Source organism: Lelliottia sp. RWM.1, assembly GCF_016859735.1.
Classification (GTDB): Bacteria; Pseudomonadota; Gammaproteobacteria; order Enterobacterales; family Enterobacteriaceae; genus Enterobacter.
Window position 1 is genome coordinate 1 of sequence record NZ_WLVC01000041.1, and the last position, 40,500, is coordinate 40,500.

41 protein-coding genes are annotated in these 40,500 nt (G+C 51.3%); 21 read left to right on the plus strand and 20 right to left on the minus strand.

What is annotated here, in order from left to right; genetic code table 11:
* Positions 1-252 precede the first annotated feature (252 nt).
* Entirely contained in the window at positions 253-978 is a 726-nt protein-coding gene (locus GF617_RS21425; protein ID WP_203452405.1) for a hypothetical protein, read from the minus strand.
* Between the two features lie 305 nt (positions 979-1,283).
* Here GF617_RS21425 and GF617_RS21430 point away from each other — a divergent pair, with 305 nt between their 5' ends.
* The gene (locus GF617_RS21430) at positions 1,284-2,117 is read left to right on the plus strand and encodes a hypothetical protein (protein WP_203452406.1); all 834 of its coding nucleotides are present in this window, start codon (positions 1,284-1,286) and stop codon (positions 2,115-2,117) included.
* A gap of 496 nt (positions 2,118-2,613) precedes the next feature.
* Here the strand turns inward: GF617_RS21430 and GF617_RS21435 are convergent, their stop codons facing one another.
* From GF617_RS21435 to GF617_RS21455, 5 genes are read right to left on the minus strand one after another with little or no spacing between them, the layout of a single operon-like run.
* Complete coding sequence (locus GF617_RS21435) at positions 2,614-4,722, minus strand: dynamin family protein (protein WP_203452407.1); 2,109 nt, start codon at positions 4,720-4,722, stop codon at positions 2,614-2,616.
* Entirely contained in the window at positions 4,719-5,699 is a 981-nt protein-coding gene (locus GF617_RS21440) for a hypothetical protein (protein WP_203452408.1), read from the minus strand. Before GF617_RS21440 ends, GF617_RS21435 begins: the two co-directional genes overlap by 4 nt.
* Positions 5,692-6,516 carry a hypothetical protein gene (locus tag GF617_RS21445; RefSeq protein WP_203452409.1) on the minus strand — a complete coding sequence of 275 codons (825 nt, stop codon included), beginning with the start codon at positions 6,514-6,516 and terminating at the stop codon, positions 5,692-5,694. The genes GF617_RS21440 and GF617_RS21445 overlap by 8 nt, the downstream gene beginning before the upstream one ends.
* A gap of 23 nt (positions 6,517-6,539) precedes the next feature.
* Positions 6,540-8,153, minus strand: coding sequence for a dynamin family protein (locus tag GF617_RS21450; protein WP_203452410.1), 1,614 nt, complete (start codon positions 8,151-8,153; stop codon positions 6,540-6,542).
* A complete protein-coding gene (locus GF617_RS21455; protein ID WP_203452411.1) occupies positions 8,146-9,807 on the minus strand; it encodes a dynamin family protein in 1,662 nt (553 codons plus the stop codon). Before GF617_RS21455 ends, GF617_RS21450 begins: the two co-directional genes overlap by 8 nt.
* A 295-nt stretch (positions 9,808-10,102) precedes the next feature.
* Here GF617_RS21455 and bssR point away from each other — a divergent pair, with 295 nt between their 5' ends.
* A complete protein-coding gene (gene bssR, locus GF617_RS21460) occupies positions 10,103-10,486 on the plus strand; it encodes a biofilm formation regulator BssR (RefSeq protein WP_181622812.1) in 384 nt (127 codons plus the stop codon).
* A 106-nt stretch (positions 10,487-10,592) separates the two neighbouring features.
* Positions 10,593-11,711 (plus strand): PQQ-dependent sugar dehydrogenase, encoded by a 1,119-nt coding sequence (locus GF617_RS21465; protein WP_203452412.1) that lies wholly within the window; start codon positions 10,593-10,595, stop codon positions 11,709-11,711.
* On the opposite strand, the gene GF617_RS21470 is transcribed toward GF617_RS21465, so the two are convergent.
* Positions 11,712-12,338 (minus strand): glutathione S-transferase family protein, encoded by a 627-nt coding sequence (locus GF617_RS21470; RefSeq protein ID WP_203452413.1) that lies wholly within the window; start codon positions 12,336-12,338, stop codon positions 11,712-11,714. It lies immediately after the preceding gene.
* Between the two features lie 257 nt (positions 12,339-12,595).
* Here GF617_RS21470 and dacC point away from each other — a divergent pair, with 257 nt between their 5' ends.
* Positions 12,596-13,801, plus strand: coding sequence for a serine-type D-Ala-D-Ala carboxypeptidase (gene dacC, locus GF617_RS21475; protein ID WP_181622815.1), 1,206 nt, complete (start codon positions 12,596-12,598; stop codon positions 13,799-13,801).
* A gap of 84 nt (positions 13,802-13,885) precedes the next feature.
* Here dacC and deoR read toward each other — a convergent pair whose 3' ends face one another.
* From deoR to GF617_RS21490, 3 genes are all read right to left on the minus strand, one after another.
* Complete coding sequence (deoR, locus tag GF617_RS21480; RefSeq protein WP_181622816.1) at positions 13,886-14,644, minus strand: DNA-binding transcriptional repressor DeoR; 759 nt, start codon at positions 14,642-14,644, stop codon at positions 13,886-13,888.
* Between the two features lie 67 nt (positions 14,645-14,711).
* Positions 14,712-15,320: an undecaprenyl-diphosphate phosphatase gene (ybjG, locus tag GF617_RS21485; RefSeq protein ID WP_203452424.1), complete on the minus strand. Its 609-nt coding sequence runs from the start codon at positions 15,318-15,320 to the stop codon at positions 14,712-14,714.
* A gap of 7 nt (positions 15,321-15,327) precedes the next feature.
* Entirely contained in the window at positions 15,328-16,056 is a 729-nt protein-coding gene (locus tag GF617_RS21490; protein WP_203452414.1) for a phosphatase PAP2 family protein, read from the minus strand.
* 168 nt (positions 16,057-16,224) lie between these two features.
* On the opposite strand from GF617_RS21490, the gene GF617_RS21495 reads away from it, so the two are divergent.
* A complete protein-coding gene (locus GF617_RS21495) occupies positions 16,225-17,457 on the plus strand; it encodes an MFS transporter (protein WP_203452415.1) in 1,233 nt (410 codons plus the stop codon).
* A gap of 55 nt (positions 17,458-17,512) precedes the next feature.
* On the opposite strand, the gene GF617_RS21500 is transcribed toward GF617_RS21495, so the two are convergent.
* Both GF617_RS21500 and GF617_RS21505 read right to left on the minus strand, forming a co-directional pair.
* Positions 17,513-18,325 carry a Cof-type HAD-IIB family hydrolase gene (locus GF617_RS21500; protein ID WP_181622819.1) on the minus strand — a complete coding sequence of 271 codons (813 nt, stop codon included), beginning with the start codon at positions 18,323-18,325 and terminating at the stop codon, positions 17,513-17,515.
* Positions 18,315-19,529 (minus strand): MFS transporter, encoded by a 1,215-nt coding sequence (locus tag GF617_RS21505; protein ID WP_203452416.1) that lies wholly within the window; start codon positions 19,527-19,529, stop codon positions 18,315-18,317. Before GF617_RS21505 ends, GF617_RS21500 begins: the two co-directional genes overlap by 11 nt.
* 81 nt (positions 19,530-19,610) lie before the next feature.
* Here GF617_RS21505 and GF617_RS21510 point away from each other — a divergent pair, with 81 nt between their 5' ends.
* On the plus strand, positions 19,611-20,204 hold the full coding sequence (locus tag GF617_RS21510) for a TetR/AcrR family transcriptional regulator (protein WP_203452417.1): 594 nt from the start codon (positions 19,611-19,613) through the stop codon (positions 20,202-20,204).
* A gap of 116 nt (positions 20,205-20,320) precedes the next feature.
* Here the strand turns inward: GF617_RS21510 and GF617_RS21515 are convergent, their stop codons facing one another.
* Positions 20,321-22,006 (minus strand): aspartate:alanine antiporter, encoded by a 1,686-nt coding sequence (locus tag GF617_RS21515; RefSeq protein ID WP_181622822.1) that lies wholly within the window; start codon positions 22,004-22,006, stop codon positions 20,321-20,323.
* Between the two features lie 278 nt (positions 22,007-22,284).
* Here GF617_RS21515 and GF617_RS21520 point away from each other — a divergent pair, with 278 nt between their 5' ends.
* A complete protein-coding gene (locus tag GF617_RS21520) occupies positions 22,285-22,659 on the plus strand; it encodes an inner membrane protein YbjM (RefSeq protein WP_203452418.1) in 375 nt (124 codons plus the stop codon).
* A 43-nt stretch (positions 22,660-22,702) separates the two neighbouring features.
* Here GF617_RS21520 and GF617_RS21525 read toward each other — a convergent pair whose 3' ends face one another.
* Complete coding sequence (locus GF617_RS21525; protein WP_010429050.1) at positions 22,703-22,972, minus strand: GrxA family glutaredoxin; 270 nt, start codon at positions 22,970-22,972, stop codon at positions 22,703-22,705.
* Positions 22,973-23,159: 187 nt separating this feature from the next.
* Between GF617_RS21525 and nfsA the strand changes: the two genes are divergently transcribed.
* From nfsA to GF617_RS21585, 12 genes are all read left to right on the plus strand, one after another.
* Positions 23,160-23,882 (plus strand): nitroreductase NfsA, encoded by a 723-nt coding sequence (gene nfsA / locus GF617_RS21530; protein WP_181622824.1) that lies wholly within the window; start codon positions 23,160-23,162, stop codon positions 23,880-23,882.
* Positions 23,883-23,951: 69 nt separating this feature from the next.
* On the plus strand, positions 23,952-24,854 hold the full coding sequence (gene rimK, locus GF617_RS21535; protein ID WP_203452419.1) for a 30S ribosomal protein S6--L-glutamate ligase: 903 nt from the start codon (positions 23,952-23,954) through the stop codon (positions 24,852-24,854).
* 63 nt (positions 24,855-24,917) lie between these two features.
* Positions 24,918-25,394, plus strand: a complete 477-nt coding sequence (locus tag GF617_RS21540; protein WP_181622826.1) for a YbjN domain-containing protein — start codon at positions 24,918-24,920, stop codon at positions 25,392-25,394.
* A 351-nt stretch (positions 25,395-25,745) separates the two neighbouring features.
* Entirely contained in the window at positions 25,746-26,858 is a 1,113-nt protein-coding gene (gene potF, locus GF617_RS21545) for a spermidine/putrescine ABC transporter substrate-binding protein PotF (protein WP_181622827.1), read from the plus strand.
* A 100-nt stretch (positions 26,859-26,958) separates the two neighbouring features.
* Positions 26,959-28,092 (plus strand): putrescine ABC transporter ATP-binding subunit PotG, encoded by a 1,134-nt coding sequence (gene potG / locus GF617_RS21550; RefSeq protein ID WP_181622828.1) that lies wholly within the window; start codon positions 26,959-26,961, stop codon positions 28,090-28,092.
* Between the two features lie 9 nt (positions 28,093-28,101).
* On the plus strand, positions 28,102-29,058 hold the full coding sequence (gene potH / locus GF617_RS21555) for a putrescine ABC transporter permease PotH (protein WP_181622829.1): 957 nt from the start codon (positions 28,102-28,104) through the stop codon (positions 29,056-29,058).
* Positions 29,055-29,900, plus strand: a complete 846-nt coding sequence (gene potI / locus GF617_RS21560) for a putrescine ABC transporter permease PotI (RefSeq protein ID WP_181622830.1) — start codon at positions 29,055-29,057, stop codon at positions 29,898-29,900. Before potH ends, potI begins: the two co-directional genes overlap by 4 nt.
* Positions 29,901-29,917: 17 nt before the next feature.
* The gene (locus GF617_RS21565; protein ID WP_203452420.1) at positions 29,918-30,439 is read left to right on the plus strand and encodes a YbjO family protein; all 522 of its coding nucleotides are present in this window, start codon (positions 29,918-29,920) and stop codon (positions 30,437-30,439) included.
* A 117-nt stretch (positions 30,440-30,556) separates the two neighbouring features.
* Positions 30,557-31,693, plus strand: coding sequence for a 23S rRNA (uracil(747)-C(5))-methyltransferase RlmC (gene rlmC / locus GF617_RS21570; protein ID WP_203452421.1), 1,137 nt, complete (start codon positions 30,557-30,559; stop codon positions 31,691-31,693).
* Positions 31,694-31,756: 63 nt separating this feature from the next.
* Entirely contained in the window at positions 31,757-32,182 is a 426-nt protein-coding gene (locus GF617_RS21575) for an Sbal_3080 family lipoprotein (protein WP_181622833.1), read from the plus strand.
* 89 nt (positions 32,183-32,271) lie between these two features.
* Positions 32,272-32,979 carry a response regulator transcription factor gene (locus tag GF617_RS21580; RefSeq protein ID WP_181622834.1) on the plus strand — a complete coding sequence of 236 codons (708 nt, stop codon included), beginning with the start codon at positions 32,272-32,274 and terminating at the stop codon, positions 32,977-32,979.
* Positions 32,963-34,435: a sensor histidine kinase KdpD gene (locus GF617_RS21585; protein ID WP_203452422.1), complete on the plus strand. Its 1,473-nt coding sequence runs from the start codon at positions 32,963-32,965 to the stop codon at positions 34,433-34,435. Before GF617_RS21580 ends, GF617_RS21585 begins: the two co-directional genes overlap by 17 nt.
* Positions 34,436-34,500: 65 nt before the next feature.
* Here the strand turns inward: GF617_RS21585 and artJ are convergent, their stop codons facing one another.
* The 6 genes from artJ to GF617_RS21615 form a co-directional block, all read right to left on the minus strand.
* Positions 34,501-35,232: an arginine ABC transporter substrate-binding protein ArtJ gene (gene artJ, locus GF617_RS21590; protein ID WP_181622836.1), complete on the minus strand. Its 732-nt coding sequence runs from the start codon at positions 35,230-35,232 to the stop codon at positions 34,501-34,503.
* Between the two features lie 179 nt (positions 35,233-35,411).
* Complete coding sequence (artM, locus tag GF617_RS21595) at positions 35,412-36,080, minus strand: arginine ABC transporter permease ArtM (protein WP_181622837.1); 669 nt, start codon at positions 36,078-36,080, stop codon at positions 35,412-35,414.
* The gene (gene artQ / locus GF617_RS21600; RefSeq protein WP_181622838.1) at positions 36,080-36,796 is read right to left on the minus strand and encodes an arginine ABC transporter permease ArtQ; all 717 of its coding nucleotides are present in this window, start codon (positions 36,794-36,796) and stop codon (positions 36,080-36,082) included. The genes artM and artQ overlap by 1 nt, the downstream gene beginning before the upstream one ends.
* 6 nt (positions 36,797-36,802) lie before the next feature.
* Positions 36,803-37,534, minus strand: a complete 732-nt coding sequence (artI, locus tag GF617_RS21605; RefSeq protein WP_203452423.1) for an arginine ABC transporter substrate-binding protein ArtI — start codon at positions 37,532-37,534, stop codon at positions 36,803-36,805.
* A gap of 19 nt (positions 37,535-37,553) precedes the next feature.
* Complete coding sequence (gene artP / locus GF617_RS21610) at positions 37,554-38,282, minus strand: arginine ABC transporter ATP-binding protein ArtP (RefSeq protein ID WP_181622840.1); 729 nt, start codon at positions 38,280-38,282, stop codon at positions 37,554-37,556.
* 225 nt (positions 38,283-38,507) lie between these two features.
* Positions 38,508-39,023 carry a lipoprotein gene (locus GF617_RS21615; RefSeq protein ID WP_181622841.1) on the minus strand — a complete coding sequence of 172 codons (516 nt, stop codon included), beginning with the start codon at positions 39,021-39,023 and terminating at the stop codon, positions 38,508-38,510.
* A 91-nt stretch (positions 39,024-39,114) separates the two neighbouring features.
* On the opposite strand from GF617_RS21615, the gene GF617_RS21620 reads away from it, so the two are divergent.
* A complete protein-coding gene (locus GF617_RS21620; RefSeq protein ID WP_181622842.1) occupies positions 39,115-39,438 on the plus strand; it encodes a heavy metal-binding domain-containing protein in 324 nt (107 codons plus the stop codon).
* Complete coding sequence (locus GF617_RS21625; RefSeq protein WP_181622843.1) at positions 39,435-40,265, plus strand: N-acetylmuramoyl-L-alanine amidase; 831 nt, start codon at positions 39,435-39,437, stop codon at positions 40,263-40,265. The genes GF617_RS21620 and GF617_RS21625 overlap by 4 nt, the downstream gene beginning before the upstream one ends.
* Positions 40,266-40,500 lie beyond the last annotated feature (235 nt).

A 40,500-nucleotide genomic window follows, 5' to 3' on the forward strand; every position in this document is an offset into this window, starting at 1 on the left:
GCTTACCGCTCATGGGCACCTCTCTTTAAGTCATCTTAAATGACTCTGAGGTGTCTGTTAAACCCGTGGCGATTCAGTGCTTCTTGTTCACCGAACAAGAGAGTAACGTAAGAAAGAATTTCACTGATTCATTCAGTATCTATCAGCACAAGTTAGCTTTTGAGGTTCGTATGGATTATGGCTTTACAGAGACTGCTAGCCCCGATTATTGGGATCAGATGCTAGCAGTGTATAAAGAAATGATAGCTACTACTAATCAACCTTTTTTGAGGGTGATGTAACTGGTGAGAATATGTCGTGGTAGTTTTTTGTTAGTATTTTTGTTAAATGGGAAAATAGTATTTCATGTAGTTCATCGCTAATTGTGCGAGCATGAGTTATAACGTTATGCACATTTTTTTTATTGGTTTGGTCTTCTATTTCATCACATTTTTCGAGAAATAATTTAGTGGCTGCTACTATGTCTAAAATATCTTTTTTTACTCGTTTATTTTTTATTGATATATTCCACATTGGTAATTCGTAAATTAAAACTTGTAGCTGTATACTAGTTTCTTTAAATATTTTATTATGCTGTGTTATTTTTTCGTTTAATTCATTAATTGCTCTTGCTTCATTATTTTTAATATCTAGTAAATAATATGAGAGAGCATCAACTACATCAGGTTGAGTGAGTGCCTTACAGTCTTCTAATATTAGTCTCGAATACATGTGTATCTTTGATATGGCTTCTAATATCAATTGAGTTTGTTTAAAGGCAGCTTCGTTTACTTTACCATCTAACCATTTTTTAACTTGTAATGCAGCCACCATAGCTACTAAAAAAGTTCCAACGTTGGCTAAGGCTGAAATACTATCAGAGTCAACTTTGAACGGCTCTTTATTCACTATAAGATTAAATAAGATAGTGAAAATCACGCCAACAGAAAAAGCAACAAGCGTATTATTGTTTATCTTTTTAAGAGGATCAAATCTCATTTTTATAACTACCTAATCCCAAGAGTATAGTTAGGAGGATTTTACTATGCGGAGTTTCAGAGAACAACTGAATAACGGGACGTTCAACCAATCCAGTAGCAGTGTCAAAAAAAAATTCACAAATTCAGAGGGAGTTTTACGATATTAGAAGAAGGATACTGTGAGTTTGACTTAAGTGAATATGAAAGCTTTTTCCTTCTCAAATGCTCCAGGAACCATTCTAAGAGATATAAAGGAATGATGCGATAAGTGCCAGGGTTAGTGTAAAATAACGTTGTTTAGAGGGTGAAGGGAAGGATTCAGCAGTGAATGTGATCAAGAAAGTATGGAACGTTGTTAAGCCGTATATTTTCAGGTATTACGTTGCTTTCTTTTGTGGCGGCGTTGTTTGGATGTTCCTGGATGTGTACGTTACTAAAGGTATTGATGCTTCTTTTGTGTCTGCTTGTGCTGATATGGCTTTGGTAGCATTAGCACTGATAGCTGGCGTTCAGGCTAAAAAGATATGGCAAGACAAATTTAAAGATGAATCTTATACTTTTGCTAAAAAAATATATTTAAAAATTAGAGCTTCTGATTCTTGTTTTGATTCTTTACATTTTAATTTGAAAAAAACCAGTGAATATATTTATTGTTATACGGGTAATGTTAATATAGCGCCTGATTATAAGATTAATGGATGTTTAATAAGCCCAGGACACAATCATGTAACTGCAATGAAAGGTCACGCTTTATTCATATCGGACTATGCAAAAAAGCTAAGAACATCCATACAACCACGTTTCAAAAAGTATTATGATGATTTGAAAATTGATTTGTTACACTTACAATTGGCTGAAGGGATTTTAATAAGTGGTCAGTTAATTGATGTTTATTTCCAAAAGCTTGGTGATGTTAATGCTAATTTAAATGTTTATTTAGAAGCGTTGACAGATTTTTATTCTTCCTATGGTTTTTCTTTAAATGGTGATAAATATGATGAGGGGGAATATTTGGAGATGTCTTATGAAGGTGACTTCACGACGGTTAAAAATAAATTTGATATATTAATGAAGAGCTTCAAAGAACTTCAGAGTGTTAGAAATGATATCTCTATTGGAGAAGTAAGTATAATAAAATATTTTAAGGTGAAATCTTAGAGGTATAATTCTGCAGGGGAATTTGAAAAGCTTTATAATAAAAACAGAAGATGAGACTTCAACCTGTAGTCTTTAAAAAAATAAACTATAGCTATCTTTCTCGTGAAGATATGATTCAATACTTTCAATATTCCTCAGTATGTTATTATTCGTTAATTTATTTTATCGCATTATCAATTAATATAATAATTTAAAATTCATTTGCAGTTTTAAACGTATATAAGTGTTAAATTGTAGTGCGAGGTCGTTTTATAGGCTGGGTAGCAGTATTTTTATGGTGTTTAACATAATCATCATTATGGACGCAGCGTTAACAAATATATATCTAGTAGAGTGGAGGGCATTATTCAGTAGTTATGATTTACTGGTATAGTCATGTAGGTAGATAAGGTTAAAGATCAAAGTCAATGGCATCTGTCTGTCAAACGCTCACCTCATCTGTGCGAGGCCGTATTCTTCGTTCCAATCACCGGGAGGAAGAATACGGCTGGTGTGATTAGGCCAGTTGGTTGAGCAGGTTACGATACCCGATGATCTCGGTCTCTTTACGCTGCAATCCGGCTTCGATTTCACTCACTTCAGCATTGAGGCTGTTACTGAGCTTATCCTGTAGCCCATTTTTTAACGTCTCAAGCTGGGTAAAGATGGCCTGCGACCCGGAAGACAGTTGTTGCGCCAGATCGTCAAACATGGAACCCAACGCACTATCCAGTATTTGCTGGAGCCGCTTTTTATCCTCTGGCGTTTTTACCTCTCCCTGGAAAGGGAACATCATCCGGGATTCATCGACGTTGAGCGTCAGTTCAGGCAGTTTCAAACCATAGATGGCACTTTCCAGCGCACTACGGAACACGGAGGCATCATACTTATCGCTGTCCGTATTCAGGTGTTTCACCAGTGACTGTCGCAGCTGTTTTTTTAATGCGCCCGGCTCAATCAGCGTATTGAAATGTTGGCGGATCTGGCTGGCACAGGTGCGGCTGTATTGACGAAGCTGTTCAACGGCATCCTGCGGGTTAAAGTACTGGTAAGACACTGAGGTTGTGCCATAGGCTGTGCGAGTCCTTCCCCAACTGAACGGGTTGTACCAGGAGGAGTCACTGACCTCGTAGGAATAACTCTCTTGTCGGATGCCGGTATGTGCTGTCAGATGGCGATGGCGAGAAATGTCTTCAGCCAATTGCGAAGAAATCTGACCTGTCTGCTTACGTGCTGCAAAAATGGCATCGCCAATAATTGAACGTAGTTCTGCGGCGATCCCTTCCAGCCGCTGCTGACACTGGGACTGTTGTTGTCTCAGGCTCTGGAGATCCTGCGTTTCCAGCGTAGTAATGCGGGAAGTGATTCTCCCGGTCAACCGGGCCAGCAGACTCTCGAATTGCACTTCACTCTCGCGGGTAAAGCTTTCGCGCTGCTGGGTCAGTATTGGCAAGCGGTCATGACGAGCCTGCTGCCAGGCCCCACGCAATGTCTCGACGTTAGCAATACGCCCCCAGTCCTGTTGGCTGAACATGTCCGGCCAACACTCTTGCGCCATTGCCTGTAACTCGCCATGAATGTGGTGCATGCTGCTGCTCCATTTGTCCGTCGGCCAGTGCGCGAAGCCCCATGCGAAGGTACTGGCAAAGACCGGTTGCGCCAGGTATTCAAGAATAACGGCCCGTGCCTCATTGCCGTTTTCTCGTTGAAAGGCAACGAGTTGCTCCGATTTTTGCTGAGCAATACGTTGCAGGCGTTTATGGATATTCTCTTCAGTTTCCGCCAGAGAAGCACGATCGTAGCCGTCATCCAGAATCACGGAATCATATTGGCCAGCAACCAGCACCAGACGTTTCACCCCTTTACCGGGCAACTGCTCGCCAAGCAGGCGGATATCGGCGTCATCAAGGAACTGGCTACAGCGAGAAAGGAAAAACACCACATCACAATTCGCCATGTAATCACGCGTTTTTTGTGAACGGCTCTGCACCGGGTCGTTCATCCCTGGTGTATCCACCACTTCAAACCCTTTCAGCGCTTCGTCCGGAAGCGTCAGTACGGTGGATTTTACCAGTGCGGTGTATCTCCCATCGTTGCCCGTAAACTGATTTAACAGGCCTTGTAGCTCGCTGATGTCACGGGCGTTAATCACCTCTGTCTGATCCTTGAGGTTTGCCACTTTTTGCCAGTGTTCGGTGAGCGAAATATTGCTATCAGCAGACATTGCCAAAAGTTCGCAGGCCACTTTATGGCTGTCGCTATCCGATGGCTGTCGGGCCTGTTCGGCGATCTGCTGCCACTCCTGTTCGCTGTAATATTCGACCTGAAGGCTGTGCGTTTCACCGTAACCAATTCGGGTCAGGTTCGCGGTTTTAGGGGTGGCGGCTTCAGGCAGAATAGGGCGTCCATCAAACAGCAATGTGTTAAGAAAGGTGCTTTTCCCTGCTTTTACTTGACCCATAATGCCGATGTTGAGCGTCTGCTCATGATGTTGCCAGCGGGCCAGTTTTTGCGAGTAATCCTGAGCCAGCGTTTTTAACGCATCGTTTTCCGCGGTAAAGAGCTGCGGGAAATGCGCGCAGGCATCCAGAGCACGTTGAATACGCTGTTGCAGAGTTGTGGTCATTGAGGTCCCTTTATAAAGCAGCTATCGCTGATTGAATGTTCAATCGCGTTATTTTTAAGAAACAGGTACACCTTCTCTGAAACACTCTTCAGGTTCGATCCTGGCATACTGAGTTTTTTTAATTTTTTCAGATGGCAGATCGAATCAGGAAGCCTGGAAATCTGTCCATATCCGCCTATGTTTATACCGCCAAGCGTCTGGGGTAATACATTTGAGTCCGGGAACTCGGTGATCTTGAAGGAATCAAAACCGAGCCAGTCCAGATTGACTAATAATGATAACCCGGCTGGAAATGGCGCGATGTTTTTCCAGGATGACGGGTAAAGATCGAGTGTGGTAATACCGGCGAGATCGGAGATGTTTTTCCGCAATGATATTTGTGAAACATCATTTTCCCTTGCCCACTCCTTGAGTTCGGAAAAGAGTTGATCTATGTAAGAGGTCAGGAATTCGTGCCAGACGGAGAGAGCATGAAGACCTAACGCGAGATGTCGTGGTTTTCTATTTTCAACGGGCAATCCGATAATCAGGCAGGTGAGATAAACGATGGTATCCATCTGCACCTCACCAATATTCAGCATTTGTGCCAGCGCCTCAAACAGGGTCACTTGCGATTGTGTGAGCGGGGCATTCACGCGGGAAAAAACCAGGCAGTCAAGCATAAAACAGTGGTTGCCACCGGCATCGCGCACGGTGTCGATCGCCTCCGCCAGCCCCTCCTGACTTAGCTTAACCGCCATCTGACAGAGTTCGGCTTGTCGTCCTTCCATGTTGATGGTGGGGAGCCACAGTTGCAACATGCGCAGCTGATCTTCACCGATCGGCCCCTGGTTGAGCAGTACCATAAACAGCAGGGCACAATATTGCCGACGGGTATTTTCATCCTCGTCCGCGAGGGAGTGAGGAGAATAGGGGTTCTCTTTCAGACGCTGGCGATCCAGTTGCTGTAAAATCGCTAATGTTGAGATTTCACTCATGATAAGTCTCTATAAAAAAACTGTGCCAGGTATTGAAAGCCGGGGGCAGTTCAATAATGTCAAAAATAGCCTCGCCTTTTTTTCCGTACTCTTCGTTTTTACTTTTTTGGGCATCCATAAGGATGTCCATCACGAATCCGCTTTGATATAACGTCACTGAGCGACAAATTGTTTTTTCACCCAGAAAGTTAAATGCTGAGTCTGCGGTTAATTTGTGATTAAACGCGTACTTACCTTTTTTAAAGAATTGATGCGGATGAGGAATTGAACGCAAAAGATATCCGTTAGATGACGTGTTTATAGAGAGATATTTGACCTCTATGTTGGCAATATTTATCCGCTTCGTTATTTGCGTGAACAGTTTTGGCGGTGTTTTCACGCCCAGGAGTTTCATGCTCCAGAAATTAATTTGCAGGATCTGCTCTTCCGTCACGCCAGTCAGTTTTGCCAGCCAGGATAACCGTTCCACATGATGTGGTGTGAGTGGCCCGGCGAGGCGCTGTAAAACGGCAAAGTCAAACAGCAATGCCAGTCCCGACTGTTTCACGCTGCGTATGTTCTCTATGATACGCGTCAGCATAGCGGCATCCAGTTTGGCGGCTTGCTGAAGATAATGTGAAAGCGGGAAGGACGGGCCAATAGCCGGGAGAAATAACAGCAACAGGCGCTGTTGAGCCTCGGTTAATGCTCCATTTTCCAGCAGCAAGGCTGCAAGAAGCGTTAAATAATCATCTTTAAATGCCGCTTCAGTTGATGAAATAAAATGGGCATCCAGCGGTTCGAGCGCGACTCTGGCCTCGGTAACGACTGTGTCCATGAGTCTGCGCGTTTTTTCCTGATTCACTCTTTTGCTCCTTTGTGCAGCGTTTGCAACGATGCATAGCGTGATGTCTCTCTTCGAAGCAACGTGTCCAGCCGGGTTAATGGCTCGTTGCCCATCAACGGCTGCCAGATATCCCTGTCATCCACTCTGTCGTGGCGTAGTAGCCGTTCACGGTTTTTTAGCGGCAGGTCTGTCATCAGCGGCTGCCAGGTTTCTCCGATCGCGAGGCTGTCCCGCCGCAGAAGCCGATCCATATGCTCCAGCGGAAAATCGCGGGTCAGCGGTCGCCACAGCTCCAGGTCTGGGTCGTGAGGCAGGGTTACGCCGGTTAGCGTTGCCAGCGATTGCAGCATACTTTGCAGATTCACCGCCGTGTATTGCAGCATAGACAGGCTTTCCGGCTCATCCAGCGGGATCGTCAGCCGATCGCCTATCTGCTTCAGATGGCGGAAGAACGTCTGCTGGATCTCCTTGAGCGATACGCACACCTCTTCAAGTTGTTGGAGGTCATTTTTGCATTTGCGTTGCAGGCTCTGCAGGTCGGATTGCACGCCAGAATCATCACTCAGTGAGAGAATACGGTTGAACCTGCTCAGTTGCCTTTGTGCGTCCTGTCGCGCCTCGCCAAGGTAATTTTCGTAGGCCATAAACTGGCGTTTAAATTGCCGGGTAAAACCCGGATCACGATAAACATGATTCCACTGCTCCAGGTACTCCTGTAGTGGCGCGATAGACCAGGGTTGACGCGGACGCGTGGAGAACGGCAGTACATCAAGCACTTCAATACCGCGCTGAGTCACGGTTTGCCGAACCAGGTCGACAATTTTCCCGATGGTGTCTTCGGGGTGTTTATCGGCACGGCTGACAACAATCAATTTGGGGATATGCTTGTCGAGCGAGGCGAGAAACGCGATGTCATCTTCGGTGATCGTGCCCTTATCCGCAGGAACCAGCCAGATAATAAACTGTGCGCTGTTAAGCTGGCTGCGCGCAATACTGGCATCCGTGCGTAGGCTGGACTCTTCATCCGCTTTGCTGTAGCCCGGTGTATCCAGTAGCGCCAGGTTTGCCCAGTTGAAGCCGTTATGTGCCACCACAACGGATTTGAGCATCCGGCTCACCTGGCTGCCGTAACGTTCGCGCTCCTCATGGGTGAGCGTGCGAAACTGGCTGTGGCTTAAGGTGATGAGGCGGTTAAATAGATTGATCGCTTTCACTTCCGGCGTATCGTGCGTTCCTTGCACCAGATATGTTGGCAATGACGTTGTCGGGTCCACTTCTGTGACCAGGCATTTACGATCGCCCACCAGTGCATTAATCAATGATGATTTACCGGCGCTGAAGCTCCCGCCAAGGCCCACCACTACCTTGCCGGAAAGTACCGGATACTCGCAAAATTCCCGGAAACGCACCATTTCATAGCGCAGCGACCGAAGAATATCGGTGAAGGTTGGCGGGCTGCCGCGACGAGCAAGGTCTGGAAGCTCCTGTTCAATCAGGTGCTCCAGCGCAAGCAGTACGGCTTCGTCTTCCTTTGCTGCGCCGTTAGGGCGATCTTCACAGGCTTCACAGAGCAGGGCATAGCGATCGCGCAACACGGCTTCTTCCAGTGAGGCGAAAGCATCAGCCATGGTTATATACCTGCAACTGGGCCAGCATCTGTTTCAGCGCCATGCTGTCTGCTTGCCATGTTTGCTGGCGTTGGGCTTCGGCCGCTTTCTCGGTATGCAGATCGCGCACCTTGAGATCCAGCGTTTGTTGCACTTTTGCCATCGCCTCATCCGTCGAACGGCTGATGGCCTGCATGACGTCATCGATGGTGTTGCTAAGCCCGCGGGCAATGTCGGGTGCGGCTTTTGAGCAGCATGACGGAATGACCGTATTAATCACGTGACGTCGGGCTTCTTCCTGCTGCTGGCGTTGAATCAGCTCTTGGCTGCCGCGCTGGAATAGCCCTTCCAGCGCTGAGATGATGAAGGGGGTTAAGAATTTGCCCATAGGGATACGGGTAATGAGCGTGATGGCGGCAGGCAGAATGTAAGCCAGCGTCATTTTGATAATCTCTGTGCCTGATTCATTGGACTTGAAACCATGCGCATAGGCCACGTCCTGCATCTGCAATTCTTCCTGAAGTTGCAACTGCCCCAGTTCTTTCTGGATAACGGGCTTGAGATAACGTTCAACACCCTGTGAATAAGACATGCGCAGGGCATGGCCAATCGTACCGCTGACGTCTTCACCATTAAGCAGTGCACGCGTGAGTGTATCGAGTTGACCATTCATGCGGCTGGCAAAATCATCCACAATAGCGCGTTCGGCCAGATTGCGTTGCTCATGCAGGCGGGTGGTGATTTGCTGAACGTCTTCCTGCATGCGTTGGTACTGTTCGGCAAGTAACTCTCGCTCGCTTTCAATTTCTTCCAGGGTCTGGTTATGGCCCTGAGAGAGTTGTTCAATTCGTATCAGAATATCGTTGATGCATTTCTGGACCGGAAGACCAATGGCCTGATGCCAGAACTGCTGCTGTAAAGGCAGAAGAACCGGGAGTGCCGTTGCCCATTCGGTCGCATTTCTGCGTTGTGTACGGCACACCGCAAGTAACGGTTTTTTTGCCAGTTTTTCAATCTGCGCCTGGACATGCGACACGACCGCCTCGACATCCTCCGGGCGCTTTTTATCGCATTTAGTGATCACAAGCATCATGGGCTTGTCATGTATGGCCAGTTCTTCAATGATCTTGCGCAGGCTCTCTTTCAGGACACCTTCATCCACGCTGACCACAACGCAGTAGGCGGCGCTGCGGTCGAGATAGTTATCGATCGCCAGAGAATGCTGGGTGATGCCGGATTCCCAGCCAGGCATATCGACCAGCGTCATACCGTTCAGCTTCGCAAGAATGGGGTTGGGCAGGGTAATGTCGACGACGTTATCCGGATCATGCTCGCCAAACTGCTGCGCTTTTAAGGCGTCACGACTTAACGGCAGAGGCATGGTGTTTTTGCGGCGCAGGGTAATTGACTCCTGAGGCGCAAAGTGCAATTCCGTGGGCAAACTGGTCTCTGGATCGATGGCGACCGATAGCAGGTTATCCTGTAATAAACTGTTGATCAGGGACGATTTACCGGCGCTAAATGCGCCAATCAGCGGCAGTCGTACGGAGAAGGTGCGTATGTTTTCCTGAATAATATCGAGATTTTCTATCGAAAATTCATATTGTTGCCAGTAAGCACGCAACGCGATCAGGTGGGTTTCAATAAGGGTGGCTTCTGTCTGTGGAGGCAACATATTTTTCCTTAAATAATCAGCAAGCGACTACGTTATTAACGGCACTTTCACAGGAAAATTAAGGTAAATATCTGATTACTTTCAGCTGACTTTCCTGCTAGCGAACCAGGGTCCACTCTACGCAGGCTGACTGACACAATATGTCGTTGCGCTCGGCTGGGCATTAAAATGCAGAGAAAGTTGTAACATTGTAAATAATGTTAATCAGTTACGTTTTATTGATCTCAGGCAGTGAATTGTACAAAAAATAACCTTATCCTGAATGGGCACAATGGCTGACAAGGGAGGAAATAGCATGTCCGTTGACAGACTGAAACGCGATCTGCTGAACAAGCTGATCAACGCCCGAATTGACCTTGCTGCTTATCTGCAACTGAGGAATGCAAAAGGGTATATGTCGGTCAGCGAAAGCGAACATCTGCGTGATAATTTCTTTGAACTGTGCAACTTCATGCGTGAAAAAGCACCCATCCTGAAAGCGGAGTACGGGGAAAGCGAGTTAATTGCGCTGCGCCGTGCCGCCGAGGTGCTGTCCGTTGCTGGAGTATGCCTGATGAATGGGCATCACGACTGCCCAACGTTTATCGCTGTTAACGCGGAGAAGCTTGAACACTGCCTGACGACAATGTCTCTTTGTATTATGTGTCTGAACGAGCACACGAAGCTCGAGCACATCTAAGCCCGGGGGAGGCGACTCCCCCTTCTGATTAAGCTTTTGTAAAAGTGGTAACGCGCCCTGGCTCAGTGGCTAATCTTTATGCCATATGCTGATAAAGGAGTGTGTTATGCATCGATCCTCGCTCATTTTCGTTCCTGTGTTATTTGTCCCCTTTTCCCTGCTTGCGGCTCCTGATGCGGTAAACGTTGAGGTGTTGCAAAACAAACTTGATCACCCCTGGTCGCTGGCGTTTTTGCCAGACAATAAAGGGCTGTTACTGACGCTGAGGAACGGACAGCTTAAACACTGGCAGGCGGGGAAAGGGTTGTCTGATCCCATTGCGGGTGTTCCCAACGTTTGGGCAAGTGGTCAGGGAGGATTACTGGATGTGGTATTAGCCCCCAATTTCTCTGAGTCACGCCGGGTTTGGCTGAGCTATGCCGAAGTGGGAAACGATGGAAAAGCCGGTACTGCGGTGGGTTATGGTCGGTTAAGTGATGATCTGACGCGCATTGAGGGCTTTCAGGTGGTATTCCGCCAGATGCCGAAACTCTCTACCGGTAACCATTTCGGCGGACGACTGGTGTTTGACGACAAAGGCTATCTGTTCATTGGCTTAGGAGAGAACAACCAGCGTCCAACGGCTCAGGATCTGGATAAGTTACAGGGGAAAGTTGTGCGCCTTACCGAAGACGGCAACGTGCCGGCGGATAACCCCTTTGTGAAGACTTCTGGTGCGCGGCCTGAAATCTGGTCTTACGGTATTCGCAATCCGCAGGGAATGGCGATGAATCCCTGGAGCGATACGCTATGGCTCAATGAGCATGGCCCGCGTGGCGGAGATGAGATCAATATTCCGGAAAAAGGCAAAAACTACGGCTGGCCGCTGGCAACACACGGAATTAATTACAGCGGGCTGAAAATCCCGGAGGCGAAGGGTGAGCATGTCGAAGGAACCGAGCCGCCGCTGTTTGTCTGGAAAGTGTCCCCTGCCGTGAGCGGCATGGCGTTCTATAACAGCAGTGTCTACCCGCAGTGGAAAAACAAACTCTTTGTCGGTGCGCTGAAGGAGAAAGCGGTCATTGTCCTGAGCGTTGACGGTAATCGCGTGAGCGAAGATGGGCGCATTCTGGAAGACAGAGATAAGCGAATTCGTGATGTGCGGGTTGGACCGGATGGTGCGCTGTATGTGTTGACTGATGAAACGGACGGGCAACTGTTAAGGGTAAGCCCGTCCGGGAGGTGATCAGGTTACGGGGATCATCACGACGTTGCGATACGCCGGGCGCTCACTGAGTTGCTGGATCCAGCGTTCAAGATGCGGGCGCGGGGTCCACTTCAGACCCATATTGGTCAGGTTCCAGACAAAGGGCGCTACGGCGATATCACCTACACCAAATTCCGTACCTGAGAACCACTTATGCTTAGACAGCTCGTCATCCATCATTGCGAACAGCGTTTCACAGGCATCTTGTGCCGCGTGAATGGCGGGGTAGTCGCGTTCTGACTCTGGCGTTCTGATTAGCCCCATCAAAATGACACGATGGGTGGGAGAGAGCGTCTGGTTTGCCCAGTCCATCCATTTTTCACCCTGGGCGCGTTCCGCCGGGCTATCTACCCATAAGCGGCTTTGACCATACTGGGCGGCGAGATAACGCACGATCGTATTGGACTCCCAAAGCGTTGCGCCGGTCTCTTCATCGCGCAGGAGCGGAACCAGCCCGTTGGGATTCATGGCCAGATAGTCGGCCTCTTTATTCACCCCAAACTGCAAACCCGCCATAACCTGTTTAAACGGTAAATCCAGCTCTTCCAGAGCCCAGAGGACTTTCTTAACGTTGGTCGAATTGTTCCTGCCCCACAGCGTAATCATGTTAACTCCCAAAATAGTCAAACAACCTGAGATGTGAATCAGAGCCAGTGACTGGACATGGTGAGATAAACCTAACAATTACGCAACAGAAGACAAAAAAATCGTTCTTATCAAAGCGTATCTGGATGTTATTGCATAAACTTTAAAAACTTTACCTGGTTTAGGTTTCTTTAAACGCATTAGTACGATATTACTCATCGCTTCTTGCGACACGGTGATGTGACGTGACTTTTTGAATGGACACTCGGGTGGCATTTATGACGCAGAAAATGACTTCTTTGCGCGGCCTGGCAGCAGGTTCCGCGCTCCTGTTTCTTTTCGCTCCTACACTCTACGCAGCTGAGCAGGCTGCACCAGAAGCGCCTCCTGTTGACGCGCGAGCCTGGATATTAATGGATTATGCCAGCGGTAAGGTGCTGGCAGAAGGGAACGCTGACGAACAACTTGACCCCGCCAGCCTGACTAAAATTATGACCAGCTATGTGGTTGGACAGGCATTAAAAGCGGGCAAGATAAAGCTGGAAGACCAGGTGACAATTGGTAAGGATGCATGGGCGACCGGCAACCCGGCGCTGCGTGGTTCTTCCGTGATGTTTCTGAAACCCGGCGATCAGGTTTCCGTTTCTGATTTGAATAAAGGGGTGATTATTCAGTCAGGAAACGATGCCTGTATTGCACTGGCGGATTATGTCGCAGGTAGCCAGGATTCCTTCATTGGCCTGATGAATGGCTATGCGCAAAAACTGGGATTGACCAACACCACCTTTAAAACGGTTCACGGCCTGGATGCGCCAGGCCAGTTCAGTACCGCACGCGATATGGCGCTGTTAGGTAAGGCGCTGATCCACGACGTGCCGGACGAGTACGCTATCCACAAAGAGAAAGAGTTTACCTTCAACAAAATCCGCCAGCCGAACCGCAACCGTCTGCTGTGGAGCACTAACCTGAATGTCGATGGAATGAAGACCGGGACAACTGCAGGGGCGGGATATAACCTGGTAGCGTCAGCGACGCAGGGAGATATGCGTCTGGTCTCCGTTGTGCTGGGAACCAAAACCGACCGTATTCGCTTTAATGAATCGGAAAAACTGCTGACCTGGGGTTTCCGTTTCTTTGAAACCGTAACCCCGATTAAGCCGGATGCTACCTTTGTTACCCAACGCGTTTGGTTTGGTGATAAAAGCGAAGTCAATCTGGGCGCCGGGGAAGGCGGTTCAGTCACGATCCCGCGGGGTCAGTTGAAAAATCTGAAAGCCAGTTACACCATAACGGACCCTCAACTGACCGCACCGCTGAAAAAAGGCCAGGTCGTGGGGACGATCGATTTCCAGCTTAACGGCAAATCGATTGAACAACGTCCGCTGATGGTCATGGAAGCGGTAGAGGAAGGCGGTTTCTTCAGCCGGATGTGGGATTTTGTGATGATGAAATTCCACGGCTGGTTTGGCAGCTGGTTCTCATAGGTAAAAGCAAAACGGCAACCCAGGTTGCCGTTTTGAGTTTCTGAACCTTCTTCCCGAGGGAAAGGAGACCAGGCCGCAATACCCTTAATACATCAACTTAATCTGCTGCGCTTTGGCGTGATCGACCAGGTCATCTTCCGGGCGGCAATCACTCACTATCGTATCAAAACGCGCCAGCTCGCCCATTCTCGCTGGACGTACCTTGCCAAACTTACTGTGATCAACCACCAGAACGTGGTATTGCGCCGCGTTGAGCGCCCAGTGTTTCACCGGCAGTTCTTCCAGGTTAAAGCAGGTTGCTCCCTGCCGCACACTCACGCCTGCCGCAGAATAAAAGGCGATATCCGGGCACAAACTACTGAGTGTGTCCTGCAAATTAAGAGGTTTGAAAATGGCGTTACTGGCGTGGAACTCACCGCCACAGAGGATCACCCGACACTCGGGTTTCTCCTGAAGCGCCAGGAAGGTGTTCAGCGAGTAGCAAACAGCGGTAAACGGCAAACTGCTGTCGATCGCCTCGATGATCCATGGGGTTGTTGTTCCGCAGTCAAAGAACAGCGTCTGATGAGGCTGCACCAGGGAAGCCGCCAGACGTGCCGCTTTGCGTTTTTCTTCTACCAGACGCGTTTTTTGATCGCTTATCAGGTAGTGGCTGGCGCTGCGTGGCTCCAGAACGATATACCCGCCCAGCAGTACAACGGGGGCACTGTCGCTGTTCAGGTCGCGACGAATGGTCATCTCGGAGACACCGAGCAGGGAAGCAGCTTCTTTAAGATGCAGCTTATCACTGCGCTTCAGCGCCTGTAGCAGCTGAGCAATGCGGTCATCGCGTCGTGTTTCCATAGATCCTCAGGGTGGAAAAGTGAACCCCCGCAGGGCGGGGGTTCAAGTGTAACCTGTCGGGCCGGGATTAGTCACGTATCCAGCCTTTACGGATAGGGATCGCAAAGCAAACGCGATAAAGATGTGAGAGCCCACGGTAAAGCGCTTGACCAAAAAGGCTCCACAGGATCGCCGCACTGACACAGCCAATCAGCCCCACAAGGAAGCCGCCGACCATATCCAGCGGCCAGTGCACGCCCAGATAGACACGTGACCAGGAGATGGCGGCGGCGATAACCATCAGTACCGCGCCCGACCAGAGTCGATGCCAGAACAGGAAGGCCAGTGCAAAGGTGAAGATTACCGTACCGTGGTCGCTCGGGAAGGAGTCATCTGGCGCATGGTGCAGGAAGGTATAGCCGACGTGATCGACGAAAGGGCGATCGTGAGGGAAGGCGTGTCCGAGAATAAAACTGACCAGAACGCTTACGCCCAGGGCCATCGCAACTTTAATGACCAGCTGGCGCTGGGCATTGACCTGCTTGCGCGGACCCCAAAGCCAGAGAATAGCAGCCAGTGCCGGTACAATGCTGATGAGGTCTTTTGCCATAAAGGTCGCGACATCAATCATCCATTCCGGTGACGCGGGGGTGGCGTTAATCAGATAAAACAGTCCGTAATTCAGTTGCTCTAACATATTGTTGTCACTCTTTAGCAAACCAGGCGGAAACAAGGCCATAGGCCACCACCTGAGAAAACCAGACCCACCACCCAGCCCACAGGTTGTGAGAGAAAAAATGCGCCCCGCGCATGACTTGCCCGAACCCCATCGCCAGGCCTAAAAAAATGCCCAATGCGACGAAGAACCAGGCCAGACGAGGACGTTCGCGCCAGAAGGCAAAAAACAACCCCATGACCATAAAGCCACTGGACGAATGGCCGCCAGGGAAGCAGCGTCCGGGACCGCTGTCAGCGGGTATTGCGCCAAACAGGGGATAAGAGATCGCCTTGCCGCCATACTCCACTAAATCCCAGGGACAACTGTGGTGGCTGATACTCTTCAGCACCCCAACAACCAGCGCCCCAAGCCCCATCAACAGGGAGGCGGTAACCAGTCGAGCATTACGACGAAATGCACCGTAAAACAGGGCGACCGCTCCCAGGGCAATCGCGATATATTTAGCCAATCGATGGTTCAGCAGATCCAGCAGCGCGTTTTGTTGCAACGGAAACCCCCGCGTTGTAGCGTCATACCAAAAGCCGGTGATCCAGCGATCCACTGTTTCGTCACGAGAGAGCCAGGTAAACAGCACAGCAAGGACTATCAGCACGAAAAGTTGATAACCATAAAAGCGTATCGGCAAACGGTAAAGTTGTTTTGTCTTATTTGTCGGTAACTTAGATAATTCTGAACGGCTGGTGGTTTGTGCCATAAATTGAGATCGGTGACGTGAAATAGGGCTATCATATTTCTGTCAACTTAAGGAAACCTTAAACAACGACGATAAGTGCTTTATTTCTGTTTTTTCCCGATTATTGACTATCTCAGACAGCGGCAATTCATTACACTCACCGCGATTTTTTCATCATAAAGAGACTTCATGCTAAACCGTTCTTCTTCAGGTAGTCGTCTGGGGCGCCAGGCGTTACTTTTCCCTCTGTGTCTGGTGCTCTACGAATTTTCTACCTATATTGGCAACGATATGATTCAGCCCGGAATGCTGGCTGTTGTTGAACAGTACAACGCCGGAATTGAGTGGGTTCCTACATCCATGACGGCCTACCTTGCGGGTGGGATGTTTTTACAGTGGCTGCTCGGGCCGTTGTCGGACCGCATTGGCCGTCGTCCCGTGATGCTGACGGGAGTGGTATGGTTTATCGTGACCTGCCTCGCCACGCTGTTGGCGCAAAACATCGAACAATTCACACTGCTGCGCTTCCTTCAAGGGGTGAGCCTGTGCTTCATCGGGGCGGTGGGGTATGCCGCCATTCAGGAATCCTTTGAAGAGGCGGTGTGCATCAAGATCACGGCGCTCATGGCCAATGTCGCGCTGATTGCGCCTCTGCTTGGGCCACTGGTGGGGGCCGCGTGGGTACACGTCGCGCCGTGGGAAGGGATGTTTATTCTCTTCGCTCTTCTTGCGGCTATCTCCTTCTTTGGTTTGCATCGCGCCATGCCGGAAACCGCGACCCGTCTGGGCGAAAAGCTTTCGCTAAAAGAACTCGGCCGTGATTACAAAGAGGTGCTGAAAAATGTCCGCTTTGTGGCGGGGGCGCTGGCGACGGGGTTTGTCAGCCTGCCATTGCTGGCATGGATTGCCCAGTCTCCGGTCATCATTATCAGCGGCGAAAAGCTGAGCAGCTATGAATATGGCTTGCTGCAAGTCCCGATTTTTGGCGCGTTGATCATGGGCAACCTGGTGCTGGCGCGTCTGACGTCACGGCGCACCGTGCGTTCGCTGATCATTATGGGCGGCTGGCCGATTGCGGCAGGGCTGATTGTCGCGGCGGTTGCCACAGTTGCATCGTCACATGCCTACCTGTGGATGACCGCGGGGCTGAGTATCTATGCCTTTGGTATCGGTCTTGCGAACGCTGGTCTGGTACGTCTGACCCTCTTTGCCAGCGAGATGAGCAAAGGGACGGTGTCTGCTGCGATGGGAATGCTGCAAATGCTGATTTTTACCGTCGGCATTGAGGTGAGCAAGCACGCCTATGCGTTTGGCGGTAACGGGCTTTTCAGCCTGTTTAATCTCGCCAACGGCGTGCTGTGGGTTGCCCTGATGGTGGTATTCCTGAAGGACAAACGCGTCGGGGCGGCGTTGCAGCCTTAATCTGTTCGTTCCCTCTCCCACAGGGAGAGGGGGGAAGGCATCAAATCCGACAGCGTCAATAAAACGGCGCTTCTTTGCTCAGTACTTTCTCTATCACATCCAGCACGCCTTCGAGATTGTTGTGCGGCGCTTCATAGCGCGCAACCGCTTTAATCTGCGTCCTGGCATTTGCCATCGCAAAGCTAAATCCGGCCTGGCGCAGCATTTCAACATCGTTGCCGCTGTCGCCAAAGGCCACCACTTCGCTGTCGTCAATGCCCCAGTGGTTTTGCAGAAGGCGCAACCCGTTGGCTTTGTGCACGCCCGGTATAATCAAATCAATATTGCCGTGACCGGTGGTGACGGGAACCATAATGTCGCCCAGCTCAGCATGGATCATAGTCTGGACGCGGGGGATTTCATCATCGGGCAGGTTTAGCCCAAATTTAAAGAAGATATCGTTAAGATTATCGAAATTATCGACCATTTCCAGACGGTGATAATACTGCGCCGCCATCGTTTTAAGTGCATCGTTGTATGACTTCAGGGTATAGGCACTGTTTTTACCGCAGGCGATCACTTCAACGCCCTGGAGTGAACAGAGAAACTGCGCGACGGTAGCAAACTGGGTTTTCGTCAGCTCGCCATTGAACACATCTTCTCCGGCATTGACCACCCAACCGCCGTTTTCTGCCACAAAGGCGATCTCGTGGGCGATCTCCGGGAAAAACGAAATTAGCTGGTAGTACTGGTTGCCACTGGCGACCACGAAACGGATCCCCAGTTGCTTCATGCGCGTATATTGCGCCAGAAAACGCTCGCGGTTGTATGTCTTCGCATCGCTCAGAAACGTGCCATCCATGTCGACTGCAATCAGTTTAACGCTCATATCCCTTCTCCAGTGTCGGTTGTTCTGCTGTCGGCTTTGCTACCGCACGCGCGACCAGCGCCGCAATAATTACTAATCCCAATACCACCAGCATGGCACTGCGCAATCCATAATGTTCACCCAGGAAGCCGAGCAGTGGCGGTCCCACCAGAAAAGCAAGATAGCCAGTGGTGGCGACCACGCTGACGCGCGTTGGCGCATCCGGGCCAGTGTCGCTGGCGGCAGAGATGGTCAGCGGGAAGCCGAGTGACGCACCAAGCCCCCACAAAATGACCGAAACGCCGGCAATCCAGTCGACATCGACGAAGATGATCATCGCAATGCCTAGCCCACCCAGCAGCGCACTGGCGCGAACCACCGCCACCCGGCTGTAGCGATCGATAAACCAGCCCCCGGTAAACCGCCCGACGGTCATACCCAGCGTAAACCCGGCGTAGATCAGCGAGCCGGAGGTTGGGCTAAATCCGTGTCCGTCTACCATCAACAAGGGGAGCCAGTCATTGGCTGAACCTTCAGCAAAGGCCATGGCCAGCACCACTACACCAATCAGCATCAGTTGCATATCACGGTAAAACGGTAAACCTTTCTCCGCTGATTTCTGTTCATCAGCCGAGTTTTTGCCCGTGCCGTCTGGGATGGCTTTGATCCCGGTCAGAACGGGGATAATACAGACCAGCGCCGCCAGTAAAATATGCAGATTCGCGGTGATGCCAAACGCGGTCAGTGCCATCCCAACGCCCGCGCCAGCCAGTGTGCCGAGGCTGTAAAAGCCGTGCATCATCGGCAAAACTGTTTTGTTCATTTCGCGTTCTACCGCAGCACCTTCAACGTTGATGGCAACCTCGGCTGCACCAAAGCTTCCACCAAAGACCGTCAGCCCCAGGGCAAACAGAAGCGGGGAGGCGAACCACAGCGCTACGCTTAATACCATCATCCCGAACACTGCGCAGCACATGGTGGTACGGATCACAGCCCGTGTGCCAAAGCGTTTTACCAGCCATGCGGAGCAGAGAATTCCGCTCATCGAGCCTATTGACAGACCAAACAGCACAATCCCCATTTCCGCGGTAGATACGGACAAAATATCGCGGATGGCCGGTGTACGGGTTGCCCATGAAGCCATTAATAGCCCGGGGATAAAGAAGAACATAAACAGCGCCCACATGCGCAGCTGCAGGGCTTTACGGGGAGAGGTCAAGGTCATTGGGGTAGCACCAGAAGTACAACAATAGCGACAACACTAACAAGTTTGTGTACATTTGTACATAAATGAGGTGAGGAATTTATGAGCAGAGCACCGAACGATCCTAAGCGCAGGGAAAAAATCCTGCAGGCCACGCTGGATACTATTGCCGAACATGGCATCCAGGCTGTTACCCACCGTAAAATTGCCAGCTGTGCAGGTGTTCCGCTGGGGTCGATGACCTACTATTTTTCAGGTATGGAGTCGCTGATTGAAGAAGCTTTCACGTGGTTCACTCAGGAAATGTCCCGGCAATACCGTGACTTCTTTGCCGGTGTCACTGGCCCGGAAATGGCGTGCGAGTCCATCACGACACTGATCCACAGCTCGGAAGTTAGCACGCCACACAATATGGAGCTGATGTACCAGCTCTATGCCTTTATGAACCGCAGTGCGGCGTTGAAAATGGTAATGCAGGACTGGATGAAGATGAGCCAGACAACGTTAGAGCAGTGGTTTGACCCTGTCACTGCTCGTGCGCTGGATGCGTTTATTGAAGGCATGACATTGCACTTTGTGACCGACAGACAGCCGTTGTCGCGGGATGAGATCCGGGCGATGGTGGGCAGAATTGCGGGGGAAGGAATTTCAGGCAACAAAAAACCCATCAACCTTGAACCAAAACGGCGGGGTTGATGGGCTCCACAAATTGGGGACATCAAAGAAAAGCAGTGGCACTAGTTATGACTGCCCTCTGAATAAAAAGTTCTGCGCATCGCAAAAATTTTTTCTGCAATGCGCAAACTTGAGAGTTATCCGAGTCCCGGCCAGATGATGATGATAAGCGTACCGGCCAGGGTCAGCAGTACGTTGGCGATGGCGTACGTGCCGGCATAGCCCAGCGCCGGAATATTGCTGCGCGCGGTATCACTGATAATTTCCATTGCCGGCGCACAGGTACGTGCGCCCATCATTGCGCCAAACAGCAGGGCGCGGTTCATACGCAGCACGTAAGCCCCAAACAGGAAACAGATCACCACAGGAACCAGGCTGACAATCAGGCCTGATACCAGCATCTGCCAGCCTACGGCCCCCAGGCTGTGACCAATGCCGCTGCCTGCGCTTAATCCGACGCCAGCCATAAAGACCATCAGGCCAAACTCTTTGACCATGTTCAGTGCGCCTTGCGGGATATAGCCAAATGTTGGATGGTTCGCACGCAGGAATCCGAGCATGATCCCAGCAAACAGCAACCCGGCGGCGTTACCGATGCCGAAGCTAAAGTTGCTGAACTGGAAGGTGATCATCCCGATCATCAGGCCCACAATAAAGAAGGCACAAAAAGCCAGCAGGTCGGTGACCTGGCTGTGAATTGAGATAAAGCCGATACGTTCGGCAACGGTTTTAACGCGACGAGCATCGCCGCTCACCTGCAATACATCGCCTTTGTTCAGGACGACGTTATCGTCGATAGGCATTTCAATCTGGCTGCGGATCACGCGGTTTAAGAAGCAGCCGTGGTCGGTCAGTTTCAGTTGTGCCAGGCGGCGGCCGACTGCGTTGTGGTTTTTCACCACAATCTCTTCGGTGACGATACGCATGTCGAGCAGATCCCGGTCAAACACCTCTTTTCCGTTACGGAAACTGGGGTCGAGGCGCGCATGGGCGTCGGGATAGCCGACGAGCGCAATATCATCGCCCATCTGCAACACCGCGTCACCGTCAGGGTTTGCCAGAATACCGTTACGGCGAATACGTTCGATATAGCAGCCCGTCTGGCGGTAGATCCCCAGTTCACGCAGGTTTTTGCCGTCAGCCCAGGCCACCAGCTCTGGCCCTACGCGATAAGCACGAATAACGGGCAGGTAGACTTTACGCTTGGTATCAGTATCCAGCCCGCGCTCGCGCGCAATCTGCTGGGCGCTGGTCTGCAAATCCTGATGCTGCAGTTTGGGCAGATAACGCGCGCCCACAATCAGGCTTACCAGGCCAATCAGATAGGTCAGAGCATAACCGAGACTCAGGTGATCGAGGGCGGTAGAGAGCTGGGAGCCTTCCATTCCGGAGTGGCGCAACGTGTCCCCCGCACCTACCAGAACAGGGGTTGAGGTCATGGAGCCTGCCAGCATCCCGGCCGTTAAGCCGATATCCCAGCCAAACAGCTTACCGAGACCAAGTGCGATCAGCAGCGCGCTACCGACCATCACCAGCGCCAGCATCAGGTAATTTTTGCCGTCGCGGAAGAAAATGGAAAAAAAGTTCGGACCCGCTTCCACGCCTACACAAAAAATAAACAGCATAAACCCAAGATTGAGCGCATCCGTGTTAATGCTGAAATGTTGCTGACCTAATAATAATGAGACCACCAAAACGCCAATGGAATTACCAAGTTGAACTGAACCCAGGCGCAATTTACCCAGACAGAGGCCCAGCGCAAGTACCACAAATAATAACAGGATGTAATTCCCATTTAACAAGTCTGCGACGTTTATATTCACGGAGGCTAACTTCTTGTTTACCAGTAAGCTGTTGAAAGGAAGGGTTATTTAGGCTACTGTTTTGCTCTGTGTGCGAAAGAAAACGTACCTTTTGGCACATGCGCTTTATATCCCACAGAGCAATAACAGGTCGTTAGTTTAATCGTATTAGATATCTACGGCTAGTGAAGATCGCGCAACACTGTATGAGCTTAGGCAAGGAATGCCGCATTGCTTTATCTGACTGGGCGTCCGCAGGACGAATGTGTATTCGATAGAGATGAAGTCAGGAGGATTATTTGAACATCAAGCGCAACTGGGCGGGGATCGTCAGCGGTTTTTTGTTATTTACGGTGGTTTGCCTGTCGTTATCCCTCAATGTCACGGGAGCGTTCAGAGCCTCTGGTCATTCTGAACTGGGCTTGCTCTTTTTTGTGCTTCCCGGTGCAGCCGCGAGTTTTCTCTCCCGCCGGGGAGAAGTCATCAGACCCCTGTTAGGGGCAATGCTCGCTGCGCCAGTATGTTTGTTGTTGATGCGCGTGCTGTTTGTCTCATCGCGCTCATTCTTGCAGGAACTGGCATGGCTGATGAGCGGGGTGTTCTGGTGTGCGCTGGGGGCGCTATGCTTTTTATTTGTGCGTCGCGTGCTACACCGACGGCGTCACCGCAAATAAAAACGCCCTCATTTTGAGGGCGTTTATCGATAACGTTCAGACATTACTGAGCAGCAAAAAGACCCAGATTTTCTTTCGCGTAGGCTTCAAAATCGGTGCAGCCGCCAATGTGCTTCTGATCGAGGAAAATCTGCGGGACGGTTTCAACCGGTTTACCCACGGTTTTTTCCAGATCGGCTTTGGTGATACCTTCCGCGTGGATATCCACATAACGGAAGTTGAAGTCATCACGCTCTTCGGTCAGTTTCTCAGCCAGTTCTTTTGCGCGCACGCAGTAAGGGCATCCTGGACGACCAAAAATCACTGCAAACATTTCTCTCTCCTCAAAAAACAAGCCTGACGGCGAATGGAGCGTATATTGCACGATAACCTGCCGTCATGGAAAGAAGGTTTCACCTGTCGCTTTAATATCTCTGAGCTATGTTTCGCCAATTACATGCAGCATATCATTGCCTATACTGGCTGCCATATTGCGTACAGACAGACCAAAGAGAGACAACATGACGCCAACGATTGACCTGCTACGTTCCCACCGTTCGATTCGCCATTTTACCGATGAGCCAATCACTCAGGCACAGCGCGAAGCCATTGTGGACAGCGCAAGGGGTACATCCAGCTCCAGTTTTTTACAGTGCAGCTCTATTATTCGTATTACCGACCCCGCAATGCGTGAACAACTGGTGACGCTAACGGGTGGGCAAAAACATGTGGCTCAGGCGGCGGAGTTTTGGGTGTTTTGCGCCGACTTTAACCGCCATTTGCAGATCTGTCCGGAGGCTGAGCTTGGCCTGGCGGAACAACTGTTGCTCGGCGTCGTGGATACGGCGTTGATGGCGCAAAATGCCCTGACAGCAGCGGAATCATTAGGGTTGGGTGGGGTGTACATCGGCGGTTTGCGCAATAACATTGAAAGCGTGACAGAACTGTTGAAGCTGCCTAAACACGTTTTACCGCTCTTTGGCCTGTGCCTCGGCTGGCCGGCGGATAACCCGGACGTCAAACCACGCCTGCCTGCAAGCATGATCATGCATGAAAACCACTATCAGCCAGTCGACCAGGATGTACTGGCACACTACGATGACGAGCTGGCGCACTACTACCTGACGCGCGGCAGCAATACCCGTCGGGATACCTGGAGCGACCATATTCGTCGCACCATCATTAAAGAAAACCGTCCGTTTATTCTCGACTATTTGCATAAACAGGGCTGGGCAACGCGATAGTGCATTCATCCTGTGCCTGCCTGCGTGTATGATACGCAGGCTTTTCCCATGTTATTAGAGAGGTGCAGGGTGAACATTGCCATTTTGTCCCGGGATGGAACGCTCTATTCATGCAAGCGCCTGCGCGAAGCGGCACTAAAGCGCGGCCATCAGGTTGAGATCCTCGATCCGCTGTCCTGTTATATGAATATCGACCCGGTAGCGTCGTCGATTCACTATAAAGGTCGTCAGTTACCGCATTTCGACGCGGTCATCCCCCGTATTGGTTCTCAGATTACTTACTACGGTACTGCCGCATTACGTCAGTTCGAAATGCTCGGAAGTTACCCCCTCAATGAATCCGTCGCGATCTCACGCGCCCGCGATAAGCTCCGCTCGCTGCAACTGCTGGCCCGTCAGGGCATTGATCTGCCCGTCACCGGAATTGCCCATTCGCCGGACGACACCAGCGATCTGATTGATATGGTCGGGGGCGCGCCGTTGGTGATCAAGCTGGTGGAAGGTACGCAAGGTATTGGCGTAGTACTGGCAGAGACGCGCCAGGCGGCTGAAAGCGTTATTGATGCGTTTCGCGGCCTCAATGCCCATATTCTGGTGCAGGAATATATCGAAGAGGCCAAAGGGCGGGACATTCGCTGCCTTGTGGTGGGCGATGAAGTCGTGGCTGCCATTGAACGTCAGGCAAAAGAGGGCGATTTCCGTTCTAATTTGCACCGTGGTGGTGTAGCGCGGGTAGCTGATATCAGCGAACGTGAGCGCGAAATGGCTGTCAAAGCCGCACAAACGCTGGGACTGGATATTGCGGGTGTCGATATTCTGCGCGCGACGCGAGGGCCGCTGGTGATGGAAGTGAATGCCTCACCGGGGCTGGAAGGCGTCGAGAAAACCACGGGTATTGATATTGCGGGTAAAATGATCGCATGGATCGAACGCCATGCGACGCCGGGATTCTGCCTGAAAACGGGCGGTTAAATGGATCACTGCGTATTTTTTGCGTAATCTAGGCGAAGTTTTTTCTTAAGAGGCTGCACAGCGATGGATTTACAGGTCGTACCAACACTGGATACGTTACGTCAATGGCTCGATGATGCGGGAATCACTTACTTTGAGTGTGATTCCTGTCAGGCGCTGCACTTGCCGCATATGCAAAATTTCGACGGCGTGTTCGATGCCAAAATCGATCTGATCAACGACGTGATTCTTTTCTCCGCCCTGGCTGAAGTGAAGCCTTCAGCGCTGCTGGCGCTGGCTTCCGATCTGTCGGCTATTAATGCCAGTTCTTTGACGGTGAAAGCATTTCTCGATATTCAGGATGATAATCTGCCAAAACTGGTTGTTTGCCAGTCTTTATTCGCTGGAGCAGGGCTCTCCTTCAAACAGTTTTCCTGGTTTATGCGCCTGAGCGAAGAGCAGATCTCGATGGTGATGCTGGAAGCCAGTGCACATCATCTGCTGTATGGCAGTGAAGATGACGCAGAGAATAATGATGCATCTCCCAATTTTCTTCACTAGTGCTGTCTGACTTTTGCGCAGTCGCTGCCAGAGCGGCTGCATAACACCATTTTTTCTGCTACTTGTAACCTTTCTTTAAAGAATTTTTCACCTCCCCAAAGGCCATTTCGGCTTATCACGTAGACATTACCTGCATAAAAAATTGATAAAAGGCGTTTTTTCGTCTGGGCTATAGCCGGAGACACGGGCTACAGTTATTCTTGCGATGCTTAAAAAAGCGAGCGAATACTGCCGGATAACGTCGTTTCTTTTTATTTCGGGCAGAGCGACAAAATATGCATGAATATTGCATATCTTCAGATTGCACAGTTTTAGTTCGTTTGTTAACGAGCTTTCATAAGGAATAACGATATGATCGCCTTGAATAAAAAATGGTTATCGGGTCTGGTTGCGGGTGCTCTGATGGCCGTCTCTGCCGGCTCGCTCGCTGCGGAACAAAAAACGCTGCACGTTTATAACTGGTCTGACTATATCGCGCCGGATACGGTGGCAAACTTCGAAAAAGAGACCGGGATCAAAGTGGTCTATGACGTGTTCGATTCGAACGAAGTTCTGGAAGGCAAACTGATGGCGGGAAGCACCGGCTTTGACCTGGTGGTTCCGTCCGCAAGCTTCCTGGAGCGTCAACTGACCGCAGGCGTCTTCCAGCCGCTGGATAAAAGCAAATTACCGAACTGGAAAAACCTCGATCCGGAAGTGCTGAAGCTGGTTGCAAAGCATGACCCGGACAACAAATACGCGATGCCTTATCTGTGGGCGACCACTGGTATCGGCTATAACGTCGACAAAGTGAAAGCGGTCCTCGGCAAAGACGTCAAACTCGATAGCTGGGACGTGGTGCTGAAGCCTGAAAACCTTGAGAAGCTGAAAAGCTGCGGTGTCTCCTTCCTGGACGCCCCGGAAGAGATTTTTGCCACCGTACTTAACTATCTGGGCAAAGATCCAAACAGCACTAAAGCCGATGACTACACCGGCCCGGCGACCGATCTGCTGCTGAAGCTGCGTCCAAACATTCGCTACTTCCACTCATCCCAGTACATTAACGACCTGGCAAATGGCGACATTTGTGTGGCCATCGGTTGGGCAGGCGATGTCTGGCAGGCGGCTAACCGTGCGAAAGAGGCTAAAAATGGCGTGAATGTGTCTTACTTCATTCCAAAAGAAGGGGCTCTGGCGTTCTTCGACGTGTTCGCCATGCCTGCTGATGCCAAAAATAAAGACGAAGCGTATCAGTTCCTCAACTACCTGATGCGTCCGGACGTGATCGCCCACATCAGTGACCACGTGTATTACGCTAACGGTAATAAGGCGTCTGTGCCGCTGGTCAGCGAAGAAATCCGCAATAATCCGGCGATCTATCCGCCAGCCGATGTCTTCGCCAAGCTGTTCACCCTGAAAGTGCAGGACCCAAAAATTGACCGTGTGCGTACGCGTGCGTGGACGAAGGTGAAAAGCGGTAAATAAGGCTTTGTGAGATGTATGCCGGGCAGGTGTTGTTCTGCCCGGCGATACGCACCCTTTTGGTGCGTTTGCACCAGTTTTGATTTATGCCGGAGAACACCCCGTGAATGAAGTGATCCCCCGCCCGCAGGCGAAAGTCCGTAAAGCGCTGACCCCGCTTCTTGAAATCCGTAACCTCACGAAATCTTTTGACGGCCAGCATGCCGTGGACGACGTTAGCCTGACCATCTACAAAGGCGAGATTTTTGCGCTGCTGGGTGCGTCTGGCTGTGGTAAATCTACATTGCTGCGTATGCTGGCCGGTTTTGAACAGCCGACAGCCGGGCAGATTGTGCTGGATGGTGTTGATCTCTCCAGCGTACCACCGTATCAACGCCCGATTAACATGATGTTCCAGTCCTACGCCCTGTTTCCGCACATGACCGTTGAGCAGAACATTGCCTTTGGCCTGAAGCAGGACAAGCTGCCAAAAGCCGAAATCACGGCGCGTGTGGCCGAGATGTTGAGTCTCGTGCATATGCAGGAGTTCGCCAAACGTAAACCGCACCAGCTTTCAGGCGGTCAGCGTCAGCGTGTGGCGCTGGCGAGAAGCCTGGCGAAACGCCCGAAACTGCTGCTGCTCGACGAGCCGATGGGAGCGCTGGATAAAAAACTGCGCGATCGTATGCAGCTGGAAGTGGTGGATATTCTTGAGCGTGTGGGGGCGACCTGCGTCATGGTGACTCACGATCAGGAAGAGGCGATGACCATGGCTGGACGCATTGCGATCATGAATCGCGGTAAGTTTGTGCAAATTGGTGAGCCGGAAGAGATCTACGAACATCCGACCACGCGCTACAGCGCAGAGTTTATTGGCTCGGTTAATGTGTTCGAAGGGCTGCTGAAAGATCGTCAGGAAGATGGGCTGGTGATTGAATCTCCTGGGCTTGTTCACCCCCTGAAAGTCGATGTTGATGCGTCGGTGGTGGATAACGTACCGGTTTACGTGGCGCTTCGTCCGGAAAAAATCATGCTCTGCGAAGAACCGCCTGCCGATGGTTACAACTTTGCCGTCGGGGAAGTGGTGCATATTGCCTATCTGGGCGATCTCTCGATTTACCATGTGCGTCTGAGTAGCGGGCAGATGATCAGTGCTCAGTTGCAGAACGAACACCGTTACCGTAAAGGTCTGCCGACCTGGGGCGACGAAGTGCGTCTGTGCTGGGATGCAGACAGTTGCGTCGTGCTGACGGTATAAGGAGCGATCATGAGTACACTTGAACCTCCAGCCCGCCGTGTAGAAAAACCGGGCGGCTTTGGGCATTGGCTGGCGCGCATGCAGATGGCGCATGGGCGCAAGCTGGTGATCGCCATGCCGTATGTGTGGCTGATCCTGCTGTTTCTGTTACCTTTCCTGATCGTCTTTAAGATAAGTCTCGCCGAAATGGCGCGGGCGATCCCGCCGTACACCAACCTGCTGGACTGGGCCGACGGGCAACTAACGCTGACGCTGAATCTGGGTAATTTCCTTCAGCTCACCGACGACCCGCTCTATTTTGAAGCCTATCTGCAGTCGTTGCAGGTGGCGGGGATCTCGACGATCTGCTGTCTGTTGTTGGGGTATCCGCTCGCGTGGGCGGTGGCGCACAGTAAACCGTCGACGCGCAATATTTTGTTGTTGCTGGTGATCCTCCCGTCCTGGACCTCATTCCTGATCCGCGTGTATGCGTGGATGGGGATCCTGAAAAACAACGGGGTGCTGAATAACGTTCTGATGTGGCTTGGGGTTATCGATCAGCCGCTGACCATTCTGCACACCAATCTGGCTGTTTATATCGGCATTGTGTACGCCTATCTGCCGTTTATGGTGCTGCCAATTTATACCGCCCTGACGCGTATCGATTACTCGTTGGTTGAGGCGTCGCTGGATCTGGGCGCTCGCCCATTAAAGACCTTCTTTAGCGTGATTGTGCCACTGACAAAAGGTGGCATTATAGCCGGTTCTATGCTGGTGTTTATCCCGGCGGTTGGGGAGTTTGTGATCCCGGAACTGCTGGGGGGGCCGGACAGCATCATGATTGGTCGTGTTCTGTGGCAGGAGTTCTTCAATAACCGCGACTGGCCGGTGGCTTCAGCGGTGGCGATTGTGATGTTACTGCTGTTGATTGTGCCGATCATGTGGTTCCACAAGCATCAGCAAAAACAGATGGGAGATCACGGATGAACAATTTACCGGTCGTTCGCTCTCCGTGGCGAATTCTGATCCTCGTGATCGGATTTACCTTCCTGTACGCGCCGATGCTGATGCTGGTGATCTATTCGTTCAACAGTTCCAAGCTGGTGACGGTATGGGCGGGTTGGTCGACGCGCTGGTACAGCGAGTTATTCCACGACGACGCGATGATGAGTGCAGTAGGGTTGAGCCTGACCATTGCCGCATGTGCAGCAACCATGGCATCGATCCTTGGAACGATAGCCGCGATGGTGATGGTTCGTTTTGGGCGTTTTCGTGGGTCTAACGGCTTTGCGTTTATGATCACCGCGCCGCTGGTTATGCCAGATGTTATTACCGGTTTATCACTTCTGTTGCTGTTTGTTGCCCTGGCACATGCCATCGGTTGGCCAGCGGATCGCGGTATGTTGACCATCTGGCTGGCACACGTCACCTTCTGTACTGCCTATGTGGCGGTCGTGATCTCGTCGCGTCTGCGCGAACTGGATCACTCTATTGAAGAGGCGGCGATGGATCTCGGTGCAACGCCGCTGAAGGTCTTCTTCATCATCACGTTACCGATGATTATGCCTGCGGTGATTTCCGGCTGGTTACTGGCCTTTACGTTGTCGCTGGATGACCTTGTGATCGCCAGCTTTGTTTCTGGCCCAGGCGCGACGACGTTACCGATGTTGGTCTTCTCCAGCGTGCGTATGGGGGTTAACCCTGAGATTAACGCCCTGGCTTCCATCATTCTGGGGGTTGTCGGAATTGTCGGATTTATCGCCTGGTATCTGATGGCACGCGCGGAAAAACAGCGTGTACGTGATATCCAGCGTGCAAGACGCGGCTGAAGCATTTAAAATTTCCCATGAAGTGCCGCGCCTGTCGCGGCACTGTTTTTCAGGGAAGTAAAACAGTGGGATTTTTTAAACAATCGCGTGGTTCGCATGCTCGTCTGAACGTCCCTGCGCTGGTGCAGGTGGCGGCGCTCGCCATCATTATGATTCGCTGCCTTGATCTGCTGATGATTCTGAACACGCTGGGCACGAGCGGTATTGTTGAGTTTATCCATCGCAGCGTGCAGACGTGGAATCTGACGCTGGTCTTTCTTTCCAGTCTGGTGCTGGTTTTCGTTGAGATCTATTGTGCGTTTTCGCTGGTGAAAGGGCGCAACTGGGCGCGCTGGATCTATCTGCTGACGCAAGTGATTGCGGCGAGCTATCTTTGGGCTGCTTCGCTCGGTTACGGTTATCCGGAGCTGTTCAGTATCGCAGGAGAGTCAAAACGAGAGATTTTCCGTTCGCTGGTCATGCAAAAACTTCCTGATATCCTGGTGCTGTGTCTGCTGTATGCTCCGGCGTCCAGCCGACGGTTCTTCCGTCTGCAATAGTGTGTATCCACGTCATCCTTCAGGCTGTCGCTGTGTTGGTTGCGTCTGCTCACCTTGATACAACTTGAATGATTTTGTGTATATAATCGCAGCCCTCGTTATTCTTAAGGTTTTCGTATGCAGTGCGCACTTTATGACGCCGGTCGCTGTCGCTCCTGTCAGTGGATAGAACAACCGGTCTCCCGGCAACTCACCGCCAAAATGGCCGATTTACAGCAATTACTGGCTGAACATGCGGTGGGAGAGTGGTGTGCGCCTGTCAGTGGGCCGGAACAGGGGTTTCGAAATAAAGCCAAAATGGTGGTCAGCGGCAGCGTCGAAAAACCGCTGCTGGGGATGTTGCATCGTGATGGCACACCGGAAGACTTAACCGACTGCCCGCTCTATCCAACCTCATTTGAACCGGTTTTTGCCGCTCTCAAGCCTTTTATTGCCCGAGCAGGGTTAACGCCTTACAACGTTGCGCGTAAACGTGGTGAGCTTAAATACCTCCTGCTGACAGAAAGCCAGCTGGATGGCGGCATGATGCTGCGTTTTGTGTTGCGTTCAGAGGCAAAGCTGGAACAGCTGCGAGCCGCTTTGCCGTGGCTGCAACTGCAGCTCCCGCAGCTCAAGGTCGTCACAGCAAATATTCAGCCTGTGCATATGGCGATTATGGAAGGGGAGAAAGAGATCTTCTTCACCGGACAGCACGCCCTGGCAGAGAACTTCAACCATGTGCCGCTGTGGATCCGCCCACAGAGTTTCTTCCAGACGAACCCAATGGTCGCAAGTGCGTTGTATGCCAGTGCCCGTGACTGGGTCCGGGCATTACCGGTCAACCATATGTGGGATCTGTTCTGCGGTGTGGGGGGCTTTGGTTTACATTGTGCAACGCCAGAGATGACGCTGACAGGAATTGAGATTTCAGCGGAAGCCATCGCCTGCGCGAAGCAATCTGCCGCTGAATTAGGGCTAACCAATCTTCAGTTCCAGGCGCTTGACTCCACACAGTTTGCGACCGGCCAGGCCGATGTGCCGGAACTGGTGCTGGTCAATCCGCCACGTCGTGGGATAGGCAAAGCGCTGTGTGACTACCTGAGCGAGATGGCCCCGGATTACATGATCTACTCAAGCTGTAATGCTCAGACTATGGCAAAAGATTTCCGCGATCTGCCGGGTTATCGCATTGCACGCGTCCAACTTTTCGATATGTTCCCACATACGGCACACTATGAAGTATTGACGCTGTTAATACGAGATCCGCTGTCGTAATGTCAATTTTTGTTAAGGAAAGCTGTGGCATAATCGCCGCTCCTTTTCCATAGACAAAAGAAAATGAAGAAAATCATTCTGTTGCCGATGTTCGCCATCGGCCTTGTGGGTTGTACGTCTGTAAAAGTCAATCCATTGCCTAAAACTGAGCTCATTGATCGTATTTGTATTCAGCGAAATGATGCGGTCAAAGTCAGCGATTTATTACCTGTGGTGCAACAACGTCTGCAATATCACCATATCAACTCTGAAGTGTTCAGCACCGAGAAGCCTGAAAATTGCCGTTATATTATGAACTACACGGCATACCGTACCTGGGATGTCGTGCCTTATCTCTCCTCTGCAGATTTCACCATAAATCGCGAAGGGGTGATGGTTGCCTCTGCCAATTTCCATCTGCGTGCGGGTGGCGGTTTATCGCTCATGAAATGGCGAGGTACGGAGTACAAGATCAATCCCGTTATCGACCGTCTGGTCGGTGGGCAATAATCACCGTTAACTCTTAAACAAAATGTGAACTCTTCCCCGGCCTGAAATCAGGTAAGCTTTAGTCATATGAAATGAATGAAGGCTTACCGATGAAGCAGATTTTGCTGGTGGAAGACGATCGCGATATCGCGGCGTTACTGCGTCTGAATTTAGAAGACGAAGGCTATGCGATTACCCACGAGGCTGACGGAAGCAGGGCGTTATTACTGCTTGAGCAGTCGTCGTGGGATGCGGTGATCCTCGACCTGATGCTCCCGAGCGTGGATGGTCTGGAAATTTGCCGTCGTATCCGTCAGATGACCCGCTACCTGCCAGTGATTATCATCAGTGCCCGCAGCAGTGAAACCGACCGTATTACCGGCCTGGAAACGGGGGCGGATGATTATCTTGCCAAACCCTTCTCAGTCCAGGAGCTGGTGGCGCGCATAAAAGCCTTGTTCCGCCGTCAGCATGCGATGGGGCAGACGCAAATCTCCGGGCAAATCCAGGCTCATGGCCTGATGCTCGATCCCCTGACCCGCAGCGTGCAATTGCACGGTCGGGACGTTGACCTCACCCCACGCGAGTTTGAACTGCTCTGGTTTTTTGCCCGCCACCCTGGCGAGGTATTTTCGCGTCTGGCGTTGCTTGAGCAGGTCTGGGGCTATCAGCATGAAGGCTATGAGCACACCGTAAACACCCATATCAACCGCCTGCGCATCAAGATTGAGAAAGACGCCGCTGAACCGGAGATCATTCGTACTGTCTGGGGGAAAGGTTATAAATTTGCGGAGCTGAATCATGATGCGGCGCTTTAGCCTGAGCCAGCGTCTGACGCTGCTGTTTATCCTGTTGCTGATGCTCTGTGCCACTGTGGCCTGCGTGGTGCAGATGTACACCAGCATGCAGTACGGTAACGCCATGGTACAGCGGCTATCCGGTGGTCTGGCGCAACAGATCGTGCAGCGCGAACCGATTCTGGACGCGCAGGGCCAGGTTGATCGTAGTGCCCTGAAGCCGTTGTTAGACCGGTTAATGACCTTTAATCCGAGCGTCGAACTGTATGTCATATCCCCTGACGGCGAGCTACTGGCTGATGCTGCGCCACCGGGCCATATCCAGCGGCAAAAGATCGACATTACACCACTGCAAACGTTTTTAAGTGGAGTCGCGATGCCGGTCTATGGCGACGATCCGCGAAGTGCGGATAAGCAAAAAGTGTTTAGCGTGACGCCGCTTCGCCAGGACGGTGAGCTCAAAGGCTATCTGTACATTATCCTGCAAGGTGAGGAGTCGAATGCCCTTGCCGACATGGCCTGGCACAAGGCGCTGTGGAGTACGGCACTTTGGTCACTGCTGCTGGTGGCGTTGTTTGGCCTGCTGGCAGGATTACTGGTCTGGTATTGGGTGACGCGTCCTGTGAAACGCCTGACGGCGGATGTTACGGGGCTGGAGCAAGATAGCATCAGCGCGATTAAGCACCTGGCGGCACAAACTACGGATTTGACCTCGGGGGATGAGGTGACGCTATTGCGTAACACCTTTATTGAGCTGGCGCGTAAAATTGCTGTGCAGTGGGATCAACTGGCGGACAGCGATCGCCAGCGCCGTGAATTCATTGCCACGATTTCGCATGATTTACGCACGCCACTGACCTCCTTACTTGGCTATCTGGAAACACTGTCACTGAAATCGGCTACGCTCACGCCACAAGAGCATCAGCAATATCTTGCGACTGCCCTGCGTCAGGGGCAAAAGGTCCGTCATCTCTCTCAGCAGCTCTTTGAGCTGGCGCGCCTTGAATATGGCGGCATTAAGCCACAGCGTGAGCGCTTTGCGATGGGGGAATTGATTTCCGACGTCGCGCAGAAGTTTGAGCTAACTGCCCGCACGCGCGAAGTCAATCTGCATATTGATCTTCCCGGGCCATTGCCACTGGTTAACGCCGATGTGTCGATGATTGAGCGTGTGGTGACGAATTTGCTGGATAACGCGATGCGACACACGCCGACAGGGGGGGAAATTCGGCTGGCGGTGTGGCAGGAGAATGAGCAGCTACAGGTTGAAGTCGCTGATAACGGTTCAGGCGTTGATGCCTCACTGCGCGATGAGCTGTTTCAGCGCCCGTCTGCACTAAATTCCCAGGCGTCGCGGGAAAATCGTGGGGGATTAGGGCTGCTAATTGTTAAAAGGATGCTGGAGCTACACGGCGGTGGGATCAGGCTGATGGATTCGGTGAGTGGGGCTCGTTTTCGCTTCTTTGTACCCTTATGAGAAATTGCCGGGCAGGCCCGGCCTACATACCACCCCCGTAGGCCAGGCTACCCGACAGAAGAGAATTACTGCGGGAACCACTGATCGCTGATTTTCTGATATGTACCGTCAGTTTTAATCGCTTTCAGTGCGCCGTTCAGTTTTTCCAGCAGCGCTTTGTTATCAGGACGTACCGCGATACCCAGGCCTGTGCCGAAGTATTGTGGGTCGGTCACTTTTTCTGTCGCTGTACCCAGTTGCGGGTTGGTTTTAAGCCATTCGTTCACCACGGCAGTATCGCCAAACACGCCATCAATACGGCCATTTTTTAGGTCGATAATCGCATTCTGATAGCTGTCGTAGGCAACAGTTTTGACTTCAGGATGCTTGTCCTGCAGGTACTTCTGGTGTGTCGTGCCGTTTTCCATGCCAATGCGTTTGCCTTTCAGCTGGTCAAAGGAGGTGAATTCGCCTTTTTTCGCAATGACTACCGCGGAGTTCGCGTAATACGGGTCGGTAAACGAAACTTGTTTGCTACGCTCCGGTGTGATGTCCATTCCGGAGATCACCGCGTCGTATTTTTTGAATTTAAGCGACGGGATCAGGCTGTCAAATGCATGGTTGGTAAAAGTACAGTCGGCCTGCATCTGTTTGCACAGTGCTTTCGCCAGGTCGATATCAAAACCGACGATCTGGTTGCTGGCATCCAGTGATTCGAACGGAGGATATGTCGCTGAAACACCGAAATTAATTTTATCTGCAGCTGATGCGCCAGCGGCGAAAGTTGCCAGTAATGCGGCCAGAACTACCTTTTTCATTTTAATGCTCCCGTCTGTCAATCTTGTCATTATGCGCCGTGTCTGTGGCATGAACGTACAATGCCAGTTATTGAATTTATATGCAATAAAAATGATTAAATATTATTTAATGCATAAAAAAAGACGGGCAGTCTTTAGACTTGCCCGTCTCTGTTATTGCTTTTTATGCAAAGTTTACGCTAATTACGGCGCTCAAATGCCAGGGCTTTACGTTCGATGAGGCGCATCATCAGCGTCAGCAAACCGTTAACCACCAGGTAAACCAGGCCTGCCGCACCGAATACCATCACATCGTAGGTGCGTCCATATAACAACTGTCCGTGACCCATCACTTCCATCAGCGTGATGGTATAGGCCAGCGAGGTGCTTTTGAACACCAGCACGACTTCGTTAGAGTACGAAGAAAGGGCGCGTTTAAAGGCATAAGGCAGAAGGATCGCCAGCGTGTCTTTCTTGCTCATCCCCAGCGCGCCGCAGGATTGCCATTGTCCTTCCGGGATCGCGCGGATAGCACCGTAAAACAGCTGAGTGGTGTAAGCGGCACTGTTGAGCGACAGTGCAATCAAGGCGCACAGCCACGGCTCGGAAAGCAGATGCCAGATAACCGGATAGTTCTGCAACGTCGGAAACTGGCCCGGCCCGTAGTAAATCAGGAAGATCTGCACCAGCAGCGGCGTACCGGTGAACAGGGTGATGTAACCACGTACAATCCAGACCACGACGGGCGTTTTCAGCGTCAGCACAATGGTGAAGACGAGTGCCAGGATCAGCGCCACAATGATCGACGCCACGGTCAGCGTCAGGCTGGTATGCAGCCCTTTCATCAGCTCAGGTAAATACTCAAGCATCAGCCTGGTCTCCGTTCAAAACGCGTTGCACGCAAATCAATACGCTTCAGGATGTACTGACTCAGCAACGTGATCACCAGGTAGATAGCGGCCGCCACAATGTACCAGGTAAACGGCTCCTGGGTACGGGTGGCGATACTTTTGGTCTGCAACATCAAATCATTTACGCTGATCAGGCTGACCAGCGCGGTATCTTTTAACAGTACCAGCCACTGGTTGCCGAGCCCTGGCAGGGCATGACGCCACATTTGCGGCATCACCAGGCGGAAAAAGATCGCAGCTTTCGATAAACCTAATGCCTGGCCCGATTCCCACTGACCAACGGGTACGGCTTTCAGCGCGCCACGCAGGGTTTGCGACGCGTAAGCGGAGTAGAGCAGGGAGAGGGCAATCACGCCACACAGGAACGGACTGACGTCAAAGTTCTCAATTTGCATCTGCACCGGGATCTGCGCAAAACCCAGATTGAGGGTGAAGCCGTCTGACAGCATTAACAGCAGCTGCGAGGAACCGAAATAGATAAACAGGACCACCAGAATTTCCGGTAATCCCCGAAGTACCGTGACCAGCGCAGAGCCAAGCCATGCGATAGGTCGCCATTTCACTGACTCCCACACCGCAAAGACCATCGCCAGCGCCAGGCCGATAATGAGTGCACAAACGGCAAGGCCGACGGTCATCCCGGCGGCGCTTGCTAAAGGAAAAATTTCGTTCATCAGGTCTTACTTCTGGAACCATTTAGCGTAGATGGTTTCGTACGTGCCGTCTTTCTTCACTTTTTCCAGAGCCGTGTTGAATTTCTGCTGCAATTCAGTGTTGCCCTGACGGACGGCGATACCCAGACCCGTGCCGAAATAATCTTTATCGGTCACTTTGTCACCAACGGCAGCCAGCTTGTCGTTTGCTTTCAGCCATTCAGTCACGACGGCAGTATCACCAAAGACAGCATCAATACGACCATTTTGCAGATCCAGTTTCGCATTCTGGTAGCTGTCGTAAGGCACAGTGGTGATTTCCGGGTGCTTATCCGTGATGAATTTCTGGTGCGTTGTACCGTTCTGCACACCTACTTTTTTGCCTTTCAGCAGGTCAACAGAGGCATATTTCCCTTTCTGACCAATGAACAGTGCAGAGTTATCATAATAAGGGGTAGAGAACAGAACCTGTTTTTCACGTTCAGGTGTGATGTCCATACCGGCCATGACCGCGTCAATACGACGGAATTTCAGGCTTGGGATCAGGCTGTCAAACGCCTGATTGCTGAAGGTACAGGTCGCGTCGATCTCTTTGCACAACGCGTTTGCCAGATCCACGTCGAAGCCAACAATTTTGTTGTTTGCATCGATGGATTCAAACGGAGGATAAGAGGCCTCAGTGGCAAAACGAATCGTCTGGGCTGCGGTAGCGGAAAGGCTGACGCTAGCAAGCAGCGCGGCAATCAATACTTTTTTCATTATCATTTCCCCTAGCAAATCAGTGAGATAAATAGTTTTTGAAGGCATCGGTTTGCGGGGCTGTGAAGCAGCTCGCATCACCTTGTTCAACGATATACCCGTTTTCCATGTAGACCACGCGGCTGGCGGTTTTACGCGCCACTTCTACTTCGTGGGTCACAATAACCTGAGTAATATTGGTTTCCGCCAGCTCACGAATAATGCTCACGATCTGGGCGGTAATTTCGGGATCCAGTGCAGCCGTCGGCTCATCAAACAGCAGTACGGCAGGCTCCATCATCAGCGCCCGGGCAATCGCCACACGTTGCTGCTGACCACCAGAAAGGTGCAGGGGGTAGCGGTCACTGTATGGTTTAAGACGCAGGCGTTCCAGCAGCTTTTCAGCGCGCGCCATTGCCTGGTCTTTGCTAAGACCCAGCACGCGGCAAGGTGCTTCAATCAGGTTTTGCAGCACCGTCAGGTGCGGCCAGAGATTGTATTGCTGGAAGACCATACCGACGTTTTGGCGCAGTTCACGAATCGCTTTATCAGAAGGCGCTTTCGCGAAATCAAAATGGTTACCGGCGATAGCCAGCGTGCCCGAACGGGGCATCTCAAGCAGATTAAGGACACGCAGAAGGGAGCTTTTGCCCGCGCCGCTTGGGCCAAGCAAAACCAGCGTTTCACCTTCTGGGCAGTTCAGCGTGATGTCGAACAGCGCCTGGTGTGCGCCGTAGAAGCAGTTAATGCCGTTTAGTTTAATACTCATCGGGGCAGTCTTTACTCATCCAGGCAATCTATAGCAATTGAGGCCGCAGATAGTACCGTTGACAGAATAGTTATGCAATATTTCTGCGTTAAAAGTTAAATATAACCCGTAATCCTATCTAAACATAGCACAAAATAGCGAAGGGCAATTCCGGCGAGTATAAATGTCGGCATTCCTGATGAAATGCCGCACATTTTACGGGGTTAACAATTGATTAACGGGTGGTCAGTGGTTTTCAATGGACTGGCGTAGCGTGCCTGCCGGGGCATGGACGCTGCCGCCGACGTAGCGGACATCATCAATCGCCCAGCATTGTCCTTCACGGATCATCAGCACTTCATCCTGCCAGGATTGTGTGCCCTGGGTGAGTTTCACCCGCAGAGGAATGTTCCGGGCATCGGTGTTCGGGATGGTGGATGCACTGGCGACTTCAGCGCTGTCTGGCAATGTGGTGCGGCTGGAGAACGGGTCAGATTTGAGCAACGCATTATGCTGCGGATCGCGGGTTGCATCGTTCAGCAGTTTTGCCAGGTTGTCACTGAGGTAAGGGCGCAGTGCGGTGATGTCGTTACTGCGATGCTGAATGTGATAATCATAGAATTGCTGTGCTACGGCATCCGGGCCGCCGTCAATACAAGGACCGCTGCGAGTACCGATATCCTTAAAGGCCGGTGTAACCGTGGTGCAGGCGCTGAGCACCAGCGCGCATGGCACTAAAAGCGTTAAAGCAGAGTAGCGCATGTTGATTTCCTTATTTATTTACTATCCTTTCAATCATAGCGTAACGACCCGATAATGCTGCCTGAGCTTCACGCTAAAAAGGAGAGAAACCATGCAGTTTTCAACAACCCCCACTCTGGAAGGGCAGCCGATCATCGAGTATTGCGGCGTGGTCACAGGCGAAGCCATCCTGGGGGCAAACATTTTCCGCGACTTTTTTGCCGGTATCCGCGACATCGTGGGTGGCCGCTCGGGTGCTTACGAAAAAGAGCTGCGCAAAGCGCGAGAAATCGCGTTTAAAGAGCTGGGTGAACAGGCGAAAGCATTGGGAGCGGATGCCGTTGTGGGCATTGATATTGACTACGAAACGGTAGGGAAAGACGCCAGTATGTTGATGGTAAGCGTCAGTGGTACGGCGGTGAAAATCCGTCGATGAAGCGCTCGCTATCTGCGCTCCTGCTGGCCATGCTGCTGGCAGGCTGTGCGACAGAAAAGGGTATCCTTGATAAAGGTGCATATGAGCTGGATACCCGGCATCAGGCACAGGCGGCGTATCCACGTATCAAAGTGCTGGTCATTCACTACACCGCCGACGATTTCGACAGCTCACTGGCAACGTTAACGGACAAAAATGTGAGCTCGCATTACCTCATTCCGGCTCATCCGCCTTCTCCTGATGGCAAGCCCCGTATCTGGCAATTAGTACCTGAAGATCAGCTTGCCTGGCATGCAGGGATCAGCTTCTGGCGCGGTACTAACCGGATAAATGATACCTCTGTGGGCATTGAACTGGAAAACCGGGGCTGGCAGAAAACGGGTGAGGTGAAACATTTCACCCCGTTTGAGCCAGCACAAATTGCCGCATTGATTCCACTCGCGAAAGACATTATCGCGCGTTACAACATCGAGCCGGAGAATGTGGTCGCGCATTCGGACATAGCGCCGCAGCGTAAGGACGATCCTGGCCCACTGTTCCCCTGGCGTGAACTGGCGCAAAGAGGGATTGGCGCCTGGCCAGACCCGGATCGCGTGACGTTTTACCTTAACGGGCGACCGCGTGATCAGGCCGTGGAGACGGCAGCGTTGCTCGATCTGCTGGTGCGTTATGGCTACGCGTTACCGGAAAACAGCACCCCGGCACAGCAGAAGCGGGTCATTATGGTGTTCCAGATGCATTTTCGCCCGGAACGCTGGGATGGTAATGCAGATGCTGAAACGATGGCCATTGCTGAAGCCTTACTGGAAAAATACGGGCAGGGATAATCCTTCGGGATACCTCTGAGTAAGATGCCCGGCACAGAATGTGCTTAGGATTAATCTTAAGTACATTCTCAATTAAATTATAGTTAATTGACTTAAAATTACCCGCACTTAAGATAGATGCATAGCGTGCTAACTCATTGAGTAAGTATAATTATAAACTAAGGAAGGTGCGAACAAGTTCCTGATATGAGATCATCATATTCATCCGGAGCGCATCCCAGAGGGACATCATGAG

What these genes read in the sequence shown, in the direction of transcription:
- artI (WP_203452423.1), bottom strand. Translation starts at nt 37,534, where the DNA reads ATGAAAAAAGTATTGATTGCCGCGCTGCTTGCTAGCGTCAGCCTTTCC.
- rlmC (WP_203452421.1), top strand. Translation starts at nt 30,557, where the DNA reads ATGCAGTGCGCACTTTATGACGCCGGTCGCTGTCGCTCCTGTCAGTGG.
- potF (WP_181622827.1), top strand. Translation starts at nt 25,746, where the DNA reads ATGATCGCCTTGAATAAAAAATGGTTATCGGGTCTGGTTGCGGGTGCT.
- GF617_RS21625 (WP_181622843.1), top strand. Translation starts at nt 39,435, where the DNA reads ATGAAGCGCTCGCTATCTGCGCTCCTGCTGGCCATGCTGCTGGCAGGC.
- nfsA (WP_181622824.1), top strand. Translation starts at nt 23,160, where the DNA reads ATGACGCCAACGATTGACCTGCTACGTTCCCACCGTTCGATTCGCCAT.
- GF617_RS21565 (WP_203452420.1), top strand. Translation starts at nt 29,918, where the DNA reads ATGAAGTGCCGCGCCTGTCGCGGCACTGTTTTTCAGGGAAGTAAAACA.
- GF617_RS21585 (WP_203452422.1), top strand. Translation starts at nt 32,963, where the DNA reads ATGATGCGGCGCTTTAGCCTGAGCCAGCGTCTGACGCTGCTGTTTATC.
- GF617_RS21495 (WP_203452415.1), top strand. Translation starts at nt 16,225, where the DNA reads ATGCTAAACCGTTCTTCTTCAGGTAGTCGTCTGGGGCGCCAGGCGTTA.
- potI (WP_181622830.1), top strand. Translation starts at nt 29,055, where the DNA reads ATGAACAATTTACCGGTCGTTCGCTCTCCGTGGCGAATTCTGATCCTC.
- GF617_RS21575 (WP_181622833.1), top strand. Translation starts at nt 31,757, where the DNA reads ATGAAGAAAATCATTCTGTTGCCGATGTTCGCCATCGGCCTTGTGGGT.
- artQ (WP_181622838.1), bottom strand. Translation starts at nt 36,796, where the DNA reads ATGAACGAAATTTTTCCTTTAGCAAGCGCCGCCGGGATGACCGTCGGC.
- GF617_RS21505 (WP_203452416.1), bottom strand. Translation starts at nt 19,529, where the DNA reads ATGACCTTGACCTCTCCCCGTAAAGCCCTGCAGCTGCGCATGTGGGCG.
- ybjG (WP_203452424.1), bottom strand. Translation starts at nt 15,320, where the DNA reads ATGTTAGAGCAACTGAATTACGGACTGTTTTATCTGATTAACGCCACC.
- GF617_RS21450 (WP_203452410.1), bottom strand. Translation starts at nt 8,153, where the DNA reads ATGGCTGATGCTTTCGCCTCACTGGAAGAAGCCGTGTTGCGCGATCGC.
- GF617_RS21500 (WP_181622819.1), bottom strand. Translation starts at nt 18,325, where the DNA reads ATGAGCGTTAAACTGATTGCAGTCGACATGGATGGCACGTTTCTGAGC.
- GF617_RS21525 (WP_010429050.1), bottom strand. Translation starts at nt 22,972, where the DNA reads ATGTTTGCAGTGATTTTTGGTCGTCCAGGATGCCCTTACTGCGTGCGC.
- GF617_RS21445 (WP_203452409.1), bottom strand. Translation starts at nt 6,516, where the DNA reads ATGGACACAGTCGTTACCGAGGCCAGAGTCGCGCTCGAACCGCTGGAT.
- GF617_RS21470 (WP_203452413.1), bottom strand. Translation starts at nt 12,338, where the DNA reads ATGATTACGCTGTGGGGCAGGAACAATTCGACCAACGTTAAGAAAGTC.
- GF617_RS21440 (WP_203452408.1), bottom strand. Translation starts at nt 5,699, where the DNA reads ATGAGTGAAATCTCAACATTAGCGATTTTACAGCAACTGGATCGCCAG.
- GF617_RS21465 (WP_203452412.1), top strand. Translation starts at nt 10,593, where the DNA reads ATGCATCGATCCTCGCTCATTTTCGTTCCTGTGTTATTTGTCCCCTTT.
- GF617_RS21490 (WP_203452414.1), bottom strand. Translation starts at nt 16,056, where the DNA reads ATGGCACAAACCACCAGCCGTTCAGAATTATCTAAGTTACCGACAAAT.
- GF617_RS21615 (WP_181622841.1), bottom strand. Translation starts at nt 39,023, where the DNA reads ATGCGCTACTCTGCTTTAACGCTTTTAGTGCCATGCGCGCTGGTGCTC.
- bssR (WP_181622812.1), top strand. Translation starts at nt 10,103, where the DNA reads ATGTCCGTTGACAGACTGAAACGCGATCTGCTGAACAAGCTGATCAAC.
- potH (WP_181622829.1), top strand. Translation starts at nt 28,102, where the DNA reads ATGAGTACACTTGAACCTCCAGCCCGCCGTGTAGAAAAACCGGGCGGC.
- GF617_RS21580 (WP_181622834.1), top strand. Translation starts at nt 32,272, where the DNA reads ATGAAGCAGATTTTGCTGGTGGAAGACGATCGCGATATCGCGGCGTTA.
- GF617_RS21510 (WP_203452417.1), top strand. Translation starts at nt 19,611, where the DNA reads ATGAGCAGAGCACCGAACGATCCTAAGCGCAGGGAAAAAATCCTGCAG.
- deoR (WP_181622816.1), bottom strand. Translation starts at nt 14,644, where the DNA reads ATGGAAACACGACGCGATGACCGCATTGCTCAGCTGCTACAGGCGCTG.
- GF617_RS21425 (WP_203452405.1), bottom strand. Translation starts at nt 978, where the DNA reads ATGAGATTTGATCCTCTTAAAAAGATAAACAATAATACGCTTGTTGCT.
- GF617_RS21540 (WP_181622826.1), top strand. Translation starts at nt 24,918, where the DNA reads ATGGATTTACAGGTCGTACCAACACTGGATACGTTACGTCAATGGCTC.
- dacC (WP_181622815.1), top strand. Translation starts at nt 12,596, where the DNA reads ATGACGCAGAAAATGACTTCTTTGCGCGGCCTGGCAGCAGGTTCCGCG.
- GF617_RS21455 (WP_203452411.1), bottom strand. Translation starts at nt 9,807, where the DNA reads ATGTTGCCTCCACAGACAGAAGCCACCCTTATTGAAACCCACCTGATC.
- GF617_RS21435 (WP_203452407.1), bottom strand. Translation starts at nt 4,722, where the DNA reads ATGACCACAACTCTGCAACAGCGTATTCAACGTGCTCTGGATGCCTGC.
- artP (WP_181622840.1), bottom strand. Translation starts at nt 38,282, where the DNA reads ATGAGTATTAAACTAAACGGCATTAACTGCTTCTACGGCGCACACCAG.
- artM (WP_181622837.1), bottom strand. Translation starts at nt 36,080, where the DNA reads ATGCTTGAGTATTTACCTGAGCTGATGAAAGGGCTGCATACCAGCCTG.
- GF617_RS21620 (WP_181622842.1), top strand. Translation starts at nt 39,115, where the DNA reads ATGCAGTTTTCAACAACCCCCACTCTGGAAGGGCAGCCGATCATCGAG.
- artJ (WP_181622836.1), bottom strand. Translation starts at nt 35,232, where the DNA reads ATGAAAAAGGTAGTTCTGGCCGCATTACTGGCAACTTTCGCCGCTGGC.